Consider the following 56397-nt stretch of genomic DNA (forward strand, 5'->3'; position numbering starts at 1 on the left):
ACCCCCAGTCAAGTGCGCTACCAAGCTGCGCCACGTCCCGGTGCCCGTCTGACCTGGGGTTTCCCCCTGGCTGAACGCGCATGAGAACAATACCGCACTTACCCGGGTGCTCACGAACCCGATTTCCACGAGCGGATCTCACCCCCGCTCGGCGCCGTCCTTCCACATATGCGGCGGACCAGGGATACGAGGAGGGTGGTCCCGCCGCTCCCGGTGACAGGCGCGCCTCGTCCGGTGCGGCCCATTGACCCGGCATTGCCGCGTACCTACTCTGAACCACGCACATCAGAAAGCGCTTTCTATCCCTGCCCGGCCCCCCACCGCACCGGGAGCGCCCTCATGAGCAGCCGCCCGTTACGCAGGAGTCCCGCGCCCCACGCCGCTCCCCCGGCGTCGATCATCCTCATGGCTCTCGTAGCCTTTCTCGCGCTGATCACCGGCTCGGTCACGGCCGCCTCGTTCCCGAGCGGTCCGGCGGAGCCTTTCCGCGTGCTGGTGTACTCCGGAGGGACACAGGCCTCCCCGGACACGGTCCGCGCCGGGGTCGACGCGGTGAGGACGCTCGGGGCCCTCAACGGGTTCGGGGTCGAGGCGACGGACGATCCGACCGTCTTCGACGACGACCGCCTGGCCCGGTTCCACGCGATCGTCTTCAACGGCGCCGCACCTTCGCCCCAGGACCAGGACCAGGACCAGGACCAGGAGGGTGGCCGGGAGGGTGGCGGCCTCGACGCGCAGGCTCGCGCCGCCCTGCGGACGTACATCCGGGCGGGCGGTGGCTGGGTCGGGCTGCACGGCGCGGCCGCAGGTGCACACGACTGGGACTGGTACGAGGGCCTGGTCGGCGCCACCGTCGACCGGGCCACACCTTTGCAGGCCGGAAGGGTCGAGGTCCTCGACCACGCGCACCCCTCGACGGTGACCCTTCCCGACCTCTGGGAGCGTACGGAGGAGTGGTACAACTGGCGCACCGATCCGGCCGGCACCGTGCACACCCTGGCCGGGATCAGGGTGCGCGACGGTATCGCGGGCCTGGACGAGGGCGCGGACCATCCCTGGTCGTGGTGCCAGGACTACGACGGCGGACGTTCGTGGTTCACCGCGGGCGGTGGCACTGCCCAGGACTTCCGGGACGGCGCCTTCCTGTCCCATCTGCTGGGTGGCATCGAGTGGGCGGCGGGGGCGAAACCGGGCGACTGCACCGCGACCCGCGCCGGCGCCTTCCAGCGGACCCCGCTCGCGGCCAGTGGTCTGACCGATCCGGTCGACGTGGCGGTCGCCTCCGACCGCCGGGTGTTCGTCGCCCAGCGCACCGGCCAGCTCAAGGTGGTCGACCAGCGGACCATGAAGGTCTCCACGGCCCTCGACCTCGCGTACGCCCCAGGCGGGGCCGGCCGTACGGACGGGTTGACCGGTCTCGCCCTGGATCCGGACTTCGCCGAGAACCACTGGCTCTACCTGCTGCGTTCCGAAAGCCGGCGTGCCGAGACACCGCGTTCCGAGACACCGCATGCCGAGACACCGCGTCCCGGGAGCCTGCCTTCCGACACGCCGCGTCCCGGGACCGCCGGGCACCTACTCGCGCTCTCCCGCTTCACGGCCGACGGCGACACGGTCGATCCCGCCTCGGAGAAGCGCCTGCTCACCCTTCCGGTCCGGCGGCCGGCGGCCGGCAGTGGCCCCCCGCCCTCAGGGTCGCTGGCGTTCGACCGCGCCGGGCGCCTGTACGTGGGAACGGGAGGCATCGGCGTACCGCCGGCCTCGGGTGCGCCGGACGACGCTCAGGGCTCGGCCCTGCGGATCACACCCCAGGACGACGGCACCTACACCGTGCCGGCGGGCAATCTCCTCGATCCGGGCACGGCCGGTGCCCGTCCGGAGATCTACGCGACGGGCCTTCGGGCCCCCTACCGCTTCACCGTGGACCCGGCGAACGGCACGCTGCTGGCCGCGGGCACCGGCGCCGACGGGGCGGTGGAGTACGTCCGGATCACCGAGGCGGGGCGCGTCGGCCGCCCGTACTGCTCGGGGGGCACCTCCCGTGGAGCGGCGGGCTGCGCCCCGCGGGGCAACGGCGGCGGCATCACCGGCCAGGTCGCCGGGCCCCCGGTGAGCGGCCCGGTGTACGCCTACGACCCGGCGAACCTCTACCGCACCAAGTTCCCCGAGTACTTCGCCGGAAAGTGGCTGACGTACGACCCGGCCGGCGGGCGCTTCACCGCACTCTCCTTCCAGCGGACGGACCAGAGCTTCTCCGATCCGCGGTTCGCCCCAGCCAGGGCCGGTGAACTCCAGTCCGTCAAGGGCGTGTTCGGGGACTTGAAGTGGCAACGCCCGGCAGCCGCCGCCTTCGGCCCGGACGGCGCCCTGTACGTCGTCGACTCGGGTCCGGTCAGCGGTCCGGGCCTCGACGGCGGCACCGGGGGCGCCGGGCTCTTCCGGGTCGACCACGTGGGTGACGGCCGGCTGCCCGGTGCGGCCGTCACCGCCGACCGCGACAACGGCCCCGCCCCGCTGACCGTGTCCTTCACCGGCGCGGGCTCCGGGCTTCCCCCCGGCGTCCCGGTCACCTACGCCTGGGACTTCGACGGTGACGGCGCCACCGATTCGACCGAGGCGAACCCCTCGTACACCTACCGCACCGCAGGGCGGTTCACGGCGCGTCTCACGGTGACCGGTCCCGCAGGTACGACGGCCATGGCCGGCCAGGAGATCACCGTCGGCAACACCCGGCCCCGGATCACGGTCCGCCGGCCTCAGGACGGCGGCTTCTTCCGGCCGGGCGAGGCCCTCGCCCTCACGGTGGATGTGGCGGACACCGAGGACGGGAAGGACACCCGGATCGACTGCTCCCGGATCGTCGTACGCTCCCAGGCCGGCGTCGCCGGTGCGCTGCGCCCCCTGACCGGCTCACCCGGGTGCCGGGGCTCGATCGTCATGGCGGCCGGGGACGAAGCGTCGCGGTCCGGCTCCCAGCGGGTCACAGTGCAGTACACGGACAAGGGAGCGCCGGGCGCCCCGGAGCTCATGGGCTCCACCTCCCTCATCCTGCGCCCGGCCTTCCAGGAGGCGGAGCTGTTCACGTCGACCGGGGGTGCCCACGGCGGAGTCGTGACCGGCAGCCGTCCGGCGGCCTCGGGCGGCAGGGCGCTGACGGAGATCGAGGACGGGGACTGGATCGCTCTCGACCCGGTGAACCTGCGGGACATCCGGTCGGTGACGGTCGGTGCCACGCCCTGCGGGACCGGTGGAACGATCGAGTTCAGGGCCGGCTCCCCCGACGGTCGGCTCCTGGGCTCGCTGGCCGTCCCCGGCGCCCAGGACGCGGCGGCGGGACGTACGACGGCAGGACGCGCGGCAGCCGTGTCACCGACGGCCGCACTGAAGAGCCGTACCGGCGGCATGACGCTGTACGTGGTGTTCACCAGCCCCGCGTGGAGCAGCGAGAAACCGGATCTGTTCACGGTGGACTGGCTGCGCTTCGACGGGCCGGGCATCGGAAGGGCCGCCGCGCGCTGACCTGGCCGCCCCATGGCACTCAGTGGGACGCGAGGAAGGCCCGGTACCAGGCGAGGGTGGCGTCCAGGGTGTCGGAGAGCGGGGTGGGCGACAGCCCGTAGGCCTTCTCGATGGCGGAGGAGTCGACGGTCTGACCTTCGGTGTGCTGGTAGAACATCTCGGCGTACGCCGCCATGAACACCTCGTCGAAGGGTCCGAACGGGCGCGGCTCGGGGACGACCGTGAGGTCCAGGGGGCGGCCGACGCGTTCCTCGATCATCGCGAGGATCCGGCGTGTGGTGAGTGCGGGCGCCGTGGGGAGGTGCCAGACGCGGCCGTCGCCGTCCGGGTGCTCGCCGAGGGTGGCCAGCCCGGCCGCGACATCGCCGATGTACGTGTAGCTGTGCGGCAGATCGATGTCACCGAGGGCCGGGACCTGGCCTCCGGTGAGCGCGGCAGGGAAGACGGCGCCGCCCAGCGTGGAGTTGAGCACCCCGGGCCCGACGAAGTCGGCGGAGCGGCCCAGGACCACCCGGACCCGACCGTCCGCGTGCGCGGCGAGGTAGCGGGCGTCCAGCTCCGCGCGCATCACACCCTTGCTGCTGGTCGCGTTCCACGGGGTGTCCTCGGTCATCACGGCGCCGTGCGTCTCTCCGTACGGGTAGAGCGTGTCGAGGACGACCAGACGTGCGCCCGTCGCCCGGACCGCCGTGAGGACGGCCTCCTGGATGCGGGGCATCACCTCGACCTGCAGGTGATAGCCGACGTTGACGCAGTGGTAGACGACGGCCGCTCCCTCGACGGCCTCGCGTGCGCCTTCGGGGGTGGACACGTCCGCCGCGAACCGGTCGACGCCCTCGATCCGGGGCCCCTGGCCCTTCCTGTCGACGAGGCGGACCCGGTGGCCGCGGGCGGCGAGCTCCCCGGCCAGCGTGGTACCGGCCGGTCCGGCGCCGAGGACGGTGTGGAGAGCGGGTGCGGTGGTCATGGCGTACCCCTTCGACTCATCGATAATTACGCACAATCACTTCTGTTAGAGACAGTAACTCTCGCGATGAGTCATAGCAACAGCGTCCCGCCGGCCTCCCCGGCCTCACTCCGGCACACGGCGGCGGCGCTTCGGGTCGGCCAGCACCGCGGCGCCGTAACCCGCGTCATCCGGGTTGAGGTCGGCGCCCGGCGCCACGAGGCGGTCGATGCGGTCCAGCACGGCGGGCTCCAGCACGACGTCCGCGGCGCTCAGCTGCCCCCGCAGATGGTCGGCGGTGCGCGGCCCGATGATCGCCGCGGAGACCGCGGGGTGCGTGGTGACGAACGCCAGCGCCAACTGGATCAGCGTCAGGCCCGCCTCGTCGGCGAGGGCGGCGAGTTCGGTGGCGGCGTCGAGCTTGGCCTGGTTGCCCGGTACGCCCAGGTCGTAGTGGGCGGCGGTGGCGCGGAAGGGCATCGTCCGCGTACGGCGACTGGAGAGGCCGGCCGCGTCACGGCGCCAGCGGCCGGACAGCCAGCCTCCGGCGAGCGGACTCCAGGCGAGCACCCCCATCCGGTACGCCTCACAGGTGGGCAGCACATCGGCCTCCACCCCCCGGGCCAGGAGGGAGTAGGGCGGCTGTTCGCAGACGAAGCGCTCCCGCTGCCGCCGCTCGGCGGTCCACTGCGCCCGCACGATCGACGAAGGGGTGAACGTGGAGGATCCCGCGTAGCGGATCTTGCCGGAGCGGACGAGGTCGGAGAGCGCACCCAGCGTCTCGTCGAAGTCGGTGGCGGCATCGGGGCGGTGCACCTGGTACAGGTCGATGTGATCCGTACCCAGCCGGCGCAGGCTCTCCTCGCAGGCCCGGACGATCCAGCGCCGGGAGGCACCCCGCTGGTTGAGGCCGGGGCCCATCGGGCTCGACACCTTGGTCGCCAGGACGACGTCGTCCCGCCGTCCGGCGATCGCCTTGCCGACGATGATCTCGGACTCGCCGCCCGAGTACACGTCGGCGGTGTCGATGATGTTGACGCCCGCGTCCAGCGCGGTGCGGATGATGCCGACCGAGTCCTCGTGGTCCGGGTTTCCCCACCCCCCGAACATCATCGAGCCCAGGCACAGCGAGCTGACGTGGACTCCCGTACTGCCGAGCGTGCGGTACTGCATGAGCGGGACCTCCTGGGTCGGGACGGCGCGGCGGAACGGCCGACGGCGAGCTGCTACCGTCCGGGTAAACGGAGTCGGCTCCGGTTGTCCGCCACGCTAAGCGGAGCCGACTCCGGATCGCAAGCCCGCACGGAAGACGAGTCGAGAGGAAGAGCCGCATGCCTGATCCGTCCGGCCGCCCGGTCCGGGCCGACGCCCGCGCCAATGAGGACAAACTGCTCGCCGCGGCCGCCCTGGCCTTCACACGGGACGGCGCCGGCGCGACCCTCAAGCAGATCGCGAAGGACGCAGGCGTCGGGATCGCCACCCTGTACCGGCGCTTCCCGACCCGCGAACAGCTCGTCGACGCCACCTACCGCTACGAGACGGCCCGCCTCTCCGCCAGGACGTCGGCCCTCCTCGGCGAACTGCCCGCCGACCGGGCCCTGCGCGCGTGGATGTCCCAGGTGCTGGACTACATCGCCACCAAGCACGGCATGGCCGACACGCTCAAGACGCTCCTGCAGGACGACGAGCGGCTCGGCTCGCAGACGCGCGAGCAACTGACCGGCGCGATCGAGGAGTTCCGCGTCGCCGGGATCGGCCAGGGGGTGATCCGGCCGGACGTGCCGTCGGCGGACATCCTCATGAGCCTCGCGGGCGTCACGCTGGTGGCCGGGGCCGCTCCTCAGCGCGCACAGGCCGAGCGGCTGCTCGACCTGCTGATGGACGGCCTCACCCGCCCCCACGGGTGGCGCGGGCCTTGTTAGGCTCCGTAACGGAAGTGAGCGCGTCTAGCGGCAGTCGCCGAGCGGACCCCGCCCGTCGGACAGAACGAACAGAACGAGCCCAGCGAGAGGTGGAGTCCGCGATGGCCGCAGGCCAGGAAGGTCCCCGTGCCAGGTATCGGGAGCAGACCCGGTCCGAGATCAAGGACACGGCCCTGCGGCAGCTGGCCGAATCGGGAGCCGGAGCCCTCGCGCTGACCCGTGTCGCCAAGGAGATGGGCCTCTCGGGCCCGGCGCTCTACCGGTACTTCGCCGGCCGCGACGATCTGCTGAGCGCCCTGATCAGGGATGCCTACGACGACGCGGCCGCGGCGGTCGCCGATGCGGCGGCCGGGGCGGAGGAGGCGGGGCAGAACCCACGCGCCCGGCTGCACGCGCTGGGTGGCGCCTACCGCACCTGGGCGGCGGCGGAGCCGCACCGCTATCTGCTGATCCAGGGCGCCCCCGTGCCGGGCTATGTCGCCCCCGACGACACCCGGGACCGCGCCCGGGCGGTGCTCGGCCCGTTCCTGCCGCTGTTCACTGACGGATCACCGGGAGCGAGCGTGTCCGCGCTGGTGACCGAGATGGAGGCCTGGCTCGCGGCGGACGCGGGGGTCGCCGAATGGGTCGCCCGGTACGTCTCGGACACGCGTCGCTCGGCGTACGGACTGGCGGGCGCCGTGCTCGTATGGGCGCAGCTGCACGGCTCCGTCGGGCTCGAGACCGCAGGACAGTTCACCAGGATGGGACACCGGGGCGACACCCTGCTCGCCGCTCAACTGGACCTGCTCGCCGACGCGTTCACGCTGGACTGAACACCCGCCCCGAGGTCAGCGGTGCCCGCCCTCCCGGCACTCGATCTGTACGACGAACTCCCGGGCCAGCAGCTTGATCGTGTCGAGTCCGGCCCGGCCCCAGGCACGCGGCACGGTGTCCACGGCGCAGACGGTGCCGAGCGCGACGCCCGTACGGTCGATGAGCGGGGCTCCCAGGTAGGAGCGGATGCCCATGTCGTCGACCACCGGGTTACCGGCGAACCGCGGGTAGTCGCAGACGTCCTCCAGCACCAGGGCCTTGCGCCGTACGAGGACGTGCGGGCAGTAGCCGTGGTCCCGGGCCAGATGACGGCCGCCCCGGCCCGCCGCGGCCGCGCCGAGGGCGGATCCGCCCCGGATGCCCGCCGGGGTGTGCAGCCCCGCGAAGAACTGCCGGTTCTCGTCGATGAAGTTGACTATCGAGAACGGCGTCGCGGTCACTTCGGCCACCCGGTCGGCGAAGGCGTCGAAGCTGTCGAACGACGCGTCGGGCCGCTCCCCCAGGCCGAGCCTCCGCAGCCGTGCGGTCCGGCGGGAGCCGTCCCGGTCGACGGGGGTGAGCAGCGGCCGTCCCGTCCCGTACGGGATCATGGATGGGCTCCGAAACCCGAGAGCGGCGCCGGTGCCGTGGCGTTGATGAGGTGCTGGACGAGAGTGACCAGTGCCCCGGTGCCCGAGCTGGCGATCCTCGCGTCGCAGAGGACGACCGGGACCTCGGGCCCCAGGTCGAGGGCCGCCCGTACCTCTTCCGGTTCGTAGCGGTAGGCACCGTCGAACTCGTTGACCGCCACGACGAATCCGATGCCACGGCGCTCGAAGAAGTCGACGGCCGCGAAGCATTCGGCCAGCCGGCGGGTGTCGGCCAGCACGACCGCCCCGAGGGCGCCCTTGGACAGCTCGTCCCACATGAACCAGAAGCGCTCCTGGCCGGGGGTGCCGAAGAGGTAGAGCACATGCTGCTCGGACAGTGTGATCCGGCCGAAGTCCATGGCCACAGTGGTGGCCGACTTGGACTCGATGCCTTCGAGGCTGTCGGTCGCCGCGCTGACCTGCGTCAGGAGCTCCTCGGTACTCAGCGGTGCGATCTCGCTGACGGCGCCCACGAACGTCGTCTTTCCGACGCCGAAACCGCCCGCGACCAGGACCTTGAGGGCCACGGGAAAGTATTCGGAGCTTCCGGAGCTGTCAGAGCTGTCGTCGTAGACCATCGAGCACTGCCTCCAGCAGAGATCGGTCGGTTGGCATGTCATGGAACGCGGGGGCGTGCGCGGTGACCGCCCCGCAGTCGACCAGGTCGGACAGGAGGACCTTGGTGATGACGGCGGGCAGTCGGAGATGGGCGGCGATCTCCGCCACGGACGTGGGTCCGCCGCAGAGCTCCAGGGCCACGGTGTGTTCCGGGCCGAGGTGGACCTGGGGCTCGCTCCCCGTGGCCATCACCAGGGAGAGCAGGTCGAGCACGGTGGTCGGCCTCGTCCGGCCGTTGCTCACGGTGTACGGGCGGATGAGCCGGCCTGCCGCGTCGTCGAGCAACGGCCCGTCCTGCGGGGCCGGCATCCTCACAGCCCCGGGGTGAACGGCGCTCCGGCCGGCTGCCGGAGCGGCGTCATCAGGTAGGGGCGCACGCTCTTGACGAGCATGGCCATCTCGTAGCCCAGGACGGCGGCATCCGCCTCGCGGCCCGCGAGGACGGCGAGACAGGTGCCGGATCCGGCGGTGGAGACGAACAGGAGGGTCGAGTCGAGCTCGACCACGACCTGCCGTACGTCGCCGTTGTCACCGAACCGGGCACCGGCACTCCGGCCGAGCGAGTACAGGCCGGCGGCGAGGGCCGCCATGTGGTCGGCGCTGTCGGCGTCCATGCCGTGCACGGATTTCACCAGGCCGTCCGCCGAGAGGAGGACGGCGCTGCGCGTGTAGGGCACGCGTTGGACCAGGCCGCTGAGCAGCCAGTCGAGGTCCGAGACCTGACCGGACGGCATTTCGGTCGTCATGGTGATCTACTCCTTGAACATGTTCTCGGTTCGTGGATCCGGTTCGGGCGTCTGCGGTCCCGGGTGCCCCGGGTCCACCCGCTCGGTACCGGCTGTCGCGGTGGTGGTGGAGCCGCGGAAGGGCAGCGGGGCGAGACCGTGGGACCGCTGCGGCCCTACGGTCACGGCGGGGCCGGGGGCGGCCGGCTCGGCTGCCTCCGGTGCGGCGTACGCGTCCGGTGTCTCCGGCTCTTCGGCGGTCTGCGCCTCGGCGAGGTCGACCCCGCGCCGGAAGGCGGCCATCAGTCCCGGGTCGTGCAGGGCGTTCTCGTCCTCGGCGCGCGGGACCGGTGCCTCCCTGAGCTGCGGGACCAGGTGCTCCTGGTTGCTGCGCCTCGGGAGCTGGGGGCGCTCGGGGCCGGCCTCGGCGGCCGGGGGCGCCTCGGCGGGGGCTCCGGTGTCCACGGCGGACCGGACGAACGCGACGGACCCGGCGGCCGGGGCGGGTTCGACCGAGGGGGCGGCTCCGGCCGGCGGCGCGGGCTCGGCGGCGGGGAGGGGCCGGGCGCCGGGCGGGGACGCGGCGAGGTTCGGGCGGTCGACCCGTTCGGCACGGAGCGGGAGCGGCGGGGCCTCGCCCTGGGGCAGGTCCTGCCGGCTCTGCTGGGGCGGCCGGTCCAGCCGCAGCGGGGCCCCGGGCGGTGTGCCGTGGGCTCCGGCCGGCGGGGCCGAGTCCGCTGTGGGGGTCGTCGTGGCATCGATGTCGATGCCCAGCAGGATCTCGGGCAGCACCAGGACGGCCTGGGTGCCCCCGTAGATGTTGCTCTGCAGCCGTACGGCGATGCCATGTCTGCGGGCCAGGGAGGCGACCACGAACAGGCCGATCCGCCCGTCCTGCAGCAGATGGGCGACGTTGACCTGGTCGGGGTCGGCGAGCAGGGTGTTCATGCGCTTCTGCTCGGGGCCGGGCATGCCGAGCCCCCGGTCCTCCACCTCCAGGGCGAGCCCGGCGGTGACGCGCTGCGCGCGCAGCAGGACCTGGGTGTGCGGGGCGGAGAACACCGTGGCGTTCTCGACGAGTTCGGCGAGGAGGTGGATCACGTCGGCGACCGCGTGTCCGCGCAGGGTGCCGTCGATCGGCGGGACCAGCTTGACCCGGGGGTACTGCTCGACCTCGGCGATCGCCGAGCGCAGCACCTCGGTCATGGTGACGGGGTTGCTCCACTGCCTCCGCGAGACGGCGCCGCCGAGCACGGCGAGGTTCTCGGCGTGTCTGCGGATGCGGGTGGCGAGGTGGTCCACGTGGAAGAGGCCCTTGAGCAGATCGGGGTCCTCGACCTCGTGCTCCAGCTCGTCGAGGATCTGGATCTCGCGGTGCACGAGGGATTGCAGCCGCCGCGCGAGGTTGACGAAGACCTCGACCTTCTGTTCGTTGCCGTTGCCACGGAACAGCTGCGAGGCCTGGACGACGGCCGCCACCGCGTCGTCCTGCGAACGGGCCATCTCCTGGGCGAGGAGTTCGAAGGCGTCGGCGTCGGCGTCGGTGGCGGGTGCGGGTGCGGGCGGCCGGGCAGGCAGGGGCTCGCCGTCGCGGAGCTGCTCCACGACGCGCTGGAGCTCGGCCCGGTGCTGTGCGCCGGTGCGCCGGAGCGCGAGCGTGCGGTCGTGCACCCCGGTGGCGACCCGGCCGGCGCCGAGGAAGGCCGCCGCCACGGCGGCCACGGCCAGGGCGCCGGATCCGCCGAGCGCCGCGAGGAGACTGCCGGACGGGCGCACCCCGGAGGACCGGATGGTGAAGATGACGGCCGCGGCTCCGCTGAGCAGGGCCGCCACGGTCGGCAGGAGGGCGGTACGCAGCAGCTGTGGTCGCAGTCGGCTGTCGGGGGCGGGCTGCGCGGCGCGCGGCCGGCTCGCGGCCGAGTGCGAACGGCCACCCGGACGGCCGTGCCGCCCGCCTTCGCGGCGTTCCGGTCGCGCGGTGGGTGCGCGAAGTTGAGACATCATCGTCCTCGGTACGTGGGGCACCAGGAATCGGCATTCGTGTGGTGACACCTACGGTGGTCGGTCAGGCCCGGGTCAACGGTTGGAGCAGGCCCGACCGATATGAGCCCACCGTTGATCACCGGACACACACGGTAGTCGTCAATCGCCCGTGCTCGGCGTGCAGTTGTCGAAGTTGCCCGCCAGGCGTCCCGCTCTGGTATGAGGCCTCGCACGGGCAGCCGAATCCGTTCGTAGCCAACTCCGTACGCATGTCCGGGTACGACTCACGTGCTCGAATCAGCCGGGCGGGACAGCGGCTCACGCGACGGCCGCGCGTACGGAGCGAAGGAGCGAAGGAGCGATCAAGGAGGAACGGCGAGCGGGGAGCACCGGACGTTCCGGTACTCCCCGCTCCTTCTCCTCCCGGCCGCCCCGTCACGGGGCGGCCGAGGTCACCTCGGGTGTGCGGGCTGGAGCCCCGCGTACACGCCGTCCGTGCTCAGCAGCTCCTCGTGCGTCCCCACCTCGGCGATCCTGCCGCCCTCCATGGCCACGATGCGGTCGGCGCCCTGGATCGTGGAGAGCCGGTGGGCGACGACGAAGACGGTCCGGCCGTGCACGAGCCGGGTGAGGGCCTCCTGCACCAGCGCCTCGGAACGGTTGTCGAGCGCGGAGGTCGCCTCGTCCAGGACCAGCACCCTCGGATCGCGGATCAGCGCCCTGGCGATGGCGAGGCGCTGCTTCTGACCGCCCGACAGTTGCGCGCCGCGCTCCCCGATGACCGTGTCCAGTCCGCGCGGCAGACCGTTCACGAATTCCAGGGCGTTGGCGTCCCGGAGAGCGCGCATCAGCGTCTCCTCGTCCGTGTCCCCCATCCCGTACGTGACGTTGTCGCGGATGCTGCCCTCGAAGAGGATCGACTCCTGGGGCACCACCGACAGGAAGCGCCGGTAGGTCCGCAGATCGAGTCCGGCCATGTCGGTGCCGTCGAGCAGGATGCGGCCCGAGGTGGGCCGGATGAACCCGATGAGCAGGTTGAGCACCGTGGACTTGCCGGCTCCCGAGGCTCCGACGAGCGCGATGGTCTCGCCCGGGCGTGCGGAGAGGGTGAACCCGTCGACGGCCGGCTCCCCGTCCTCGTACGCGAATCCGACGTCCTCGAAGTCGATGCGGCCGACGACCTTCTCGACCCGCGCCTTGCCGGAGTTGTTCTCCAGGTCGGGCGCCTGGAGCACCTCGCCCGCCGAACGCACCGACTCCAGGCCCTTGGTGAGGACGGGCGCCAGGCCCAGCAGGGTCGTCACGGAGCCGGTCAGCACGGTGAAGAAGGCGCTGAGCATCACGACGTCCCCGGCGGTGATGGGCATCCAGCCGTGGTACGCGACGAGCGCCGAGCCCGAGAGGCACAGGACGCCGAGCGTGTTGAGGATGACCCAGGCCAGCGACCCGAAACGGCCGTTGATCATGTCGAGCCGCAGTCCTGCCGCGAAGACCTGGCGCAGCGATCCGTCGACCCGGCCGAGCGCGGTCCGCTCCAGGCCGTGGGCCCGGGTGATGGGGATCAGGGTGGTCATCTCCCCGACGCGGGAGGAGAGATGCTCGACCTCGCGGCGGAAGGACTCGTTGTGGCTGCGGAGCCGGCTGCGCAGCTTCATCACGAGGAAGCCGGCCGCGGGCACCACGACGAGGAAGAGGGGCAGGAACTCGGGCACCCGTACGCCGATGACGACCAGTCCGCCGACCAGGGTGACGACGGCTCCGAGCCCCATGTCGGAGCTCTGCTGGACCATCTGTTCCACGGCTTCGACGTCACGGACCACCTTGGCCTGGAGGACGCTCGAACTGACCCGCGCGTGGTAGCCGATGGAGAGCTGCTGCATACGGCGGCAGAGCGCCGACCGCAGGGTCTTGCCCATACGCCGGATGCTGCCGCCGAGGAACCTCACGTACACCTGGTGGAGCGGGTAGTTGATCACGAGGATGAACAGCAGGACGCCGGTGGACTTCCAGATCCCCGATTCGGGACCGTGCTGGACGACCACGTCGAGGACGGTGGCGGTGATCAGCGGCAGCAGCCAGATGGGGCTGTGCTTCACGACGAAGATGACGACCGCCAGGGCCAGCCGGCCACGGTCGGGGCGGAAGAGATGGCCGAGGGTGCGGACCGGGTTCTCGCCGCGGTAGCGGTGATCCAGGTGGTCGAAGGGCGCCAGGGGTTCGGCGGAGAGCGGTGAAAGCGCTTTCTTCATGGGTTCATCCCACCTGCTCCCGGCACCGCCGACAACCCCCGTTCCACGGGCAGAGACAATCCTTCGGGATCACGCTGCGTAATCCCTCGTCGACCGGGTACCGGGCGTGAATGTTCAGGTATAGGCGTGTACGAGTTCTGACCGTGCTGCTCAGCGGCTGGGTGGTGCTGACCGCCGTCGAGCGATGGGCGGAGCAGGCACCGTGGCCGGGTGCGGTGCGGGGCGGACTCCTTTGGGCGTGCGTGGTGGCCGGCGTCTGGTGGTTCGCCGAGTGGACCCAGTCGCCGCTGCGCACCGCACGCGAGGCGGCGGAAGCCCGCGCGGCGGACGCGTCGCCCGGTCCGCAGGACGTGGCCCCGTACGAACATGAGGCAGGCGCCGACGACGAGCCCGCCGAAGGCCGCCGCGGCACCTCCACGGCGTCACGGCGCTGACGTCCCACCGGCCGCCCGACGGCGGCGGCAGACGGGAACGGCCCGTACGCACCTCGGCGGTGCGTACGGGCCGTTCCCGTGCACGGGGCTCGATCACCCCGGTGTACGAAGCCGCGGTCACAGCCCGCGAGGGCCGTCGCCTGCCGCCGTGGTCTCGGCCAGCTTCTGGAACTCGCCCAGGTCGTAGTTGGCCAGGGCCGAGTCGAGGTTGGTCAGGGCGCCCAGGCGCTCCACGAATCCGCTGGGGTCGTACTCGATCTGCAGGGCGACCCGGCTGGAGGTGTCGTCGAGCCGGTGGAAGGTGACCACGCCCGCGTGGTGCACGCCCTCGATCGTCTTCCAGGCGATCCGGTCCTGCGGGACGACCTCGGTGAGCTCCGCGACGAAGCTCTTGTCGGCACCCGGCAGGGACAGCTGCCAGGAGAACCGGCGCTCGTCCATCGGATCCACGCGCCGCACATGGCTCAGGAACTTCGGCCACTGCGTCACATCGCTCCACAGAGCCCAGGTGACACTGACCGGCGCCTTGATGTCGACGGTCTCGACGAGGGAGGAGGACATGGAGAACAACCCCTTCTTTTCGCTCGGTTACGCCTTGCGCTGCCGACTACCCGATAGTCGGCAGCGCACGCACGCCCCTCCGCGGGCATCGGTCACGCACGGCGCGACGCCAGGCATCGCGTGCCGCCTCGGGAAGCCGCCCGCCGCCCGGCCGCCCGGCGGCTCGGGGCGGGCGGGCGGAGCGTGTGCGGTCGGAGGACGGCCGTGTTTCAGTGGATCGGTGAACTGCTCGTACCGGTGAACCGTGACGGGGACGAGTCCGTCGTCGTCCTCCGAGGGAAGGACCAGCCATCATGAGGATCGCGGTGATCGGCGGCACAGGGCTGATCGGGTCGAAGGTCGTCGCGGAGTTGGACGCCGACGGACACGAGGCGGTGCCCCACTCGAAGTCGACCGGCGTGGACATCATCACCGGCGAGGGCCTGGAGGCCGCGGTGGCCGGTGTCGACGTCATCGTGGACCTGACCAACTCTCCGACCTTCGACGAGGCCTCACCCGCCTTCTTCCAGCAGTCGATGGACAACCTGGTGAACGCCGGACGGAAGGCGGGGGTGGGGCACTTCGTCGTCCTGTCCATCGTCGGCGTGGACCAGGTGCCCGAGCTGGACTACTACCGCGCCAAGGTTCTCCAGGAGCAGATCCTCGCCGCGGGGCCGATCCCGTACTCCATCGTCCGTGCCACACAGTTCATGGAGTTCATCGACTCCGTCCTGAGCTGGACCACCGACGGTGACACCGTGCGGCTCCCCGCCACCCCGATCCAGCCCATCTCCGCCCAGGACGTCGCCGACGCGGTGGCCGAAGTCGCGGTGGGGCCTCCCCTCCAGGGGATCCACAACATCGCGGGCCCCGAGGTCTTCCCGCTGGACGAACTCGGCAGGATCACGCTCGCGGCCGGCTCCGACCGCCGTACGGTCGTCACGGACGACACCGCCGGCATGTTCGCCGTGGTGCGCGGAGACGCCCTCACCGGCAAGGACGACGCCTCGCTCGCCCCCACCCGGTACGCGGACTGGCTGGCGGCACACCAGGACACCGCCTGACGCGCGGCGCGCCGCTTCCGTGCCTCGCCACGGCGCCGGACCGCCGTGCCCCCGGGCCGCCCGGCCGAGACGCACGTCACACCGCCCGCCCTGTCACATATCACCGGTCTTCCCGGTCAGCAGTGTGTAACCGCAACACGGCTAGGAGACCATCGTGGAATCACGTCTCAACTACTTCGGCCACCCCCTCGCGGGCAAGGTCCTGAAGCACCTCAACTCGGCGAACAAAGCGGTGGCGGACTCGACCCTTCCGCCCGTGGTCCAGGAACTGGTGAAGATTCGCGCCAGCCAGATCAACGGCTGCGGGTTCTGCACCGACATGCACACCAAGGACGCCGCGAAGGCCGGGGAGACCGCACAGCGTCTCAACCTGGTGGCGGCCTGGCGTGAGGCCAAGGTGTTCACCGAGGCGGAGCGAGCCGCCCTGGAGCTCGCGGAGCAGGGCACCCGCATCGCCGACGCGGCGGGTGGCGTCACCGACGCGGCCTGGGAGGAGGCGGCCGAGCACTTCGACGAGGAGCAGCTGATCGCGCTGGTCTCCCTCATCGCCGTCATCAACGCCTACAACCGCGTCAACGTCATCAATCAGCAGCCGGCCGGGGACTACCAGCCCGGTCAGTTCGGCTGACCCGCTGCCCGGACTCCACCAGGTGCGGTCCGCCTCGCCATCCATGGCGGCGGACCGCACCTGGGCCGGGGACGGCCCGCCGGCGGAGTACGGCCACACCCCGGCGCCCGCGCGATCAGCGGGCGCCGCCCCCATGCTTCCGGCCCGGTGGGCGCCCGGTCCGAGGGCCGGGCGACCTGCCGGGGCGGCTTGTAGCATGGTGATCCGGAGCGGGAGGACCCCTATGGGCGCGGTGGACGACGCGGACCCCCTCGGCCTCGAGCGGGCGACGAGGGACTTCACGGAGGCGCGTCCTCAGCTCTTCGGCATCGCGTACCGCATCCTCGGCAGTGCGGCGGAGGCCGAGGACATCGTCCAGGAGACATGGCTGCGGTGGCAGAAGGCGGACCGCACCGGCATCCGTGAACCGGCGGCGTTCCTGACGACGGTCGCCACGCGCCTCGCGATCAACCTCGCCCGTTCCGCCCGGGTCCGCCGTGAGTCCTACCTCGGGCCCTGGCTCCCCGAGCCGGTCGACACGAGCGCGGATCCGCAGCTGGGCGCGGAGCGGGCGGAGGCGCTCGATCTGGCCGTCCTGTTCCTGCTGGAGAAGCTGAACCCGGTCGAGCGCGCCGCGTACGTCCTGCGGGAAGCCTTCGACTATCCGTACGGGCGGATCGCGGACATCCTGGAGACGAGTGAGGCCAACACCCGCCAACTGGTGAGCCGGGCACGGAAACACCTGGCCGCGGAGCGCAGGGAGCCGGTCAGCTCCGACGCCCACCGGCGGCTGCTGGAGGTGTTCCTCGCGGCGGCGCGGACGGGCAGCCTGTCGGTGCTCGAGGACGTGCTCACCGCGGACGTCGTCAGCCACTCCGACGGCGGAGGGGTGCGCGGCGCGTCCAGGATTCCGGTCATCGGGCGTACGCATGTGTCCAAGTACCTCGCGGCCTTCGCCCCGCGCTTCTGGCCCGAGGCGGAGATCCGCCGGGTCGAGGCGAACGGCAGGCCGGCCGTCCTCGTCTCGGCCGGCGGCGAAGCCGTGGCGCTGCTGTCGGTCGACGCGTCGGCCCGGGGCATCGAGCACATCATGTGGGTGATGAATCCCGCCAAGCTCGCTCCGTACGTGGATTCACTGGACAAGTGAGCGGCACGGCCGCCCTGTTCACCCCTTCCGCATGCTCTCCAGCAGCGCTTCGATCACCCGGTCCGTCGACGCCGCCATGTCCACGGCCCCCGGGTCCAGCAGCCACTGGACCTGCAGGCCGTCCATGACGGCGACGATCGCGCCGGCGGCCCCCCTGACGTCCAGTTCCTCGCTGGTCTCCCCCTGTGCGCAGGCCTCCGTCAGGGCTTCGGCCACGAGGTCGCGCAGACCGGCGTAGCGGTTGCGGAAGTACGACTGGGCGGGGTGGTCGTCGGTGACGCTCTCCGCCGACAGCACCGCGTAGAGCCTGATGATGCCCTCGCGCTCGGCGTTGCGGCGTGCCGTGTCCACCAGGTGCCGGAGGAACGCCAGGCCGCGGGGGCGCTCCGGGCCGAGGTCGGCGATGTCGGTGGCGTCGCGCAGGTCGAGGACCTCGGTCAGCAGGTTGGCCTTGGAGTGGAAGTAGTGCAGGACCCCGGCCTGGGTCAGGCCCGCGCGGTCGGCTATCTCGGCCAGGGACGCCTTGCCGTAGCCACGGGCCGCGAAGGTCTCCATGGCGATCCCGAGGATCTCGTCGTGGCGCTCCTGGGCGGCGGGGCTGCGTTCACGGCGGCCGGTGCGGCCGGCCCGGGGTGCGGTCGGTGCCGCCTTGTCGGTGCTCACCCGGCGGAGTCTAGGGCGGACCCGGTCCCCGTAGAAGAAGTTGTGCACACCTACTTACTAAGTACTCAGTAAGCGTGCTTACATGCCGCCCATGACGTCCCTGACTCGGCATGTACAGGACGAAGAATTGGCCCCGGGCGGGGCCCGTCCGGGACGTCACGCGCCCCACCGCGGAGATCGCGACCTCCGACGTCAACCACCCGTGAGATGAAAGGAGTTCGCGGCACAGCCCGTACGCGCCCCACCGCAGTCGAAGGAGCCGCACCATGAGAGCACACGCACGCACCCGTACCCGTACGAGAGCCATGAGGACGGCGGTCACCGCGGCCGCCCTCGCCCTCACCGGCACGGGCCTGACCTACGCCGCCCACGGCGCTCCCCCCACCCCGGCGGCCGCCGACACCGCCCATGTGTGGATCACCACGCCGGACGGCAGCAGCAGGCTCGCGGACGCCGGAACCACGCCGTTCACCGGCAGCCCGCAGTCGACGGACATCACGATCGACCCGTCCGCCACCGGCCAGCGGTTCACCGGTGCGGGTGCCTCGGTGACGGAGGCCTCGGCCCATCTGATCCAGCAGCTTCCGGCCGGGACGAGGGACTCCCTGCTCGCCTCGCTCTTCTCCCGGGACGGCGACGGCATCGGCCTGAACTACCTGCGCCAGCCGCTCGGCAGCAGCGACTTCAACGCCGACGGGCCCTTCACGACGTACGAGGACACCCAAGGGGCGTTCTCCATCGACCGCGACAAGCAGGAGACCATCCCCGTCGTCAAGCAGGCCCAGGCGGTCAACCCCTCGATCCGCTTCATGGGAACGCCCTGGTCCGCCCCGGCCTGGATGAAGACCGGCAACGACCTCAAGGGCGGCAAGCTCGACCCCGCGCACTACCAGGACTACGCCGACTACCTGGTCAAGGCGGTCAAGGCGTACGACGCGGAGGGGATCGAGCTCACCGACCTCACCACGCAGAACGAGCCGGAGCTGGAGACGAGTTACCCCTCCATGTCGATGTCCTCCTCCGAGCAGGCGGACATCCTGAAGGTCCTGGACCGGACCCTCACGGCGAACGGTCTGGACACCAACCTCCTGGCCTACGACCACAACTGGGACCACCCGGACTACCCCCTGGACGTCTTCGGCCGGACGTCCGGCATGTCCCGGCTGATCGGCGCCGCCTTCCACTGCTACGGGGGCACCCCGGAGGCCCAGCAGCAGATCCGCGACGCGGGTAAGCGCGTCTTCTTCACGGAGTGCTCGGGCACCGACTCGGAGAACCCCGCCGACACCTTCAAGGACACCCTGAAGTGGCACGCCGAGAACCTGGTCGTGCGGAACATGCGCTCCGGCGGCGAGACCGTCGTGGACTGGAACCTGGCGCTCGACCCGAACGGCGGCCCGCACCAAGGCAATTGCTCGACCCGCTGCAACGGCGTGGTCGAGATCGCGGGCGGTGACGTCACACTCAACGCCGAGTACTACACCCTCGGCCACCTGTCGAAGTTCGTGGACGTGGGCGCGAGCCGCATCGGCTCCACGGGCGACGGCACGATCCAGAACGTCGCCTTCCAGAACCCGGACGGCGAACGCGTCCTGTACGCCGTGAACACGGGCTCCTCCGCCCAGCCGTTCTCGGTCACGGACGACGGCCGCTCACTGACGTACACCCTGCCCGCGGGCGCGGTGGCCACGTTCACCTGGCAGCCCTGACCCACCCGATCGGGGCCCGCCCGTCCCGACGCCGCCCGGTAGGCCGCTCCGCCGGGCGGGCGGGCCCCACCGTCCGCCCCACCCCACCCCGAAGGAGCACCCATGTCCCGAGCCCCGTGGGCACTGATCCTCGCCGCCGCTCTGACCTGCACCGCGACCGCCGCAGCAGCCGGGGCGCAGGAATCCCGCGCACCTCACACCTCTCCCCGCACCGCCTGGCACACCTCGTGGGCCAACCCTCCGCACGGCCTGGCCCCCACTCCCCTGCGCGATCAGTCGGTCCGGATGATCAGCCATCTCAGCCAGGGCGGGGACGCTCTGCGGATCCGGGTGCAGAACACCTTCGGCACGAGCCCGCTGACCCTGGACGCGGCCACGGTCGCGCCGAGCAGCGGCAAGGACGCGGCGCTGGCGGGCGAACCCAGAACGGTCACCTTCGACGGGCGGAGAAAGGTGACCGTCCCGGCGGGAGGTGAGGTCTGGAGCGACACGGTGGCCATGACGACCCGGGCGCAGGGGGATGTGGCGGTGTCGCTCGCGGTGTCGGGCGAGGCGGGCGCGGGCCGCCACGAGGCGGCCTTCCGCACCAACTACCTCTCCGCGCCGGGGTCCGGCGACCGCACCGCCGACGAGAGCGGAACGGCGTACACCGAGAAGGTCGAGTCGACCTATCTGGTCAGCGCGGTGGACGTACGCAACAAGAAGCTCGCGGGCACACTCGTCGCCTACGGCAGCTCCGTGGTGGACGGCACCGGAAGCACGGACTGCGGGCCCGGCTGCACCGAGCTGGGCAACAACCGGCGCTGGACCGACGACCTGGCCCGGCGGGCCGACCAGGAGCTGCCCAGTGACCGGCGGTTCGCCGTCGCCAACGCCGGCATCATCGGCACCACCAGTTACGCGGACTGCCCCGGCACCCCCGAGCAGTTCCGCGGCCTGGACTCGCTGGCCCGCCTCGAACGGGACGTGCTGTCCCTGCACGGGGTGCGTGGCGTGCTCTTCTACTACGGGACCAACGACCTCGCCGCGGGATGCGACGCCACGCAGATCCTCGGCAGCTACCGCGAGACGTTCGCACGCCTGCACGCGGCCGGGATCAAGGTGTACGTCACTCCGATAACCCCGCGCCCCGGCTACAGCGACACCGCGAACCGGGAACGGCACACGGTGGCCGGCTTCGTGAGGAAGGGGAGCGACTGCTCCGGCACCTGCGACGGCGTACTCGACTTCGACCAGGTGCTGAAGGATCCGGTGAAGCCCAACAGCATCGACCCGGCCTACGACACCGGTGACGGGGTGCACGTCAACGTGGCCGGCCAGCAGGCGCTCGCGGACTTCGTCTCGCTGCCCATGGTCACGGGGCAGACCCACTGAGCCGAGGGCGTGTTCGGGTAATGCCTCGACACCGGCTCCGCGCTGGGTGAAACTACCGGCGATGACTCGACGAACCGACACGCCTCCCACGTGGGACGAGCGTACGCAGCTGGCCACCTTCCTGGACTACGCCCGTGACACGGCACGAGCCAAGTGTGAGGGTGTGTCCGCGGAGGACGCCCGCAAGGCCCCCCTGCCCGACTCCCCCCTGATGACCCTGTGCGGGCTGATCAACCATCTGCGCTGGGTCGAGAACTACTGGCTCCAGGTGATGTTCCTGGGAGAGAAGCAGGTGGGGCCGCTCACGGAGGCGACCGACAACGACCCCGACCCCGAGATGCGGCTGGCCACCGAGATCCCGTTGCCGCAGCTCCTCGCGGAGTACGAGGAGCAGTGCGCCCGCTACCGCCGCCTGGTGGCCGAGACCGACCTGGACACCAAGGCGGTGCACCCCCTCGGCGACGGCCGCCACGTGGACCTCCGCTGGGTGATCCTCCACCTCATCGAGGAGACGTCGCGCCACAACGGCCACCTGGACATCGTCCGTGAGCTCGTCGACGGGCGCACCGGCGTCTGAACGGAACCGGCACAAGCATCCCGCCCCGGGAGCGCACGGGTCCCTCACCGGACCGGCGCTGCCGGGGCGCTCGTGCGGGACGGCCGCACTCCGCCGCTCAGCGGACCTCCCTGACCGCACCCCGGCCGTCGAACGCCGCTCCGCTCCCGGATCCGAGTCCCAGCCACAGCTCGGTGAACCGGTCGAGCAGTCCGGCCGCCGCCGTCACATCGTCCGTCAACGGCCGGTCGGCCAGCTCCGCTTCGAGCACCGCGTCCGCCAGTTCGAAGGCGCGGCCGACGGGCAGCCCGGGGTCGAGCCGCATGTCGCGCTGGCGCAGCGCACGGACCGCGGCGACGAGTTCACAGCCCACGACGAGCCGGTAGGCCTCGCAGGCCCGCAGGGTCTGGCGCGCCGCCAGCGAGGCGAAGCTGGCCTGCTCCTCGACGCCCCGCGAGAGCACGGCGTGGCCGAGCGACGCGGGCGCGGAGAAGGCCCGCAGGTCGCCGAGCGCCGCCCCGGCCGCGTATTCGAGGATCATCACGCCCGAGGACGCCGGTTCGCCGTCCGCGAGGAAGGGCCGCAGACGGGTGAAGCCCGGTTCGTTCAGCGACGAGAGGCGCGAGGTCGACAGGCGCGCCACCTGCGAGACGGCGAGCCTGAAGTGGTCGAGGGAGAGGGCGAGTTGGGCGAGGTAGAAACCGCCGTGATGGTAGGCGGCCATGTCGTCCGCCGAGATCAGCGGATTCTCGGCCGCCGCGTTCATCTCGACCGTGAGGACGTCCTCCAGCGCGTCCGCCGCGTCGTGCGCGGGCCCGTGGATCTGCGGAAGGCAGCGGAAGCCGTACGGGTCCTGGATCCGGCCGAGCGGCGGCGTGGGGCGGTCGGGCGCGCCGAGCAGCAGCCGCATGCGTTCCGCGACGGCATACGAACCGGCGTGCCGTCGCGCCTGGTGCACGGGCAGCGCGTACGCCTCGTACGAACCGTCGATCGCCATGAGGGAGAGCGCGGCCACGACCTGGGTGGCGGCGATCAGCCCACGGAGCTCGTGCACCGCAAGCGCCGACTGGCCGAGGGTGAGGGCGTTGCTGCTGATCAGGGCGAGCGCGTCGTTGTTGTCGAGGGGCTGGGGATCCGGCGCGGCCCCGGCCCCCTGCCAGGGGTGTTCGCCCGCCAGCGCGAGGCCCATCTGCGCGAGCGCGGCGATGTCGCCGGTGCCCACCGATCCGAACTCGTGGACCTTCGGGTAGGCGCCCGTCTCCAGGGCCTCGCAGAGCGCCGTGACGACGGTCGGGCGCAGGCCGGCCCCGCCCGCGAGCAGCTGGTTGGCGCGGACCGCGAGCATGGCCCGCACCTGCCGCGCGGGCAGCTCCTCGCCGATCGCTCCGGCGTGGCTGCGGAGCAGCCGAAGGCCGTGGTCGGCGGCCGCCTCCGTCGGCACGGACTCATTCCGGTTAGCACCCACGCCGGTGGATCGGCCGTAGACGCGGCCCCATGAGGCGATCTCCCGCGCGGCGACCCAGGAGGCCTCCACGCGCTTCATCCCGTCTGCCGCCGGAACGGGCCTGGCGGCGGATTCGGCCATGCGTACGACATCTGCGACCATCAGTCCGCGACCGTCGAGGGCGACGACCGCGCCGTTGTCGTCGACCACCGTGTTCACCATACGAGACGACATCACTCGTAAATCCTCCTCAATCAGGCGCCTCGTCTTGCCCTGCGACCGCTCGTAACCAGGGATTTACGCCTGAGCGGCGACCACCTATTGACAACCTATTCAGTCACCGAGAACTCTGCATGATGATATGCAGCCGGGCAAGGGACTCCTCATGATCCAATTCGATACGGTCCACAAGCGCTTCCCGAACGGCACAACCGCGGTGCACGACCTGACCCTTGAGATGCCGGAAGGAGGCGTGACCGTCCTCGTCGGATCTTCCGGTTGCGGCAAGACGACGACGCTCCGCATGATCAACCGGATGGTCGACCCCACCTCCGGGACGATCAGGGTCAACGGCCGGGACGTCCTGGAACAGGACGCGGCCGAGCTGCGCCGCTCCATCGGCTATGTGATCCAGCAGTCCGGACTCTTCCCGCACCGCACCGTCCTGGACAACATCGCGACCGTTCCGCTTCTGCTCGGCTGGGGCCGCAGGAAGGCGCGGGCGCGGGCGTCGGAACTCCTGGAGACGGTCGGCCTCTCCGCCGACGCCGGGAAGCGCTACCCCCATCAGCTCTCCGGCGGCCAGCAGCAGCGCGTCGGCGTGGCCCGGGCGCTCGCCGCGGACCCGCCCGTGCTCCTGATGGACGAGCCCTTCGGCGCCGTCGACCCGGTCGTCCGCACCCAGCTCCAGGACGAACTACTCCGCCTCCAGCGGGAGTTGAACAAGACCATCGTCTTCGTCACGCATGACATCGACGAGGCCGTACGGCTGGGCGACCGCATAGCCGTCTTCCGCACCGGCGGCCATCTCGTCCAGTGCGACGGCCCCGCCGAACTCCTGGCCCGCCCCGCCGACGCGTTCGTGGCCGACTTCCTCGGCGCGGAGCGCGGACTGAAGCTGCTGTCCCTGACGACGCTCGCGGAGGTCCCCCAGGGGCCCGCACCCGAGGGCACCCGCTGGGAGCTGACCCTCGACGCCGCCCGCAAGCCGCTGGCCTGGCGCGACACGGAGACCGACGCGGAGACCCCGGTCCGGGCGCTGCGGGACACGGACTCGCTGCTCTCCGCGCTCAACGAGTCCATAGCCGCGCCGAGCGGACTGGTCGCGCGGGTCGACGCGGACGGCCACCTCACGGGCGTGACGTCACGCGAGGACATCCACGACCGCGCGGGACACGTACACGCGGGACACCTGCACGCCGGACAGGCAGACGCAGGACCCACAGACGCAGGAACCGCAGACACAGGAACCGCGGACGCAGGGCACCCGCACGGCGAGGAAAGCACGGTGACCGCATGACCGTCGAATGGTCGTGGATATCCGACCACACCGGTGATCTCACCGCCCTGTCCCTCTCCCACCTCCAGGCCGCCCTCACCGCCGTACTCCTCGGCCTGGTGATCTCACTTCCCCTGGCGGTGGTCGCGCACCGTGTACGACCGCTGCGCGGACTCCTCCTCGGCCTGTCGAACGTCCTGTTCACCATCCCGTCCATCGCGGTGTTCGTACTCCTCCTTCCGGTCAGCGGACTCACCCGCACCACCACCGTCATCGGGCTGACGATCTACACGCTCGTCGTGCTCCTGCGGAACACCGTCGAGGGCCTGGACTCGGTCCCCGCCAGGACCAAGGAAGCCGCGAAGGCCATGGGCACCCGGCCGCTGCGCACCCTGCTCACCGTCGAACTGCCCCTCGCCCTCCCCGTGATCATGGCGGGCGTACGGATCGCGACGGTGATGGCCATCTCGCTCGTCTCCGTGGCCACGTACATCGGCGACGGCGGGCTGGGTCAGCTCTTCACCGACGGGTTCCAGCGCAACTTCCCCACCCCCGTCATCGTCGGCGTCGTCCTGACCCTGCTCCTCGCGCTCGTCGCGGACGCCCTGCTCGTCACCCTCCAGTACGTCCTGACGCCCTGGACCCGCCGGCAGAAGCAGGGGGCCTGAACCATGTACGAACTCTTCAAGGGCCTCGGCGCCTGGCTGGTCAGCGGTGAGCAGTGGGCCGGACCCGACGGCATCGGACACCGTCTCGCCGAGCACCTCCAGTACTCGCTGCTCGCCACCCTCGTCGCCGCGGCCATCGCACTGCCGGTCGGCCTGCTCATCGGGCACACCGGGCGCGGCGCGTTCCTCGCGATCAACCTCTCCAGTTTCGGGCGGGCGCTGCCCACGGTCGGGCTCGTCGTGCTGGTCTTCCTCGTGAGCGGCCTGTCGATGTGGCCCGTCTACATCGCCCTCGTGGCGCTGGCCGTGCCCTCCGTCGTCACCAACACGTACGCCGGGATGACCGCCGTCGACCCGGAGGTGCGGGACGCGGCCCGGGGCCAGGGGATGCGCTGGCACCAGGTCCTCTTCCAGGTCGAACTGCCCCTGGCACTCCCCCTGATCATGACCGGGCTGCGGCTCGCGCTCATCCAGGTCGTCGCGACGGCCACCATCGCCGCGTACGTCTCCTTCGGAGGGCTCGGCCGGTACGTCTTCGACGGCCTCGCCCAGCGCGACCTCGTGCAGGTACTCGGCGGCGCCGTGCTCGTGGCGGTCGTCGCCGTCGTCCTCGACCTCGCACTCTCCGCACTCCAGCGCGTCCTCTTCCGGAACCGCCCCACCGAGCAAGTCCAGGAGCAAGCACGATGAACCGCAGAAATCTCCTCGGCGGACTCCTCGCCGCCGCGACCGTCCCGGCCCTCGCCTCCTGCAGCAGCGGCATCACCTCCCTGGACGGGCAGGGGGCCGGCGCCGGGGGCGGAGGTTCCAGCGAGGGCGGTGTCACCATCGGCACCGCCAACTTCACCGAGAACCAGGTGCTGGGATACCTCTACGCCGCCGCGCTCGAAGCGGCCGGGGTGAAGACCACGGTCCGTCCCAACCTCGGCACCCGCGAGATCCTGATCCCCGCCCTCAAGGGCGGCGACATCGACCTCCTGCCCGAATACCAGGGCGCCCTGCTGCACTACCTCGACGCCGACGCCACGGCCACCGAGGAGGGCGCGATGCAGAACGCCCTCGCCATGGCCCTGCCGCGCGGGCTCCAGATCCTCCCCTACGGCGAGGCCGAGGACTCCGACGCCTTCGTCGTCACCCGGAAGACCGCCGACGCGTACGGCCTGAAGTCCCTCGCCGACCTGGCGGGGCACAACGGCAAGCTGGTCATCGGCGCGGCGCCCGAGGTCAAGAAGCGGGCGGTGGGCGCGGTGGGACTCAAGGACGTGTACGGCGTGGAGTTCAAGGAGTTCAAGTCGCTCGACTCCTCCGGGCCGCTGGTGAAGGGCGCACTGAAGAAGGGCGACGTCGACGTCGCGAACCTCTTCACCACCGACACCGACATCGTCGCCGAGGGCTGGGTCGTGCTCACCGACCCCAAGAACCTGATCCCCGGCCAGCACGTCGTCCCCCTCATCGCCGACCGCAAGGCCGACTCGACGGTCCGCAAGGCGCTGGCGGGGCTCGGCAACGCGCTGACGACGAAGGACCTCACCGAGCTCAACCGCCTGGTGGACAAGGACCGCAAGGACCCCGAGGACGTCGCGTACGACTGGGCGGCGGAGCACGGGATCAAGAAGAAGTAGCCACCGCAGGACCGCACGGCACGACACACCACCGAGAGGCCGGGTAACCGAGTCATGGCAGCTGAAGACCTGGTGGAGCGGCGCTCCATCGATGTCGTCCCGGACGACGAACGGCACGGGACCGCGTTCAGTCAGTTCACCCTCTGGCTCGGCGCCAACCTCCAGATCACCGCGGTCGTCACGGGCGCCCTCGCCGTCGTCTTCGGCGGTGACGTGGTGTGGTCGGTGGTGGGCCTCCTGCTGGGCAATCTGCTCGGCGGCGCCGTCATGGCCCTGCACTCCGCGCAGGGCCCGAAGCTCGGCCTGCCCCAGATGATCCAGTCCCGCGCCCAGTTCGGGGTGCGCGGCGCGGTCGTCCCCCTCCTCCTGGTCATCCTCATGTACGTGGGCTTCTTCGCGAGCGGCAGCGTGCTCGCCGGCCAGGCGACCGCGCGGCTCACGCACACGGACGACACCACCGGCATCATCGCCTTCGCCCTGATCACCGCCGTGGCGGCGGCCGTCGGCTACCGCGTGATCCACGTCCTGGGGCGGGTGGCCAGCGTGGTCTGCGCGCTCGCCTTCGTCTACCTGGGCATCCGCCTCCTGGACCGCGTGGACCTGTCGGCGCTGCTCGGCGACGCCCACTTCGACCTGCCGATGTTCCTGCTCGCGGTGTCGCTCTCGGCGTCCTGGCAGCTCGCCTTCGGGCCGTACGTCGCGGACTACTCGCGCTATCTGCCGCGTACGACGTCGGGACGCGCCACGTTCTGGTGGACCCTCTCGGGATCGGCCGTCGGCTCGCAGTGGTCGATGACGTTCGGGGTGCTCGTGGCGGCGAGTTCGGGGGAGGCGTTCCTCGCGGACCAGGTCGGGTACGTGGTCGGTCTGGGCGGCGCGGGGCTGATCGCCTCGTTCCTCTATTTCTCGATCGCGCTCGGCAAGCTGACCATCAACGTGCTGAACACGTACGGCGGCTTCATGTCGATGGTGACCGGCATCAGTGGATTCCGGGGCCAGAGGACGCTGTCGCAGCGCGGCAGGGCGGCGTACATCGCGCTGATCATGGTGGCGGGGACGGCGGTGGCGCTCCTGGGCAAGGACAGCTTCCTGACGTCCTTCAAGGACTTCCTGCTGTTCCTGCTGACGTTCTTCACGCCGTGGTCGGCGATCAACCTGGTCGACTACTACCTGATCTCACGGGAGCGGTACGACATCCCCGCGCTCTCTGACCCCCGGGGCCGCTACGGCGCCTGGCGCTGGGACGCGCTCCTCGTCTACGGGGTGGGCGTCCTCGCCCAGCTCCCGTTCCTCGTGACGCACTTCTACACGGGCCCGCTGGCGGCACCGCTCGGCGGCGCGGACATCTCCTGGATCGTGGGCCTCGCGGTCCCCGCGGCGCTGTACTGGCTGCTGGCCCGCCGCGACACCTCCCACATCCCGGAGGAGACCCGGTACACCCTGGCGTCCGGCCCGGCGCACTGACAGCCGGGATCCCGCGGCGGGGGCGGCCGACCCAGGTACGAGGCGCGGCCGCTCCCCCGCGGCGAGGGCCGCTCAGGTCAGTGACGTGTCGCCGTGGGATTCGAGGAGCTTGCGCAGCAGCCGGGCGAGCTCGTCGGACTCCTCCCGGCTGAGGGCCGACAGCATCCGCACCTCGTTCTCCAGGTGCTGCGGGAAGAGCGCGTCGGCCTCCTGCTTCCCCTTCTCCGTGAGCTGGATCTGCACCGAGCGCCGGTCACCGCCCTGCGGACGTACGCGCTCCACCAGCCCCCTGGCCTCCATACGGTCGATGCGCCGGGTGACCGCGCCCGAGGTGATCATCGAGGCCTTCAGGAAGGCTCCCGCCGTCATCCGGTAGGGCGGCCCCGACCTGCGCAGGGTCGTCAGCACGTCGAACTCCCCCGCCTCCAGGCCGTGCCGGGTGTCGAACTGCCGCAGCTCCCGCTCCAGGGTCCGGCTCAGCCGCTGCACCCGGCCCACGATGCCCGCCGGCCAGGTGTCGAGGCACCGTCCTCGCCCTGTCGGGCAGCCTGCGGGCGGAGTCGTACAACGCGGCCCTGCTGAGGGCGGCGGGGGAGCACAGTTCCGGCGAGGTGGACATCGCTCATGCCGCAGCTCAGCCGGGACTGGGGCGTGCCCCAGGAGTCGGCGGCCCGGGCCACGACGGTCTTCGCCGTCGCCTACGCGTGGGGCTCCCTGGCCGGCGGCCCGCTCTCCGACCGTTACGGCCGCCGCACCATCCTGGCGGGGACCGTGGCCGCCATGGCCGTGGCGACCGCCCTCGTACCGCTCGCCACCGGCCTCCCCTGGGCCTCGGCGGCGCGGGCCCTCCAGGGGCTCACGGCCGGGTCATTCGTCCCGATGTCGTACGCCTCTCTGTCGGAACGGGTCCCGGAGCGGCTGCCCCTGGCGCTGACCACCGTCAACGCCGCCGGAGGCGCCAGCGCGGTGATCAGCCAGATCGAGGGACAGGTGCTCGGCTCCGCGCTCGGCTGGCGGGCGGTCTTCCTCGTCTCCGCACCGCTGCTGGCCGTGGGGGCCCTGGCGCTCCGGCGGATCCTGCTGCCCGGCACGGTCGGCACCCCCGGACGCGACGCCGCCGGCGAGGGCGGTCTGCGGGTCCTGCGTTCGGCGCGTCTGCTGCGCCTGCTCGTCATCGTCGTACCCCTGCTCGGCAGTCTCACCGCCATCTACACAGTCGTACAGCTGTACGGGCCCGCCGACCTGGTCGGGGATCCCGGCGCGATGCTGCGGGCTGCGGGCCAGCGCCCTGCCCGCCATGGTGCTCGCCGTCCTCGCCGCCCCCGCGCTCGGCCGTTTCCCCCCGCTGCGGCGGGCCGCCGCCTCACTCACTCGGCGCCCAACTCCCGCTGGTGGTCGGCAGCGTGGCCGGGGTGGCGCTGATCCTCGCGGCCCTGCTCGCGGCCTGCACCGGACTGCTCGCCCTCGCCCACCGCGCGGCCGTACGGCACGGACGTACAGCACCGGCGGACGCGTCCGCGCCGGCCCGGACCGCCGGCCGTCTCGCGCCCCCGGCGGCGGATCCGCAAGCGGCGCACGCCGACTGAGAGGCCGTACGCACGGATTCCTCCCGATATGCGCACTCGTGCGGGGCGTCTTAGCCTACTGACATTGATCAGGTAGTCGAGGGCCGGTTCGGCCGGCGGAGGGCGAGCTCCCATGGCTGAGAAGCGTGTGAGGTCCGGACTGATCGGCGAGTTGTCGGCGGAGTTCCTGGGCACGATGATCCTCATCCTGTTCGGGTGCGGTGTCGTGGCCCAGGTGGCCGCGGGCGGGGCATTGACCGATCCACCCGGTGGACTCGGGGACCACGACAGCATCGCGTGGGCGTGGGGGCTGGGTGTCACCCTGGGCGTCTACGTGGCGGCGCGGCTGAGCGGCGCCCACCTCAATCCCGCGGTGACCCTCGCACTCGCCACGTTCAGGGGCTTCCCCTGGCGCAAGGTGGCTCCCTACGCACTGGCGCAGACGGCCGGCGCGTTCGTGGCCGCCCTCCTCGTCCGCTGGAACTACAGCGAGGCGCTGGCGAAGGCCGACCCCGGACACACCGTCAAGACACAGACGGTGTTCTCCACCCTCCCCGCCAACGGCAATCCGGCTCTGCCGGTCCACGAGTGGGGCGCGTTCCGCGACCAGGTCATCGGCACCGCCATCCTGCTGCTGCTGATCATGGCCGTCACCGACGTGCTCAACACGGCTCCGGGCGCGAACCTGGGCCCGTTCATCACCGGTCTGATCGTGGTCGCCATCGGCATGGCCTGGGGAACCAACGCGGGCTACGCGATCAACCCGGCCCGTGACTTCGGCCCCCGGCTGGCGAGCTTCATCACCGGCTACAACGGGGCGTGGCGAGATCAGTACGGAAATCTCTACTTCTGGGTACCCATCCTGGGTCCGCTGGTCGGCGGCCTGCTCGGCGCGGGGATGTACAAGGCATTCGTCGGCCGGTTCCTGCCGACGGCGGAACCCGAGCCGCCGGGACGCGCCCCGGCATCCAAGGCCTGACGGCACCGTCCGGAGAGGTGACACATCATGGCGGACTTCATCGGCGCGGTGGACCAAGGGACCACCAGCACCCGATTCATGATCTTCGATCACGGCGGCAACGAGGTTGCCCGGCATCAGCTGGAACACGCCCAGGTCCTCCCCCGCTCCGGCTGGGTGGAGCACGACCCGGTCGAGATCTGGGAGCGCACCAACTCGGTGATGCAGAACGCCCTGCGCTTCGGGGGGCTGTCGGCGGACGATCTGGCGGCCATCGGCATCACCAACCAGCGTGAGACGACGGTGGTCTGGGACCCGCGCAACGGACGGCCGTACTACAACGCCATCGTGTGGCAGGACACCCGGACCGACGCCATCGCGGCGAACCTCGAACGTTCGGGGCGCGGCGACGTCATCCGGCGTAAGGCCGGGCTTCCGCCGGCCACCTACTTCTCCGCCGGCAAGATCCAGTGGATCCTGGAGAACGTCGACGGCGTACGGGAAGCGGCGGAGGCGGGCCACGCCCTCTTCGGCAACACCGACGCCTGGGTCCTGTGGAACCTGACCGGCGGCCCCGACGGCGGCATCCACGCCACCGACGTGACCAACGCCAGCCGCACCATGCTGATGGATCTGGAGACCCTCGACTGGGACGACGAGCTCCTGGGCTTCTTCGGCATCCCCCGGGCCATGCTCCCCACCATCAACCCGTCGTCGGACGCGGAAGCCTTCGGTGTCACCCGCAGCTCCCGGCCGCTGCGCGGCGCCGTCCCCATCACCGGGGTCCTCGGCGACCAGCACGCGGCCACCGTGGGGCAGGTCTGCTTCGCGCCCGGCGAGGCCAAGAACACCTACGGCACGGGCAACTTCCTGGTGCTGAACACCGGTACGGAGCTGGTCCGTTCGCAGCACGGGCTGCTCACGACGGTGGCGTACAAGTTCGGTGACAGTCCGGTGGTGTACGCGCTGGAGGGCTCCATCGCCGTGACGGGGTCCGCGGTGCAGTGGCTGCGCGACCAGATGAAGATCATCAAGTCCGCCCCCGAGAGCGAGGAACTCGCCCGTACGGTCGAGGACAACGGCGGCATCTACTTCGTCCCCGCGTTCTCGGGGCTCTTCGCCCCGTACTGGCGCTCCGACGCCCGAGGGGCGATCGTCGGCCTGGCCAGGTACAACGACAACGCCCATCTGGCGCGGGCGACGCTGGAGTCCATCTGCTACCAGAGCCGCGATGTCGTCGAGGCCATGGAACGCGACTCCGGTGTCCATCTCGACGTGCTCAAGGTCGACGGCGGCGTCACCGCCAACGACCTCTGCATGCAGATCCAGGCCGATGTCCTCGGTGTTCCGGTCAGCCGTCCGGTGGTCGCCGAGACGACCGCTCTCGGCGCCGCGTACGCGGCCGGCCTCGCCGTCGGATTCTGGCGGGACACCGACGAGCTGCGCACCCACTGGAACGAGTCCAAGCGGTGGCAGCCCCAGTGGACCGAGGAGCAGCGCGCGGAGGGTTACGCGGGCTGGAAGCGGGCCGTGGAACGCACGCTGGACTGGGTCCAGGTCCCCTGACCCCCACCCCCGCCGGGGCCCGTCCGGTTCATGGGGCGCGCCCGGCGAGGCCTGGCTATGCTCGATGAGGGGCCGCGGAACCGATCCCTGGAGGTTCGCATGACCATGGCGTACGAGCCACGCGATGTGGCCCCGCGTCTCGCCACCGGCGCATTCATCCTGAACTCCGGCCTGAGCAAGCTGAAGGCGGACGAGGCCACCGCGCAGGGCCTGCACGGCATGGCCTGCACGGCGTACCCGTTCCTGGAGAAGCTGGACGCGGGGCGCTTCACCCGGCTGCTGGCCTGCACGGAGATCGCGGTCGGCGGAGCGCTGCTCACCCCGTTCGTACCCACCCGGCTGGCGGGCCTGGCGCTGACCGGCTTCTCCGGAGGTCTCGTCGGCCTGTATCTGCGGGTCCCGGGAATGCGGCAGGAGGGCAGCCTGCGCCCCACCCAGGACGGCATCGCCCTGGCGAAGGACACCTGGATGCTCGGTATCGGACTCGGCTTCCTGGGCGCGGGACCACGCCGCACGTGCGCAACGGCGTCCCACCGCTCCCTCCGCTCAGCCCGCTCCCACAGCCGGTGCGGGTGCTGACTACTCGTCAGGTATCTGCCTGCGATCGCCGCTGTCGCTCGAGTTCGGCGTAGCGCTCCCGCATGGCCTCGCCGGCGGCCGGGCCGGCGGCGAACACGTACGCGTCGCTGTCGTCGAGGCTCTTCCCGGTCCGGGCGTCGACCACGACCGGCTCGGCCTCCCGGCCGGTCTCGGCGTCGACGAGGACCATGGACCGGTCCTGCGGCGCAAGGTGCCGGTTGCCCCATGCGGCCAGGGCGACGATCACGGGCCGCAGGGAGTGCCCGCGCTCGGTGAGTACGTACTCGTGGCGGACCGGGTGTGTCCGGTACGGCCGCCGCTCCAACAGGCCGTCGGCGACCAAGGCCTTCAGCCGCGCGGTGAGCATGCTGGTGGAGATGCCCAGGCTCTGCTGGAACTGGTCGAAGCGCGTATAGCCGTCGAAGGCGTCATGGAGGATCAGCAGCGTCCACCACTCGCCGACGTGCTGCACCGTGGTCGACAGCGGGCACTCGCGATCCTCCAGCCGGACCCTGCTCGACATGACACCTCCGGAGTTACTGCTAAAGTCGAAGTTACTGGCTTCTATTTTAGCAGTTGCCCGTGGTGCGCCCCGCATCCGCATGTCCGCGCGGGCGCCCGATATCCCTGTATCCCTGTACCCCTGTATTCAGCACGCACGTGAGGCAGCCATGACCGAACACCCAGGCCAGGTCGACGTCGCCGACCTGCCAGAGGTCGTCCGAAATTTCCTGCGGGCCCATGAGAAGCGGGACTTCACCACAGCAACCGCCTCGTTCGCACCGGAGGCCACCGTCACGGACGACGGCCGCACCTACCGGGGGACGGACGCCATCAGGGGCTGGCTGGAGCAGGCCGGCACCCAGTACACCTACACCGCCACGCCCGTCGGAGCCGAGCGCGACGATCCGGGCAGGTACACCGTCGTCCAGCATCTCGAAGGCGACTTCCCCGGCGCCGTGGTCGATCTGCACTACCGCTTCGTCCTTGACGGGCACGAGCTGATCAGCGAACTCACCATCGCTCCCTGAGGGCCGCGGAGCTGTTCTCCCCGGGGCTGCGGGCGGGCTGCAGGAGGAACGTAAGCCTGTCGGTTCCGGGAGTGGACCGTTCAGCCCTTGCCGCCGCCGCGCGTGCGTCGGAGGGTGGTGGTGCGGTGCCCCTCCCCCGGACGGGCACCGGGCCGTCCAGGAAGGTGGCGAGCGATGAGGCACCGCAGCGTCGCGGATCTGATGACACCCGCGGCGGTCAGCGTCATGCGGGGCACGACGTTCAAGGAGATTGCACGGCTCCTGGACGAGTTCGACATCACCGCGGTATGCGTGGTGGACGAGTCGAACCGGCCGCTGGGCGTGGTCTCGGAGGCGGACCTGGTACGCCGTCGTGCCGCCGGGGCCGGACTCGACACCGCCGGCGCACTCATGTCGAGTCCCGCCGTCGTCGCCCGGCCCGGGTGGAGCGTGGTGCGGGCCGCCCGTGTGATGGACCGGGCCGGCATCAAACGCCTGCCCGTGGTCGACGACGACCGGCAGCTCGTGGGCGTGATCAGCCGGAGCGACCTCGTGCAGCTCTTCCTCCGCAGGGACCGGGCCATCCAGGAGGAGATCGTCGAGGACGTGGTCACCCACACCCTGGGGCTGAGCCCGGCCGCCCTGTCGGTCGAGGTGATGGACGGCCGCGTCACCCTCAGTGGAACGGTCAGCCGCCGCAGCCTCGTTCCGGTGCTCCTCAGGCTCTGCAACAGCGTCGACGGTGTCGTGGGGGTCATCGACCGGCTCACCTACGAGGACGACGACCTGCCGAGGGACTGACGATCACGGTCACCCCTGGCGCGCACTGTTCCTATCGCCATCGCCATCGCCATCGCCCGGAGCGGGGCGGTGTGGTGCTCGGTCCGCCGGTCCGTTGTGACCGTTTGCCAGACCTGATGGCCGGCGCCAGGCTGGAACCATGGAGCAGGAGCAGGCTTCCAAAACGCTGGCCGGCTGGGCAGTGGGGACTCCCGGTCCGATCGTGGAGGGTCCGCTGGTGCGCGTGCAGCGCGCGGTGCCCTCGCCAGGGCCGGGTGACCTTCTGCTGAGTGTGGAGGCGTGCGGTGTGTGCCGCACCGATCTGCACCTTGCCGAGGGAGACCTGCGCCCGCACAGTCCCTCGACCGTTCCCGGCCACGAGATCGTCGGCCGGGTCGCAGCCGTCGGCGAGTCCGTCACGGGCTTCCAGGTGGGTGACCGGGCGGGTGGGGCGTGGCTGCGCAGCACCTGCGGCCACTGCCGCAACTGCCGGACCGGTCGCGAGAACCTCTGCCCGGCCTCCCGGTACACCGGCTGGGACGCGGACGGCGGGTTCGCCGACACCGCCCTCGTACCGGCCGACTACGCATACCGGCTCCCGGAGGATCAGGACGCCGCACTGCTGGCGCCGCTTCTGTGTGCCGGGATCATCGGCTACCGCGCTCTGCGCCGCAGTGCTCTCCCGCCCGGCGGCCGGCTGGGGATCTACGGCTTCGGGGCCTCGGCCCATCTGGCCGCGCAGATCGCCCTGGCGGAAGGGGCGACCGTGCACGTGCTGACCCGTTCGGCACGCGCACGTGAACTCGCCACCGACCTGGGAGCCTCCTCGGTGGCCGGTGCCTACGACCGCCCGCCCGAGCCGCTGGATTCGGCGATCCTGTTCGCACCGGTGGGAGATCTGGTGCCCGTGGCGCTTGAGGCGTTGGACAGTTCGGGGACGCTCGCCATCGCGGGCATCCATCTCACCGACATCCCCGTACTCAACTACCGGCGGCACCTCTTCGAGGAACGGAACCTGCGCAGCGTCACCTCCAACACCAGGCAGGACGGCCGCGAATTCCTGGACACGGCCGCACGGATCGGCATGCGGGTCACCGTCAGCCCCTATCCACTGAGCCGCGCCGACCAGGCTCTGAGGGATCTGGCCGCCGACCGGGTGAGCGGCGCCGCCGTCCTCGTGCCGGGGTGACGGCGTTCCTGGTCGTGAGCCTGGTGCGTCGTGAGCCTGGTGCTGGGATGGCGGCCGGATCTCGGGGCGCCGGCTCACACCAGGGGCACCACCGCGACGGGAGCGGGGCTGTGGTGGATGACGGCGTGGGCGACGTGACCGAGACTCACGCCGGGGAGCCTGCGTGTCCGTCGTCCCACAACCACGAGTTCCGCGTCCCGTGACGCCTCCGCGATCTCGTACGCGGAGGATCCCATCGCCAAGCGGGCTCCGACGTCCACACCGGGGTACCGTCGCCGCCATGGCGCCAGCAGATCGTCGAGGCCGCCGAGCGCGTGGCTCTCCAGGGTTTCGCGGCCCCCGTGATCCGCGAAGGCCACGTAGCCGCCGTAGGAGGTGGGCGGTTTCCAGACGTGCAGGAAGTGAAGGGGGAGGCGCCGCCTGGCCGCCTCCGTGAACGAGAACGCCAGCAGGGGTTCACACGGGTGGTGGATGTCCACGCCCGCCACGATCCCGCCGTGGGCAACCGCCTCCTCGTCCTTGGCGCGCACGAGTACGACCGGCCGCTGTGCCGCGCCGGCGACCGCGAGGGAGACCGATCCGATGACGAAGCCGAGGACTCCGCCCAGACCTCGTGACCCGAGCACCATGAGGTCTGCCTCGTTCGCTGCGGCGGTCAGTTCCTCGGCCGCCCGGCCACGCACCCGGTCGACGAGCACATTCAGACCGGGGTGCTCCCTCCGCGCACGGTCCGCCTCGCTCTCCAGCAGGGCTTCGGCACGTGCGTCGAGTTGCCCGGAGTCCGGGAGGGGCGCCTCCGGCGTGCTCGGCCACTCCTCGACGTGCACCAGCCGGAGCGGTACCTCACGCAGTACCGCCTCTCCCGCGGCCCAGCGTGTCGCGGCGAGGCTCTCGTCCGAACCGTCCAGACCCACGGTGACCTGTGCTGTCATCGCAGCCGCCTCCTCCGCAGTGCTTCCCGGGACTCCAGGCTCCTACGTGACACGCCTGGAGCGGAGGGCCGTGCAGGTCCCGATCGGGGCCGAACGGCCCCTGCTGACGAATCCGGCTCCCCTGACCGTGCGGACACCTCCCAGGGGCGTTCGGTCCGCACTGCCGTACGGCCCCTCCCTATGCCTTCAGCACCTCATCGAACCGGGCGTACGCCTCCTGATCGAACAGCACGAACCGGACCTCGGCGAGGGGAGCGAGCGCCGCCTCGCGGACCGTACGCAGGGCGATCCGGGCGCCGTCGTCGAGCGGCCAGCCGTAGATGCCCGTCGAGATCGCCGGAAAGGCGACCGTCCGTGCTTCCAGCTCCGACGCCACCCGCAGGGACTCCCGGTAGCAGGAGGCCAGCAGCGCAGAGCGGTCCTCGGCGCGCGACCACACGGGGCCCACCGTATGAACTACGTACTGCGCAGGCAGACGGCCGGCCGTCGTCGCCACCGCCTGGCCGGTCGGCAGTCCCTTGCCGTAGTGGGAGGCCCGCAGGTCGCGGCAGGCGGCGAGGATCTCGGGGCCGCCACGCCGGTGGATCGCGCCGTCCACCCCACCGCCGCCGAGGAGTGAGGAGTTGGCGGCGTTGACCAGGACATCACAGTGCTGTTCGGTGATGTCCCCGTGTACGAGGGTGATCGTCGGTCGTGTCGTCATGCGGCCATACTGCCGCCCGTCAGCGGGGCATGCGGGCCAGGTCGTCTGTCCGTCACACGTGCAGCCGGTCAGGTCGGCGATGACTTTGCTCCGGTGGGAGAGTCTGTTCTCCGCACACCCTTCCGGACAACCACACGGTCCGGTCCAGGTGCAATGTCCAGGTGCAATGCGGACAGACCACGACTCGTGACAGGAGACTCCCCTATGCCCGGCTCGGAACCGGCAGCGGATCGCAGTTCAGGGACCACCGTCTGGTCACTGATCCGTAGTGAGCGAGCGGCACTGGCCGCCGATCTTGCGGACCTGTCCGACGATCAGTGGACGACTCCGTCACTGTGCGCCGGGTTGACGGTGCGTGAGGTGCTGGCACACCTCACTGCGGGGGCGAGCCTCAACACCGTGCGCTGGCTGGCGGGCGTGATCCGCTGCCGATTCGACTTCGACAAACAGGTGGCGATGCGGCTGGCCGAACAGCTCGGCGCGAGCCCGGCCGAGACACTTGACCGGTTTCGGCGCGTTGTCCCCAGCACAACCAAGCCGCCCCTCCCTGCCGTGGCCATGCTCGGCGAGACGATCGTGCACGCGGAGGACATCCGGCGTCCGCTGGGCATGCGTCGCGACTACCCGCTGGAAACCCTCACACGGGTGGCCGAGTACTACCAGGGCTCGGATCTGGTCGTCCTTGCCAGGGGACGCATCCGTGACCTGCGACTCGTCGCACATGACGGCCCGTTCGAGACAGGATCCGGGGCACTCGTGTCCGGCACGACCTTGGCCCTGACGATGGCGATGACCGGGCGCACCGCGTATCTCGACGACTTGGAGGGCGACGGTGTCGAGTGCCTCCGCGAGCGCTGCGGAACGGCGTGACGGTGAAGGCGGCGGGCCCGGCCGAGGGAGGTCGGGCGCGCCTGCCGACATGAAGGCTGTTTCAGCGTGACGCAGCGCGCATTCGGTTCACTCGTCGTGGTGGACTCCCGGAGATACGGCGCCGGGCCGGCTCCCGCCATCCCCGCGGGCACTCTTCGTTCGGGCGCCTTCAGCCGTGCGATGGCCCATCGGTCCGCAGACAGCCCCTCCCCTCTCAGTCCTCTCAGTCCACTCAGTCCTCGCCCTCCCCTTCATCCTCCTCGTCGTCTCCCTCGAAGAAGTCACCGACCTCGTCGACGACCTCGGCCGCCACCATTCCGCCGACGACTCCGACGGCCAGGCCCGCCGCCCCGGCGGCGACGGCGGTGCCCATTCCGGGCCCGGACCGGCCGTGGCCACCGTCGTGGTGGTGTGAGTCGTGACGGTGATCGTCCTTGTGCGCGTAGCCGCCGTACGGCTCGCCATGGCCGTACGGACTGTGCGCCGCGTAGGAGGACCGGCTCTCGACGAGTTGACGGATCCAGCCGTCGACCTCGGCGTTCCAGTCGTGCTGCTCGACCCCGTGGTGGCTGACGGTGAAGCGGGTGAGGACATCCTGACCGGCGGAGAAGAGGCCGCCGCGCTTGTCCGCCTCCAGAACGACCTCCATTCCCCCGGGATGGGCGAGGAAGGTCACCTCGATCTCGTTGACGGTGTGCGCGTACTGCGCGGGCGGGGCGAGCTCGATCTCCTGGAAGAACGGCAACTGCTGGCCGGTCCCGCCGATATGGCCCAGCTCCAGATCCGCGGTCCTGAAGCCGAAGCCGAGTTGCCCCAGGGCTTCCAGAATCGCCTCCTGGACCGCCAGGGGCTGCACCGCGAGCGGGTCGAGGTCGCCCTTGTCCCTGGCTCCGGCCACCTCGAGTTCGGTGCGCACCCCGAGCACGACGCCCAGCGGTTGGCCGCGCAGCTCGGTGACCGGGGTCTCCCACGGCAGCATCACGGAGAACGGGATGCTGCGCTGCTCACCTTCGGCGAGACTGAAGCCCCCGCCGACGGTGAACCGGTCGAAGACGAGAGCTCCCTCGCTCTCACCGTCCTCATGCTCCGCTTCCACCCTCGCGACCAGCTCCAGAGTGATCCGCTCGATGTCGAAGCCGGCGCCGCCGCCCGTGAGATGGACGTGCCCGCCGAGGCTGCCGCCCGGCACGGCCGGACCCGGATCGAGGACCGTGTCCACCGAGGGGCCGCCCACACCGAGCGATCCGAGCAGTCGTTTGAACACCATCGCGGCGCTCACTCCTTACATGTACGAATGATTGCGAAAGGCGGCAGAGTTGCGAATGACGGTGGGGTGCCGAGGCCGGACGTCCCGGTCCACAGCACCCCGCCGGTCGTGCTTACTTGGCCTTACTTGGCCGAGGCGTCCAGTGCGGCCAGCGCCTGCGCCCAGCGGACGTACTTCAGCTCGGCGAGGTCGGCGACCGTCTTGATGCCGAACGCCTGGTCCAGCAGCTCGCCGTCATGGTCCGACACCCCCTTGAGAGCCCCGACAGGCGCCGCGAGAATCTCGGGCAGGCTCTTGTCGGCCCACGCCTTGTCGAGCACCTTCTCCAGGTCGATCGAAGCCATGAGAGTCCTCCTGTGGTCGCAGTGAAGGGACCCCCCGGGGACCCCCTCAGAGGCGTCTTATTTCTACAAGCATGTAGAAGCATAGAGGCGGTTCGGCCCGTAGGACCGCCCTCCTGGGGCGCTCGCGGGGGAAAGGCCGAAAAAAGCCTCACGGGACGTCAACAGGCCCTCTGACAAGGTGATTTTGTGATCCCTTTGCCACGACACCAGGCAGGCCGCGCTCCCCCGCAGCCACACCGGCTCCACCTGATCCCCCATGCCGAGAAGGAGCAGCAGTCCCTCGGAAGGAGTGGTCCTCGCGGCAGTCGCCGCGCCCCTGCCGGCCCGCAGATTTTGAGCCAGGCGACGCGGGACAGGCCGCAGAAGGCCGGTGCGTGGAGGTATCGCCGAAGCACGCCGGGCCACCGATCGAGACAGCCACCCGGATCCGCCGCCAGGTGAGAGCGGCGGTGAGCGGCTACGAGGTGCTGCGGGCCCCGGGGCGGGACGACAGCGCCGCGTCCACATCGCCCTGGGGACCCTGAACCTTGCGGACCTGCATGCGGGGCCACACGCGGCTCACCCCATGACCGCGGGTTCCGGACAAGGTTCCCAGGCGGCCGCGCACAGGGACTCGGATACGGCGGACGCGTAACGGGCGGCGGCCAGCCAGTGGGTGGCGAAACCGTCGGTGTCGGCGGGAAGGAGGCGGCCGAAGGCGTCCCGTTCGCGTCGGGCGGCCGAGGCGCACAGGGCGGCGAGAAGGCCGGCGGCCGTGGGGAGGCCCGCCCGGCGGAGGCGGCGGGCCTCGGCGGAGACATCACCGAGCATGCCGAGGGCGGCGCGGCCTGCCGGGACCGTCTGCTCGACCCGTCGCTCCAGGAGGTGCAGGGGTGAGTGTGCGCCGGAGTCGCCGGACCCGGGCGGGGCGGGGTGCACAGGGGCGTCCGGGACGGGCAGGTCCGCGCGGCGCAGACGGTCGAAGCCGAGGTCGATCGTGCCCTCACCCGTGGGGTGCGAGCAGGCAAGGAGGGCGAGCCTGGGATGGAGCGCGGGCAGCAGGCGGCCGATGATCCGCAGCCGTGTCCCCGGTGCCGTGGCCAGGAGCATCAGGTTGTCGCGGTGGGCCAGCGCGGGGTCGTCGTCGGCGACCGTGAGCCGGACGGCGGTGCCGCCGTCGCACGACGCGAGCAGGCTGACGCCGCCCGGGTCCCGTACGGCGCCGCGAAGTTCGACGTCCAGGAAGAGCAGGTCACTGCCGCCGGCGTCCGGGTCCGCGTACCGGGATATGGCGCGTAGAGCCCGTACGGCCTGCTGAAGCGGTGGTGTCTCCCACAGGGCGGCGAGCGGCGGCTCGGTCCATGCCGCGCCTCGGGCGGTGACGGCCTTGACTCCCTTCCCGGCGCCCAGCCTGCCGTCCGGTGAGACGGTCGCCCCCGAAACCGCCAGCCCGGCACGGCCCAGCTCCCGGTGGGTGAGCGCGCTCTCCCCGAGGCGTACGGCACGGTCGGCCACGCCCAGGGCGCGTCCGACACCGCCGGGGGCCACGTCGCCGACCGTGTACAGGCGGCCGTCGGGTCCGGCGACCCAGGTGCGGGCGCCGCCGTGCCCCGAGTCGGTGACCACGGGTTCGGTGAACAGGCCGTACAGGCGCAGTGAGCCGTCCGGGCTGTACGGGCGGCGCGCCCGGCCTCTGACGGCAGCCAGCTCCGCACCGGACGCGGTTCCCAACCGGTGTGCGGTCCCCAGGAGTTCGGCCAGGGCGGTGACGAGGTCCGGGGTGCGGTAGGACGGGTCGCCGGCGCGGGCTGCGCGCAGCAGCGTGACGACGGAGAGCGCGGCGCCCGCGGCGCGCGGCAGGTGCTGGAGCCGGGCGGTGTGCGCCGCACGGAGAAGCGCCGCCTGGGCGACGGCACCGGCCCCCTCGACTCCGGCTTCCAGCACGGCGGCAGCCGCCGACCACACGGCGTCGGCCGCGACACGCTGGGCCGGACTCGCCACGTCGGGCGCGGGGGTGGTGTCGGGCGGCGTGCAGGCGGTGGCGTCGGCCGCGGGGGTGGTGCTGTCGGGCGCGGAGGCGGTGCCGTACGGCGCGGGGGTGGTGCTCTCGGGGGCGGGGCCGGTGCTCTCGGAAGCGGTGCCGTCGGCGTGCGGTGCGGATCCGGCTTCAGCCGGGGCCTCTTGCCCGGTGGGCTCAGGGGCCGGGTCCGCCGCGGGAGCGGCGCAGGCCGCGGCTGCCCGGTGGACGCAGGCCGGGGCGAGGAGACAGCCGCAGGTGATGGCGTCCGCAGTCGCGACCACGCCGCCCGGGGCGTGCATGCGCAGATCGGTCTCCTCGTCGACCGCGATCGTCACCGTGTCCCCGTCGCGGTGCGTCGGGCTCGCGCCGAGTTTGGTGACCGCCGCGTCCAGCCGCTTGCGCAGCCGGGGCGAGAGCTCCTCCACCAGCGTGGCCGTGACCTCCGGCGCGACAGGTGGCAACTGGGCAGCGGTCATGCGGTCTTCTCCCCTATCCAGCGGGCCAGTTCGAGTGGGCTGAGTGCTGCGACGGGCATACCGGCGGCCACGAGCTGGCCGGCGACGCCCGTCGAGTAGCGGGGCCGGCCCCCGTCGTCGAGACTCGCGCACCCGAGGACGTGGGCCCCGGTCGCGACGAGGGCCCGTACCTCGGCCAGCAGTCCGCCGAGCGGAGCGCCCTCCTCGAAGTCGCTGATGACGACGACGAGGGTGCGGGTGGGCACCGTGATGAGGCTGCGCGCGTGCCGCAGCCCGGCGGCGATGTGGGTGCCGCCGCCCACGCTCACCTCCAGCAGGAGGGAGAGGGGATCGTGCACATGGCCGGTGAGGTCGACGACCTCCGTGGAGAAGGCGAGGAAGTGGGTGCTCAGAGTTGGCACCCCGGCCAGCACGGAGGCGGTCAGCGCGGACCAGATCGTGGATGCCTCCATGGATCCGGAGACGTCGGTGACGAGGATCAGGCGCCAGTCGGCCGACCGGCGGGCGCGGCTGCGGAACACCGGCTTCTCGGGGATCACCTGGACCGTTCCGTCTGCCGTCCGGCGGGCGGTGGCCAGGTTGGCGCGCAGGGTGCGGGCCAGGTCCAGCCGGCCGCCGGGGCGGCGGGTGGGCCGTGCCTGCATGGTGCCGGTGAGGGCGGGCCGCAGCCGGGTGGTGAGCTGCCGGGTCAGTTCGTCGACCAGACGGCGGACCAGGGGCCGGAGCGCGGCCAGACGCGCCTCGGGGAGGCCTCCGGCGTAGCGCAGGACCGTACGGAGAAGCTCCACGGAGGGGGTGGCGGCCGCCGGGTCGATCTCAGCGAGGACGTCCGGCCGCCCGGTCGCGGCCGCGGCCGCGAGCACCTCCTCGCGGACACCGGGGCCGAACAGCGCGGCCAGTTCCTCGGACCACTCGCGGACGCCGGGAAACGACGCCTCACGGCCGCCACCCCGGCCGCTACCGGGACCGGGCATGCCGCCTCGTGATCCCTCGCCGCGTCCTTCCCCGTACAGCTCGTCCAGTGCGGTCGCCAGCCGTGCGGCACCGGCCGGCAGCCGGTCGGGACGCCGGCCGAGGACGAGCCGCCACCGGTCGGCGGGCGCGAGGGTCCGCGCGGGGGCGGGTGCGGGGGTGGCTCCGGCGAAGCGTGCCGGCGCCGGCACGGGGGCAGCGGAGGCGCTCGCTCCGGTGGGAGGTGTGCCGGTGGGAGAGGTCGCAGATGACGGGAGCGCGGCGGCCTGGTCCGGCACCGGGGCAGCGGAGGCGCTCGCTCCGGTGGGAGATGTGCTGGTGAGAGAGGTCGCGGGTGACGGGAGCGCGGCGGCCTGGTCCGGCTGCGGTGGGAACCGGCCGTCGTGCGCGGGGAGCGGTACGGGCAGGCCCAGCACGGTGAGGAGTTCGCGGGCCGAGAGGTCGGCGGCCGTCCGGGCCGCCAGGTCCGCCGGGTCGTCGGCGCCGAGGTCGTCCACCCGTTCGCCGAGCCTGTCCTCGACGGCCTCCAGCAGCCGGTCACGTGCGGCCGGGCTGAGTGTGTCGAAGCCGCCGCGCAGGGCGGGCAGCCGTGTCAGGAACGCGGCGTCGTCCAGTTCGACGACACGGTGCAGCAGCGGATCCAGGGTGCCGGCAGCCACCGTCAGGAGCGGGCCCGCCGCCGTCAGGACGCCGGTGAGGCGGGCGGTGAGCGCGGCCCTGGAGGTGCTGTCGACAGCACCGTCCACCCAGGAGGCGACGCGCACGCCGAATGCCTCGGTCTCCTCGTGGCCCGTGAGCACCCGGACGGCCCCGGCAGCCGCAGCGATCATCGGGGTGCCGTCGGCTGCCAGCCGGGCGAGAGCGTCGGTGAGCCGGATTCCGCCCAGCCGGTCGGCCCGCTGGGCGAGTTCGAGCAGGGCGCGGGCGTCCTCGGGCTCCTCGGAGCCGGTCAGGCCGTCGACCTGACGGACCGCAGCCGAGGTCAGGAGTTCCGTCGCCTGTGCGATGCGGGCGGCTCGGGCGGAGACGGCGGTGAGGGGAGCGGGGGCGGCCGGGTCTTCGGTGGCCCCGGAATCTGCCGGAGCGTGGGGGCCGGCCAGGGCGGGCAGATGGCCGGCGGCAATGCGGTCCAGGAGGTCGAGCCCCGTGAGGAGTTCGGGAAGGGTGCCGCTGGAGGGGAGCACGGCCGCGAGCTCCGTGAGCCGTTCGTCGGCCAGGGCGGGGAGCCCGCACTCGGCGGCCTCCGTGAGACCCCTCACGACCTGCGCGGCCGTGGGGCCGCCTTGCGCGCACTCGGCCGTGTGCCGCTGCCGCAGCACCCCTTCGGCCGCCTGGGCCGGGGTGACGCCGCGGGCCCCGGCCGCGGTGAGCATCGCAGCCGTCGCCGGGGTCCACCGCACCTGCCACCGGGTCGTCAGTCCTTCCGAGCCCGCGGCACCCGTCACCGCTTGCTCCTGCGCGTAAGGGATGCCGCACACCGTCAGCCTGCGCAGCAGCAGTTCACGCCGCCCGTCCAGGGTGGAGCGGGCCGGGTCGAGCCGGAGGTCACGCGGCGTCTTCTCATGGGCATCCCCCGGGCCGGGGAGCGAGAGCGCCGCGGTGTCGGCCTCGACGGCCGGGCCCAGGCCGCTGCGCGGAGCGGCGGGGGCGGGCCGTCCGGTGCGACCTCCGACGAGTACGTGTTCGAGTGCCTGGGCGACGGCCCGGCCGGTGCCGTACGTCTCGCCGCGTCCGAGCACCGTCTGCACGGCCTCCAGGAATTCACCGCGGCCGGGGGCGGGCAGCTCACGCAGGCGCGCCAGGTCCCCGGCGACCCGGACGACCTCCCGGCCGTCCGCCGGGCCGTAGGGGTGCCCCTGCTCGCGCAGGGCCGCACAGAGACGGACCGTGGTGCGGATCAGCGCCTCGTGCAGCGCGGTCGGGGACCCGGCGGCGTCCAGGACGGTGTGCTGCCACTCCGGATCCCGGATACCCGCCGGGTAACCGGACCGAGAGTCGAGGAGTGGGTACGTGTACGGGATCAGCGAGACCGTGCACGTCTCCGCCCCGGAAGCGCCGGTCACCTGGCCGTCCGTAACCGGTGCGCGTGGAACAGTTGACGAGGCGTCCTCCGGCGAAGCGGACGTCTCGGGGCCCCCGGAGGCGGACGGCAGCAGGGCCGGGGTGTGGAAGGCTCCCACCACCACGGCGGGCCGCCGCCCGCTCGCCAGTGCCTCGGTGACATGCCCGCGCATGCATGCCTCGCGCACCAGGTCGCTGCCGTCCACACCGCCCCGTGCCTCGGCCTCGTACCGCAGCGCCCAGCCGGTGAGGAGGGCGGCACGGCGGAGTGCCTCGGGTGTCGAACCGGGCGCCGGGGCCTCCACCAGCCGGTCCCACAGGTCGTCCCCCTCACGGCCGGTGAGCCGGGACCGCAGTGCGGAGGACAGCCCGCGCCCCTCCCCCGGCCCGGGCGCGGAGTCGGCACCCGGGACAGGGGCAGGGGTACCGGGACCGCCCCTCGCCCAGGCCCGGTCGGCCAGCGGCAGGTCGCAGGCCACGGCCGGGACGCCGTTCCTGGCCGCCCAGCGCAGAGCGACCAGCTCGGGAGAGAAGTCCGCGAACGGATAGAAGGCGGGGCCCCGTTCACCACCCGCCCCCGTCCCGTCCGAGGGAACGGCGGCGAGTGCCACCGGGGCCTCGGTCTCCTCGTGGGCGAGCCAGCCCAGCCACGGCTGGAACTCGGCGGGCAGCTCGACGAGGAGTACGTCGGGCGCCGCCGCGTCCAGCATCGCCGGCAGGGCGGCCGCCAGCGAGGGCGCGTGGTGGCGCACCCCGATCAGGAACGGCAGCCCGGGCCCGGCCGCCGCGAGGGCCTCGACCGCGGCCTCCGGAGTGGAGGGCCCGGCGCACGGGCCCTGCGGCGCGTCCGCGGTCGATGCCTCCGTTACGGGCGATGTCTCGGCGGTGGCCCGTGAGTGCGGGGTGGCCCACATGTCGGGGTTGGTCGGCTCGCTCATCCGTCAGCTCTCCAGTACCGCGCGAAGCTCCCACAGGGCACGCCAGGTGGCCGACCCCTGCTCCGCGCGCCTGCGTACCGGACCGTCCCAGTACCCCAGCAGCCGTGCCGCGTCGGCGGGATCGTCCTTGCGTACGACGCCGAGGAGATGGCCGGGCAGGAGCGAGAGCACGTCCCGGTCGCCGGGGAAGTAGGCGGTGGCCAGGGCCAGGGAGCCCGCGACGGAGACCGCCTCCGCCGTGCTCATCACCGTGGAGGGGCGTTCGACCTCCCAGCCCTCCACGGAGCGGCCGTCACGCAGGTCCCGGAAAGCGGTGACGAGGGCTTCGAGGACCGCGTCGTCCACCTGGTAGGCGGCGCCCGCCCGTTCGACGGCGGCTCGCGACTGGCGCCGTACGAGCGCGGTCTCGGCGTCCACATCCCCGATCGGGCCCACCGTCTCGAAGTTGAAGCGGCGCTTCAGCGCGGCTGACATCTCCGAGACACCCTTGTCCCGCAGGTTGGCGGTGGCGATCAGGGTGAATCCGGGGGCCGCGTGCACCTGGGCGCTCCGGCTTCCCGCGAGCTCGGGCACCGCGATCCGCCGTTCGGACAGCAGGGACACGAGCGCGTCCTGGACCTCGGGCAGGCAACGCGTGACCTCCTCGACACGGGCGACGGCGCCCCGGGTCATGGCGGTGAGCACCGGGGAGGGCACCAGGGCTTCCTCGGTGGGGCCTTGGGCGAGCAGCAGGGCGTAGTTCCAGCCGTACTTGAGCTGGTCCTCGGTGGTGCCCGCGGTGCCCTGCACGGTGAGCCCGCTGGTTCCGCAGACGGCGGCCGACAGGAGCTCGGAGAGCATGGACTTGGCGGTGCCGGGTTCGCCCACCAACAGCAGTCCGCGCTCCCCGGCGAGGGTGACCACGCAGCGTTCGACCAGGGCGCGTTCGCCGACGAACTTCTGCTCGATCACAAGGCGGCGCGGTACGCCGGCACCGGGCTGCGCGGACTTCGGCAGGCCGAGCGGCTCGCCCGCGCTGCCCATCACGAAGGTGACGACCGCGCGCGGGGTGAGCAGCCAGCCGGGCGGGCGCGGCCCCGGGTCGTGGGCGGCGAGGAAGGCCAGCTCCGTGCCGTACCGGTCCTCCGGCGGGGTGACCTGGCGGTCCGCCCGGCCGGAACCACCGGCAGGGGGCGTCGCCTGGTCCGGGATCCCGCCGGTGCTCTCAGGGGCGGTCGTGGTGTCGCTCGTCATCGGCGGCGGTCCTTCTGGGGTGCGCGGGTGTCCAGTTCTTCGAAGGCGGGGGCGTCGCCGCCCCGGGCCCGTGTCCAGGCCGTGGCGAACAGCTCGGGCACGGGGATGTCCGGCAGGGTCCGGGTGGCACCTTCCACGGGGTAGAGCCGTTCCTTCCAGGTCTCCAGCGGCAGGCCGGGCGCGCCGCGTTCGAGCCAGCCGCAGGGGAGGAACAGGGTGCGGCCGGCGCGGGAGCGCTTGGCCTCCAGTACGAGGTCGGTGGCGCCGAGCTCCGCCCGGGCCTTCTTGATCCGTGCGGGCTTCCACTCGGTCCAGCGGGCGCAGTTGCGGTCCGTCGGGTCCGGCAGGGCGAGCAGCATCAGATACAGGGCGGCGGCGTCGACGCTCAGGCCGAGGGCCCCGGCGGCCTCGGCCACAAGGTCGGGCACGGTGCGCGTCGGGTCCTGGACCGGGTGGGGCGGTGCGCCGTCGGGCGCGCCCGCCGAGACCAGGGCGTCGATCTCCTTGCCCAGCAGGGTGCGCAGGGCGCGGACTTCACCCATCCGGTACTGCGCGACGGTCCCCTCGACCAGGCCGAACGCCGGGTCCTCGGAGCCTTCCAGGCCGGCCGGGCGGATCAGGAGTTTCTCGTTGCTGCCGTGACCGGCTGCAAGGAGCAGCGCCGTACCGGCCCGGACCAGTCCGTCGGGCCCCGCGCCGCCGGTCTCCGGAAGCTGGTGGGCGGCCCGGACCACGGCGCCGATCGAGCCGCCCGCCTCGGTCCAGTCCAGCCCGAGGTCCAGCACCAGGTCCGGGTCGGCGAGGGTACGGCGCAGGGCCGCCAGCCCCACGGGCAGGTGCGCCCGCAGGGGGTGGCCGTACGGCAGGGTGTAGGCGAGGGTCCGCAGCGCGGTCACCGCGGAGGAGAACGAGCCGTACGCACCGACCCGGCGCAGACCGGGCCGGCCGGTGCCGTCCTCGACCGGGGACCCGTGGCCCAGCCATGTACGGGAGGCCGAGTTGAGGATCAGGTCGACGGCGCCGGGGGTGGTGCCCGACAGGTCGAGATCCAGTTCCTCGGGGACGCGGACGAGGGAGGCCAGGCGCTGCTGCCAGACCTCGGCGGCGGCCTGGATGTCCGGGCCCGTGGACCACAGCTCGGCCGGGTCGGCGGGCAAGAGCGCCTGGAACAGGGCGTGGCAGTCGGCACGGGGCAGGGCGTTCAGCCTGGCCTGGGCCGCCTCGAAGGCGCGGGTCTTCGCCCCGAGCAGTCCGAGCGCCTCGGCGCCCGGCTCGTCCACGGCGGCCGACACCAGGGCGGCGGACTGGAGCGGCCCGATCCCGGTCGCCGCGTGGAAGGCCTCGACGGCCTCGGGGCGCCAGGGCGCCGGGCCCTGCTCACGTACCAGTGCGGTGAGCCGGTGGAGCCGGCTGCGGGTGATGCCCTGGTGGAAGCGCTCGTGGTCCAGGGTGAAGCCGGGAACAGGACCGAAGGCGCCGGTGGGATCGTGGTCCACAGCCAGCCAGCGTGCCGCGTCGTTACGGGAGTTCCGGCCGCGCTCGGCGAGGACCACGACGGTGCGGGGACCCTTGCGCAGCACCTGGCCGAGCCGGTGGACGACCTCGATGCGTCCCTGCCCGGGCGTTCCGCCGCACGGCTCGATGAGCTCCACCAGCCGGACCGTGCCTGCCGGGTCCGCCAGCGGGCCCTCGGCGAGCGTGTCGAGCAGGACGACGAGACCTGCGCGGTGTTCGGGCGAGGTGGTCGCCGAGGCGGCCCGGTAGGCCAGTTCCGGCAGCTTGTCGAGCAGGGAGGTCCAGTTCAGGTGCTGACCGGGGACGGTGTACTCGTCCCGCTGCCAGCCGTCCACGGGGGCGAACGGAACCTTGGAGGGTACGGGCAGGCCGAAGGCAGGCTCGCCACCGAGGACGTGATTGACGGCGAGGATCTGCCGGACCACGGTCCAGCGGCTCTCCGTTCCCCACCAGCCGTTGTGCATCCGCTCGGAACCCCAGACGGTGGCGTGCAGCAGGGTCACGTCGTCGGCGTGCTCGGGCGAACGGTCGGAGAACATGTCCTGGGTGTGCGCGGTGTTCCGGGGGGTGACGGGCTGAGGCGGGTCCAGGTAACGGGCGGCCGCGACGGCCCTGTCCACCGCGTCGTGGACGAGTGCGGTGACGCCGTCGAGGAGCCGCGCGTCGGTCACCTCGGGCAGCACCCGGGCGACGGCTTCCCGGCTCAGTTCGTGCGACGAGGGCCCGGTGTAGTCCTCCACGGCCCGGAAGGCCTCCAGGTGCCGGGCGACCGCGGTGGCGACCTCCTCGAAGAGCTCTGCAGCCCGGGAATCGGTCAGGTTCCGCAGGGCGATGGAGCCCCGCTCGTCCCTGGGGCGCATGGCGTGCCAGTAGGTGACGGGAGGGACGTAGGGGGTGCCTGCGGCGTCGCAGTCCCTCACGGAGCCGGGGGTGACGGACCACAAGCTTCCGCCTGCGCCCGGTGTGTCCGCCGGATGAGCCTCGACGGACCGTCCGGCGAGGGCCATGACGGGGCGTGATCCGCCGGGCAGGGTGAGGGCACCGAGCGGCACCAGGGAGCCACCGTGGGGTGTCAGGGTCACGGTGTGGCCGTCGGGGGTACCCGCGACGATCCGGTGCCCGTCCGCGGGAGCGGGCATGCCCGGCTCGGTGGCGGTGCGGCGGACCCAGCGGCCGAGGACCGTGCCGTCCGTGCCGAACGGGGTGCCTTCGAGACCGGGCTGGAGGGGCAGCACCTGGCAGTGTTCGGTGAGCAGCCGGGTGCCGTCCTGCACCCCGGAGTGGAGGAAGGCGGGCAGGGAGGCTCGTCCGTGCGTCCCGCTGGCCGGGTCGTACTCCAGCCAGACCCGCGCCGTGCCCTGGTGGCCGTCCCGCCAGTGACCGGTGCCGTCGGAGAGAACGGCGCGCTGCGGCGGAAGGGAGGTGTCGCCCGCGTGCAGGGCCTTGCCACCGGTGGCGCGGCCACCGCCGGGCAGGGGCACGCAGACGTCGTCGGAGGGGCTGGAAGCACCCCAGCGAGGGATCTGCTCGCCTCCGACGGTGAACACATCGGCGGGGCGGTGCGACCAGTAGCCGCGCTGCTTCCCGTCCTCCCACCAGATGACCAGCAACTCCCCGTCGACGTAACGGAAGGCGAGTGTCCGCCAGTGGTCGACGGTGGCCGGCAGCCTCAGGGTGTGCCGCAGCAGGACGCCTTCCGGGCCGACGACGACGGCCCGTTCGAGGGTGTTGAGGATGAGCGCGGGCCAGGCGCCGGTGATGCCGACGCCCTCCGACCGGTTACGCCGCTGACGCGCCGCGGCCGCCTCCTCGGACAGTTCGGCGTACGTCTCGTCCAGTGCGGGCCAGCCCAGTTCGTCGAGGACGCCGGTGCGCAGGGTCGAGGCGAGCAGCGGGACGACGTCGTGGTCCTCGAGGATCCGCACGGCCTCGGGGGCGACCTCCGCGACCACGGAGCGGTATGCCGAGAGCTTGTTGAGGGCCCTCCTCAGTCCGGGGAGCCCTTGGGATGCCGTGTACTCCTCGGCGCAGGCGGTCAGCCATTCCCTCAGAATCCCGGACAGCACCGGATGCGCGGCCAGTTTCGCCATGCCGGTCTCGCCCAGCCGCTGACCGTGTCCGCTGCCGAGGTCACCGACGGTCCGGCTCAGCAGGGCGCGGAAGACCGGCTGTTCGGCGACAGCCGTGAGGTCCCGCTCTCCGGGCGCGGTGTCGGTGAGCCAGGAGCCGAGCGCGACGGCGGGGCCCTGCGAGGTGCCCTTGCCCTGGTCGTCCGGCTCGGCGACGGGGATGCCGGAGGCCAGGCAGAGGTCGAGGAGATCCAGGTCGGCGGTGCGCAGCCAGCGGCCCTGGAACAGCTCGACGGGGCGCCCGTCGGCGCGCAGCCGGTTCGCCATCCGGGCGGCCAGGTCGAGGGTCTGCGGGCTGCGGCCCGGCGTGGCGCTGTTACGCCTGCGGTGGGCCTCCCAGCGGGACAGCCAGTCGGCCGGGGAGACGGAGAGGTCACTGGGGGCGACGGAGTCGGCGTCCGGAAGGGCGGTCAGCAGGTCCTCGGCACCGGATTCGGTCAGCAGTGCGAGCCAGCCGTGCTCGCCCTCGGTGTCCCGGGCGCTCTCGCTGAAGGTCTCCGGGAAGAAGGCGAGGAGCCGGGCACGTACGGCCGCCTCCCCTCGGGCGAGGGTGACGAGTGCGGGGCGGTAGGCGGTCCAGAACGAGGCGGGAGCGCGGACGATTCCCGGGGAACCGATCAGGTCGGCCATCAGCTCGCGTTCGGCGGTCTCGCGGTCCAGTCCGGCGGCCTTGACCAGCGCGCGCACATCCTGCGGCAGTGCCGCGTAGGGGGGCATGCCCGCACCGCAGCGCTCGACCAGCAGGCGACGGAACTGCACCCAGGCGTCCGCCGGTTCGAGCCGGGCCACCAGGTCGCGTACGTACTGCCGCAGGGCCTTGACGGTCAGCGCCCCGGCGAAGGCGAACTCCAGGAAGACCGCTCGCTGCCGGTCCTCGTCCACGACCAGCCCGTGCACCCGCTCGGCCTCACGGGCCTTGCCGAAGAAGGAGGCGGCGTAGCTGGTGTTCTCCGCCTGGAGGAAGAGTCGGGCCACCTGCTCGTAGTAGGTGGGGAGGAAATGGGGCACGGCCCGGCCGAGCCGGGTGCCGAGGGCGTCGAAGCCTTCCTTGGCCGCTCCCGCGCGGCCCTTGGCCTGGCGGCCCAGCCGCTCGATGTCCTTGACCAGGGCCAGGGCGTGGTGCCCGTTGGCCGGGTCGTTGACCAGGGCCCAGGCCGGGAAGCCCAGCGTTTCGCGGCGCACCTGGCCCACGACGGGGGTCTCCGCGCTCCGGGCCAGCCCGAGGAACTCCAGGGCCAGATCCTCGGCTTCGCCGAGCGTGCCGGGCACGAGCCGGACCACGGGTCGGTCGCCGAGGGCGGTGTGCGTATAGGTGCGGGCGGTCAGCGCGTCGGCGTCGTCCCGGTCGCTGATGCCGGCGGGGAGGATCGCGCCCGCGTCCAGCAGGGCGGCCGCGCGGGCCTCGGTGGCGGGGCCGGCGGCACCCTTGCCCGAGTTCTGGGCGGGGAGGGACACCGTTCCCGCCGGCGTCGTGCCTGCTTCGGTCGTGCCTGGTGCAGTCGTGTTCACGTTCGTGTTCGCCGTCGTCGCATTCGTCGTCGTGGTGTTCATGCCGCCCGCTCCTCGTCCTCCACGTCGCGGCCGGCATACAGCGCCGCCGCCATGCGCATGCCCTCGGACCAGGTGACGGGTCCGACCTCGGCCGCCTTCAACGCACGCCCCGCGGGGTCGGTCCAGCCCAGGGGGCCCGTCTCCGTGCCGTACTCGTCGTATCCGTCGTGCTCGCCGATCCAGATGCGCGCCTCGGCGGTGGCGCCGTCCTCGACGACGGGGCAGACCGCGTACCCGCCGCGCGAGCGATACCCCAGCTGGGTGACACGGCCGTGCAGGAAACGCAGTTCCTTGAAGACCCCGCCGGCGTAGTCGTCGACGGACGTGGAGTCCGGGGCGAGGCCCTGCGGCCGATGCCACACCTCGCGGAACAGCTGCTCCACGTTCTGGCGCATCCCGAGTTCGACCGCGAACTCCCTCAGCTCGTCGAGGTCGTCGAGAAGGACGGGGTGAGGCACTCGGACGACGTCAGGGGTGATGCGGACCGTGTCTCCGTCCAGGTCGACGAGGCCGAGACCGCGCGCGGGGTCGACATCGCGCAGGAACCCGGCGACCCCGCCGTCCGCGCCGGTCACCACCACGTCCCGCAGGGCCGCCTGCCACGCCGGGTCGGGCCAGACCTGGGCGAGAACAGCCGTGGGGACGGGCAGCGAACGCACCATCCACTGCTCGACGTCGGTCAGGCACCGGCGTTCGTGCCGCTCCAGCCACTCGGTCAGCTGCCGGAGCCCGACGACCGCCGGATCGTCCTTCAGCTTGGCCGGAACGGACTTCAGCCGCCGGCCCTTTCCGTTGCGGGCCACCACCTTGCCCGCCTCCAGGGCGACTTCGTAGTCGCCCGCCTGCACCCACCCCATGCGCTGTTCTCCCCGTTGTTCCGGACGTGCCGGTCTGGCGGCACGCTGATGAGACCCATCGACGGCGACGCACCGTGACGATTGAGAGGAACTCTAGGTGTAGCCACTGACAATGAGTTCGGCGTCCGTGCGCCTGGTCGTACCGGCACGCAGCAGGCAGGTCGCCGAACTTCGGGCGCGGGCACGGGTGGAGCCACCGGCCTCCACGAACAGGGTGGGGGCGGGCCCGTCGATCCCGGCCTCGGTGAAGGACGACGTTCTGGCGGGCGGTCGGCCGCCTCTCGGTCGAGGCCGTCGTGAGCCCGGTCGCCAATCACCGACGGATCTGTTGGATTCGCGCTGCCAACGGGCCCCGAAAGTCGGGGTTCCATCGGACGTCGCGGCTCCCCTCACCAAGATCCCAGAAACCATAGACACTGTCTACTCAATCATGGTAGACACTGTCTATGGAACGCGAGAACTCTCTCAGGGAACGGTTGATCGACGTCGGGGTGGACCTCGTGATGACCGACGGAACGACCTCGCTCGGACTGCGTGAGATCGCCCGCCGGGCGGGGGTGTCACACGGGGCTCCGCGTCGGTACTTCCCTACTCATCACTCCCTGCTCTCCGCGATCGCCCGCCGCGGTTTCACCGACCTCGAGGTCCGGTTCGCGGCCGCGACCGACAGCGCGATGTCGGCACGCGCCCAGTTGCAGGGGATCGGGCGGGCGCATGTCAGGTACGCGCTGGAGCACCGCGGCATGTTCGAGCTGATGTTCCGGCATGACCTGCTCGACAGCGAGAAACATCCGCCGGACCAGTCACAGCTCCGCGATTCGACTCTGCCCATGTTCGAGCTCATGGTCGAACTCGTCGTCCGGCTGCGGACGGAACAGGCTGCCGAGCGCCGCCCCGGTGCACCGAGCGATCCCCCGCCGCCGGCCGTGACGGCAGCCGCCCTCTGGTCCAACCTCCACGGCCTCGCCCAACTGTGGGCCTGGGGCAGCCTCCAGCTCGCCCTCAACGCCGTACCACCCGGCGGAGCGTCTGACGACAGCCATCTCGACCAGCTCGTCGCGGCGGTCCTGGACGCACATCTCGGCCCGGTGACGTCGTGACCGCGACATTACGGCGGCGGCTCGCACTCCTGGCCAGTGTGACCGGCGCAATGATCGTCGCATTGGACGGCACGGTGCTCATGGTGGCGCAGCCCAGCCTGCAGCGTGACCTCGATGCGAGCATGAAGCAGGTCCAATGGACCAGTACCGCCTACCTGCTCGCCGTGGCCGCGCTTCTCGTCACCGCCGGGCGCTTGGGCGACCGGTACGGGCACTCGCGGATGCTGTTCACCGGTGTGCTCGGCTTCGCGGCGGCCTCAGCCGGTGTCGCGCTCGCTCCCGGCGCCGGGTGGGTGATTGCCCTACGCGCCGCCCAAGGCCTGTTCGGTGCACTCCTCCAGCCGGCGACACTCGCGCTTCTGAGGCTGGCGTACCCGGCGGATCGGCTCGGCACGCCGGTCGCCTTCCGTACCAGCGCGATCGGGGTGGCCGCGGCGGCCGGCCCGGTGCTCGGGGGCGTTCTCGTCGCGCACCTGGGCTGGCGTGCGGTGTTCTGGATCAACGTCCCCGTTGCGCTCGCGATCGCCGCCCTCACCCTCGCCGTGTGGGCACCGGCGCCCTCACGTACCGGGGCCCAGCGACTCAACCTCACCGGCGCGGCCTTGCTCGCAACTGCGCTCGCGGTCCTGGTGCACACCCTGTCCGGCATACCGGCCCACGGGTGGACCACCGCGCCGACATGGACCGGCCTTGTCGCAGCGGCGGGCGTCACCGTGGCGTTCGTCGGGCACGAACGCCGCACCGAGCACCCGCTCGTGGCCCCGGCAGTGGCACGATCCGTACCGGTGGCGGCATCGGTGACGATCCTGCTGGTCACCACTGGCGGCATGTTCGGCGCACTGTTCGTGGCCACCTTCTCCCTCCAAGACATACGTGGGCTCGACCCCCTTGCCAGTGGCCTGAGCGCGCTCCCGCTGACGGCGCTCATGGTCCTCGGCGCGCCTGTCGCCGGCGCCGCGCTGCGCAGGTACAGCCCACGCCGTACCGCGATCGTCGGTGCGGTCCTCGTCATCCTCGGCATTGGAGGTCTTGCGGTAAGCGGTCTTGGCACCGGCGATCTTGGCACCGGCGGCCTGTACCAGCCCGCCTCGGTCGGAACGTGGGCGGTGACCGGCACGGCCTTCGCCTTCGCCGCCCTCGGCGTGGGCTTCGCCACCGTCATGGTCACCGCCACGGCAACCGTCGTGGGTGAGGCGCCGCCCGGATACGCCGGGGTGATCGGTGGACTCAAGCAGACGGCTATGAACGTAGGCCCGGCCCTGGGAATCGCCATAGCCGCCGGCATGATGACGCCGAGACCGTCGGCCGTCGCCGCCCAGGCGGCGGGCATGACCCCGGAAATGTCGGCGTCGGCGACGACCCCCACCCTGATGGTCCTCGCGGGACTCGCCGCCCTGGCCCTGCTGCCGGCATCGCTGCTACCGACGCAGTCGCCCCGCAGCACAGGACCTCGCACGACCACCCCGGACACTCACGGCATCCACGCCGGTGCCGAACCGGAGCGAAGCGTCAGGTGACCGGCTGACACCGCGGCCGCTCGCTCACCGGTAGCGGTGTCGTTCATGTCGAGCATATCGAGGGGGCGATCTCTTCCACGGCACTACGA

The 56397-nt window shown here is 71.9% G+C and carries 47 protein-coding genes and 1 pseudogene; 26 read left to right on the forward strand and 22 right to left on the reverse strand.

What is annotated here, in order from left to right:
* The first annotated feature begins 405 nt into the window (after positions 1 to 405).
* Positions 406 to 3519, forward strand: a complete 3114-nt coding sequence (locus tag JKV81_RS34355; RefSeq protein WP_236058513.1) for a ThuA domain-containing protein — start codon at positions 406 to 408, stop codon at positions 3517 to 3519.
* A gap of 19 nt (positions 3520 to 3538) precedes the next feature.
* Here the strand turns inward: JKV81_RS34355 and JKV81_RS34360 are convergent, their stop codons facing one another.
* Both JKV81_RS34360 and JKV81_RS34365 read right to left on the reverse strand, forming a co-directional pair.
* Entirely contained in the window at positions 3539 to 4486 is a 948-nt protein-coding gene (locus tag JKV81_RS34360) for an NAD-dependent epimerase/dehydratase family protein (RefSeq protein WP_202079501.1), read from the reverse strand.
* A 105-nt stretch (positions 4487 to 4591) separates the two neighbouring features.
* Complete coding sequence (locus JKV81_RS34365; protein WP_202079502.1) at positions 4592 to 5638, reverse strand: aldo/keto reductase; 1047 nt, start codon at positions 5636 to 5638, stop codon at positions 4592 to 4594.
* 158 nt (positions 5639 to 5796) lie between these two features.
* Here JKV81_RS34365 and JKV81_RS34370 point away from each other — a divergent pair, with 158 nt between their 5' ends.
* Positions 5797 to 6387, forward strand: a complete 591-nt coding sequence (locus tag JKV81_RS34370; protein WP_202079504.1) for a TetR/AcrR family transcriptional regulator — start codon at positions 5797 to 5799, stop codon at positions 6385 to 6387.
* Between the two features lie 101 nt (positions 6388 to 6488).
* The gene (locus tag JKV81_RS34375) at positions 6489 to 7202 is read left to right on the forward strand and encodes a TetR/AcrR family transcriptional regulator (protein WP_202079506.1); all 714 of its coding nucleotides are present in this window, start codon (positions 6489 to 6491) and stop codon (positions 7200 to 7202) included.
* Between the two features lie 15 nt (positions 7203 to 7217).
* Here the strand turns inward: JKV81_RS34375 and JKV81_RS34380 are convergent, their stop codons facing one another.
* The 6 genes from JKV81_RS34380 to JKV81_RS34405 all read right to left on the reverse strand — a co-directional run bounded on the left by JKV81_RS34380 (position 7218) and on the right by JKV81_RS34405 (position 13407).
* Entirely contained in the window at positions 7218 to 7793 is a 576-nt protein-coding gene (locus tag JKV81_RS34380; RefSeq protein WP_129266666.1) for a GAF domain-containing protein, read from the reverse strand.
* A complete protein-coding gene (locus JKV81_RS34385; RefSeq protein WP_099175473.1) occupies positions 7790 to 8410 on the reverse strand; it encodes a GTP-binding protein in 621 nt (206 codons plus the stop codon). The genes JKV81_RS34380 and JKV81_RS34385 overlap by 4 nt, the downstream gene beginning before the upstream one ends.
* A complete protein-coding gene (locus JKV81_RS34390; RefSeq protein WP_099175472.1) occupies positions 8388 to 8759 on the reverse strand; it encodes a DUF742 domain-containing protein in 372 nt (123 codons plus the stop codon). Before JKV81_RS34390 ends, JKV81_RS34385 begins: the two co-directional genes overlap by 23 nt.
* 2 nt (positions 8760 to 8761) lie before the next feature.
* On the reverse strand, positions 8762 to 9196 hold the full coding sequence (locus JKV81_RS34395; RefSeq protein ID WP_099175471.1) for a roadblock/LC7 domain-containing protein: 435 nt from the start codon (positions 9194 to 9196) through the stop codon (positions 8762 to 8764).
* Between the two features lie 6 nt (positions 9197 to 9202).
* Positions 9203 to 11176: a sensor histidine kinase gene (locus JKV81_RS34400; protein WP_202079508.1), complete on the reverse strand. Its 1974-nt coding sequence runs from the start codon at positions 11174 to 11176 to the stop codon at positions 9203 to 9205.
* Between the two features lie 434 nt (positions 11177 to 11610).
* The gene (locus JKV81_RS34405; protein WP_202079510.1) at positions 11611 to 13407 is read right to left on the reverse strand and encodes an ABC transporter ATP-binding protein; all 1797 of its coding nucleotides are present in this window, start codon (positions 13405 to 13407) and stop codon (positions 11611 to 11613) included.
* Between the two features lie 143 nt (positions 13408 to 13550).
* On the opposite strand from JKV81_RS34405, the gene JKV81_RS36445 reads away from it, so the two are divergent.
* Positions 13551 to 13841 (forward strand): hypothetical protein, encoded by a 291-nt coding sequence (locus JKV81_RS36445; protein ID WP_307820662.1) that lies wholly within the window; start codon positions 13551 to 13553, stop codon positions 13839 to 13841.
* Positions 13842 to 13958: 117 nt separating this feature from the next.
* Here the strand turns inward: JKV81_RS36445 and JKV81_RS34415 are convergent, their stop codons facing one another.
* Positions 13959 to 14402: an SRPBCC family protein gene (locus JKV81_RS34415; protein WP_124278982.1), complete on the reverse strand. Its 444-nt coding sequence runs from the start codon at positions 14400 to 14402 to the stop codon at positions 13959 to 13961.
* A gap of 293 nt (positions 14403 to 14695) precedes the next feature.
* Here JKV81_RS34415 and JKV81_RS34420 point away from each other — a divergent pair, with 293 nt between their 5' ends.
* The 3 genes from JKV81_RS34420 to JKV81_RS34430 all read left to right on the forward strand — a co-directional run bounded on the left by JKV81_RS34420 (position 14696) and on the right by JKV81_RS34430 (position 17199).
* A complete protein-coding gene (locus JKV81_RS34420; protein WP_202079512.1) occupies positions 14696 to 15445 on the forward strand; it encodes an SDR family oxidoreductase in 750 nt (249 codons plus the stop codon).
* Positions 15446 to 15599: 154 nt separating this feature from the next.
* On the forward strand, positions 15600 to 16073 hold the full coding sequence (locus JKV81_RS34425; protein WP_202079514.1) for a carboxymuconolactone decarboxylase family protein: 474 nt from the start codon (positions 15600 to 15602) through the stop codon (positions 16071 to 16073).
* Between the two features lie 223 nt (positions 16074 to 16296).
* Positions 16297 to 17199 (forward strand): RNA polymerase sigma-70 factor, encoded by a 903-nt coding sequence (locus JKV81_RS34430; RefSeq protein WP_202079516.1) that lies wholly within the window; start codon positions 16297 to 16299, stop codon positions 17197 to 17199.
* Between the two features lie 18 nt (positions 17200 to 17217).
* Here the strand turns inward: JKV81_RS34430 and JKV81_RS34435 are convergent, their stop codons facing one another.
* Positions 17218 to 17754: a TetR family transcriptional regulator gene (locus tag JKV81_RS34435; protein WP_129267214.1), complete on the reverse strand. Its 537-nt coding sequence runs from the start codon at positions 17752 to 17754 to the stop codon at positions 17218 to 17220.
* A 413-nt stretch (positions 17755 to 18167) separates the two neighbouring features.
* Here JKV81_RS34435 and JKV81_RS34440 point away from each other — a divergent pair.
* The 3 genes and pseudogenes from JKV81_RS34440 to JKV81_RS34450 form a co-directional block, all read left to right on the forward strand.
* Positions 18168 to 19562 (forward strand): annotated as a pseudogene (locus JKV81_RS34440) (glycoside hydrolase family 30 protein); the annotation flags it as partial.
* Between the two features lie 111 nt (positions 19563 to 19673).
* Complete coding sequence (locus JKV81_RS34445; protein WP_202079517.1) at positions 19674 to 20945, forward strand: GDSL-type esterase/lipase family protein; 1272 nt, start codon at positions 19674 to 19676, stop codon at positions 20943 to 20945.
* A gap of 61 nt (positions 20946 to 21006) precedes the next feature.
* Positions 21007 to 21522 carry a DinB family protein gene (locus JKV81_RS34450; RefSeq protein ID WP_202079519.1) on the forward strand — a complete coding sequence of 172 codons (516 nt, stop codon included), beginning with the start codon at positions 21007 to 21009 and terminating at the stop codon, positions 21520 to 21522.
* 97 nt (positions 21523 to 21619) lie between these two features.
* Here the strand turns inward: JKV81_RS34450 and JKV81_RS34455 are convergent, their stop codons facing one another.
* The gene (locus JKV81_RS34455) at positions 21620 to 23179 is read right to left on the reverse strand and encodes an aromatic amino acid ammonia-lyase (RefSeq protein ID WP_202079521.1); all 1560 of its coding nucleotides are present in this window, start codon (positions 23177 to 23179) and stop codon (positions 21620 to 21622) included.
* A gap of 151 nt (positions 23180 to 23330) precedes the next feature.
* On the opposite strand from JKV81_RS34455, the gene JKV81_RS34460 reads away from it, so the two are divergent.
* Genes JKV81_RS34460 through JKV81_RS34480 form a run of 5 tightly spaced genes read left to right on the forward strand, consistent with a single transcriptional unit; the run spans position 23331 to position 28197 of the window.
* Positions 23331 to 24464, forward strand: a complete 1134-nt coding sequence (locus tag JKV81_RS34460; protein WP_202079523.1) for an ABC transporter ATP-binding protein — start codon at positions 23331 to 23333, stop codon at positions 24462 to 24464.
* The gene (locus tag JKV81_RS34465; RefSeq protein WP_099175460.1) at positions 24461 to 25111 is read left to right on the forward strand and encodes an ABC transporter permease; all 651 of its coding nucleotides are present in this window, start codon (positions 24461 to 24463) and stop codon (positions 25109 to 25111) included. The genes JKV81_RS34460 and JKV81_RS34465 overlap by 4 nt, the downstream gene beginning before the upstream one ends.
* A 3-nt stretch (positions 25112 to 25114) precedes the next feature.
* Positions 25115 to 25801: an ABC transporter permease gene (locus JKV81_RS34470; RefSeq protein WP_129266676.1), complete on the forward strand. Its 687-nt coding sequence runs from the start codon at positions 25115 to 25117 to the stop codon at positions 25799 to 25801.
* Complete coding sequence (locus JKV81_RS34475; RefSeq protein WP_124278972.1) at positions 25798 to 26733, forward strand: ABC transporter substrate-binding protein; 936 nt, start codon at positions 25798 to 25800, stop codon at positions 26731 to 26733. Before JKV81_RS34470 ends, JKV81_RS34475 begins: the two co-directional genes overlap by 4 nt.
* A 54-nt stretch (positions 26734 to 26787) precedes the next feature.
* Positions 26788 to 28197 (forward strand): purine-cytosine permease family protein, encoded by a 1410-nt coding sequence (locus JKV81_RS34480; protein ID WP_202079525.1) that lies wholly within the window; start codon positions 26788 to 26790, stop codon positions 28195 to 28197.
* A 72-nt stretch (positions 28198 to 28269) separates the two neighbouring features.
* Here the strand turns inward: JKV81_RS34480 and JKV81_RS34485 are convergent, their stop codons facing one another.
* Positions 28270 to 28686, reverse strand: coding sequence for a MarR family winged helix-turn-helix transcriptional regulator (locus tag JKV81_RS34485; RefSeq protein ID WP_307820663.1), 417 nt, complete (start codon positions 28684 to 28686; stop codon positions 28270 to 28272).
* Between the two features lie 135 nt (positions 28687 to 28821).
* Between JKV81_RS34485 and JKV81_RS34490 the strand changes: the two genes are divergently transcribed.
* From JKV81_RS34490 to JKV81_RS34510, 5 genes are all read left to right on the forward strand, one after another.
* A complete protein-coding gene (locus JKV81_RS34490) occupies positions 28822 to 29619 on the forward strand; it encodes an MFS transporter (RefSeq protein ID WP_202079527.1) in 798 nt (265 codons plus the stop codon).
* A complete protein-coding gene (locus JKV81_RS34495; protein ID WP_202079529.1) occupies positions 29610 to 29783 on the forward strand; it encodes a hypothetical protein in 174 nt (57 codons plus the stop codon). The genes JKV81_RS34490 and JKV81_RS34495 overlap by 10 nt, the downstream gene beginning before the upstream one ends.
* 112 nt (positions 29784 to 29895) lie before the next feature.
* Positions 29896 to 30741, forward strand: a complete 846-nt coding sequence (locus tag JKV81_RS34500) for an MIP/aquaporin family protein (RefSeq protein WP_129266681.1) — start codon at positions 29896 to 29898, stop codon at positions 30739 to 30741.
* A gap of 27 nt (positions 30742 to 30768) precedes the next feature.
* The gene (gene glpK / locus JKV81_RS34505; protein WP_129266682.1) at positions 30769 to 32286 is read left to right on the forward strand and encodes a glycerol kinase GlpK; all 1518 of its coding nucleotides are present in this window, start codon (positions 30769 to 30771) and stop codon (positions 32284 to 32286) included.
* 99 nt (positions 32287 to 32385) lie between these two features.
* Entirely contained in the window at positions 32386 to 32865 is a 480-nt protein-coding gene (locus tag JKV81_RS34510) for a hypothetical protein (protein WP_129266683.1), read from the forward strand.
* 7 nt (positions 32866 to 32872) lie between these two features.
* On the opposite strand, the gene JKV81_RS34515 is transcribed toward JKV81_RS34510, so the two are convergent.
* On the reverse strand, positions 32873 to 33388 hold the full coding sequence (locus tag JKV81_RS34515) for a winged helix-turn-helix transcriptional regulator (RefSeq protein ID WP_202079531.1): 516 nt from the start codon (positions 33386 to 33388) through the stop codon (positions 32873 to 32875).
* 148 nt (positions 33389 to 33536) lie between these two features.
* Here JKV81_RS34515 and JKV81_RS34520 point away from each other — a divergent pair, with 148 nt between their 5' ends.
* From JKV81_RS34520 to JKV81_RS34530, 3 genes are all read left to right on the forward strand, one after another.
* The gene (locus JKV81_RS34520) at positions 33537 to 33896 is read left to right on the forward strand and encodes a nuclear transport factor 2 family protein (protein WP_202079533.1); all 360 of its coding nucleotides are present in this window, start codon (positions 33537 to 33539) and stop codon (positions 33894 to 33896) included.
* Between the two features lie 174 nt (positions 33897 to 34070).
* Complete coding sequence (locus JKV81_RS34525; RefSeq protein ID WP_202079541.1) at positions 34071 to 34676, forward strand: CBS domain-containing protein; 606 nt, start codon at positions 34071 to 34073, stop codon at positions 34674 to 34676.
* Between the two features lie 139 nt (positions 34677 to 34815).
* Positions 34816 to 35844, forward strand: coding sequence for a zinc-binding alcohol dehydrogenase family protein (locus JKV81_RS34530; protein ID WP_202079543.1), 1029 nt, complete (start codon positions 34816 to 34818; stop codon positions 35842 to 35844).
* Between the two features lie 74 nt (positions 35845 to 35918).
* Here JKV81_RS34530 and JKV81_RS34535 read toward each other — a convergent pair whose 3' ends face one another.
* Both JKV81_RS34535 and JKV81_RS34540 read right to left on the reverse strand, forming a co-directional pair.
* On the reverse strand, positions 35919 to 36776 hold the full coding sequence (locus tag JKV81_RS34535) for a universal stress protein (protein WP_202079545.1): 858 nt from the start codon (positions 36774 to 36776) through the stop codon (positions 35919 to 35921).
* A gap of 178 nt (positions 36777 to 36954) precedes the next feature.
* Positions 36955 to 37479, reverse strand: coding sequence for an O-acetyl-ADP-ribose deacetylase (locus JKV81_RS34540; RefSeq protein ID WP_202079547.1), 525 nt, complete (start codon positions 37477 to 37479; stop codon positions 36955 to 36957).
* 204 nt (positions 37480 to 37683) lie between these two features.
* On the opposite strand from JKV81_RS34540, the gene JKV81_RS34545 reads away from it, so the two are divergent.
* Positions 37684 to 38349 carry a maleylpyruvate isomerase family mycothiol-dependent enzyme gene (locus tag JKV81_RS34545; RefSeq protein WP_202079549.1) on the forward strand — a complete coding sequence of 222 codons (666 nt, stop codon included), beginning with the start codon at positions 37684 to 37686 and terminating at the stop codon, positions 38347 to 38349.
* 232 nt (positions 38350 to 38581) lie between these two features.
* Here JKV81_RS34545 and JKV81_RS34550 read toward each other — a convergent pair whose 3' ends face one another.
* The 7 genes from JKV81_RS34550 to JKV81_RS34580 form a co-directional block, all read right to left on the reverse strand.
* The gene (locus JKV81_RS34550) at positions 38582 to 39616 is read right to left on the reverse strand and encodes a sporulation protein (RefSeq protein ID WP_202079551.1); all 1035 of its coding nucleotides are present in this window, start codon (positions 39614 to 39616) and stop codon (positions 38582 to 38584) included.
* Positions 39617 to 39738: 122 nt separating this feature from the next.
* A complete protein-coding gene (locus tag JKV81_RS34555; RefSeq protein ID WP_124278959.1) occupies positions 39739 to 39960 on the reverse strand; it encodes a hypothetical protein in 222 nt (73 codons plus the stop codon).
* Between the two features lie 558 nt (positions 39961 to 40518).
* Complete coding sequence (locus JKV81_RS34560) at positions 40519 to 42435, reverse strand: thioesterase domain-containing protein (protein ID WP_202079553.1); 1917 nt, start codon at positions 42433 to 42435, stop codon at positions 40519 to 40521.
* On the reverse strand, positions 42432 to 46406 hold the full coding sequence (locus tag JKV81_RS34565) for a vWA domain-containing protein (RefSeq protein WP_202079554.1): 3975 nt from the start codon (positions 46404 to 46406) through the stop codon (positions 42432 to 42434). The genes JKV81_RS34560 and JKV81_RS34565 overlap by 4 nt, the downstream gene beginning before the upstream one ends.
* A 3-nt stretch (positions 46407 to 46409) precedes the next feature.
* A complete protein-coding gene (locus JKV81_RS34570) occupies positions 46410 to 47639 on the reverse strand; it encodes an ATP-binding protein (RefSeq protein WP_202079557.1) in 1230 nt (409 codons plus the stop codon).
* Complete coding sequence (locus JKV81_RS34575) at positions 47636 to 52834, reverse strand: hypothetical protein (RefSeq protein WP_202079559.1); 5199 nt, start codon at positions 52832 to 52834, stop codon at positions 47636 to 47638. The genes JKV81_RS34570 and JKV81_RS34575 overlap by 4 nt, the downstream gene beginning before the upstream one ends.
* Entirely contained in the window at positions 52831 to 53691 is an 861-nt protein-coding gene (locus JKV81_RS34580; protein WP_202079561.1) for a DUF4132 domain-containing protein, read from the reverse strand. Before JKV81_RS34580 ends, JKV81_RS34575 begins: the two co-directional genes overlap by 4 nt.
* Positions 53692 to 54137: 446 nt before the next feature.
* On the opposite strand from JKV81_RS34580, the gene JKV81_RS34585 reads away from it, so the two are divergent.
* Together JKV81_RS34585 and JKV81_RS34590 are read left to right on the forward strand one after the other, a co-directional pair.
* Positions 54138 to 54791, forward strand: coding sequence for a TetR/AcrR family transcriptional regulator (locus tag JKV81_RS34585; RefSeq protein ID WP_202079563.1), 654 nt, complete (start codon positions 54138 to 54140; stop codon positions 54789 to 54791).
* Between the two features lie 50 nt (positions 54792 to 54841).
* Entirely contained in the window at positions 54842 to 56308 is a 1467-nt protein-coding gene (locus JKV81_RS34590; protein ID WP_202079565.1) for an MFS transporter, read from the forward strand.
* Positions 56309 to 56397 lie beyond the last annotated feature (89 nt).

This window comes from Streptomyces silvae, assembly GCF_016745505.1.
In the GTDB taxonomy this organism is placed as follows: domain Bacteria; phylum Actinomycetota; class Actinomycetes; order Streptomycetales; family Streptomycetaceae; genus Streptomyces; species Streptomyces silvae.

Excerpts from the sequence above, each read along its gene's own strand:
- JKV81_RS34355 (WP_236058513.1), top strand. The coding sequence starts at position 406 with ATGGCTCTCGTAGCCTTTCTCGCGCTGATCACCGGCTCGGTCACGGCC.
- JKV81_RS34360 (WP_202079501.1), bottom strand. The coding sequence starts at position 4,486 with ATGACCACCGCACCCGCTCTCCACACCGTCCTCGGCGCCGGACCGGCC.
- JKV81_RS34365 (WP_202079502.1), bottom strand. The coding sequence starts at position 5,638 with ATGCAGTACCGCACGCTCGGCAGTACGGGAGTCCACGTCAGCTCGCTG.
- JKV81_RS34370 (WP_202079504.1), top strand. The coding sequence starts at position 5,797 with ATGCCTGATCCGTCCGGCCGCCCGGTCCGGGCCGACGCCCGCGCCAAT.
- JKV81_RS34375 (WP_202079506.1), top strand. The coding sequence starts at position 6,489 with ATGGCCGCAGGCCAGGAAGGTCCCCGTGCCAGGTATCGGGAGCAGACC.
- JKV81_RS34380 (WP_129266666.1), bottom strand. The coding sequence starts at position 7,793 with ATGATCCCGTACGGGACGGGACGGCCGCTGCTCACCCCCGTCGACCGG.
- JKV81_RS34385 (WP_099175473.1), bottom strand. The coding sequence starts at position 8,410 with ATGGTCTACGACGACAGCTCTGACAGCTCCGGAAGCTCCGAATACTTT.
- JKV81_RS34390 (WP_099175472.1), bottom strand. The coding sequence starts at position 8,759 with ATGCCGGCCCCGCAGGACGGGCCGTTGCTCGACGACGCGGCAGGCCGG.
- JKV81_RS34395 (WP_099175471.1), bottom strand. The coding sequence starts at position 9,196 with ATGACGACCGAAATGCCGTCCGGTCAGGTCTCGGACCTCGACTGGCTG.
- JKV81_RS34400 (WP_202079508.1), bottom strand. The coding sequence starts at position 11,176 with ATGTCTCAACTTCGCGCACCCACCGCGCGACCGGAACGCCGCGAAGGC.
- JKV81_RS34405 (WP_202079510.1), bottom strand. The coding sequence starts at position 13,407 with ATGAAGAAAGCGCTTTCACCGCTCTCCGCCGAACCCCTGGCGCCCTTC.
- JKV81_RS34415 (WP_124278982.1), bottom strand. The coding sequence starts at position 14,402 with ATGTCCTCCTCCCTCGTCGAGACCGTCGACATCAAGGCGCCGGTCAGT.
- JKV81_RS34420 (WP_202079512.1), top strand. The coding sequence starts at position 14,696 with ATGAGGATCGCGGTGATCGGCGGCACAGGGCTGATCGGGTCGAAGGTC.
- JKV81_RS34430 (WP_202079516.1), top strand. The coding sequence starts at position 16,297 with ATGGGCGCGGTGGACGACGCGGACCCCCTCGGCCTCGAGCGGGCGACG.
- JKV81_RS34435 (WP_129267214.1), bottom strand. The coding sequence starts at position 17,754 with ATGGAGACCTTCGCGGCCCGTGGCTACGGCAAGGCGTCCCTGGCCGAG.
- JKV81_RS34445 (WP_202079517.1), top strand. The coding sequence starts at position 19,674 with ATGTCCCGAGCCCCGTGGGCACTGATCCTCGCCGCCGCTCTGACCTGC.
- JKV81_RS34450 (WP_202079519.1), top strand. The coding sequence starts at position 21,007 with ATGACTCGACGAACCGACACGCCTCCCACGTGGGACGAGCGTACGCAG.
- JKV81_RS34455 (WP_202079521.1), bottom strand. The coding sequence starts at position 23,179 with ATGTCGTCTCGTATGGTGAACACGGTGGTCGACGACAACGGCGCGGTC.
- JKV81_RS34460 (WP_202079523.1), top strand. The coding sequence starts at position 23,331 with ATGATCCAATTCGATACGGTCCACAAGCGCTTCCCGAACGGCACAACC.
- JKV81_RS34465 (WP_099175460.1), top strand. The coding sequence starts at position 24,461 with ATGACCGTCGAATGGTCGTGGATATCCGACCACACCGGTGATCTCACC.
- JKV81_RS34470 (WP_129266676.1), top strand. The coding sequence starts at position 25,115 with ATGTACGAACTCTTCAAGGGCCTCGGCGCCTGGCTGGTCAGCGGTGAG.
- JKV81_RS34475 (WP_124278972.1), top strand. The coding sequence starts at position 25,798 with ATGAACCGCAGAAATCTCCTCGGCGGACTCCTCGCCGCCGCGACCGTC.
- JKV81_RS34480 (WP_202079525.1), top strand. The coding sequence starts at position 26,788 with ATGGCAGCTGAAGACCTGGTGGAGCGGCGCTCCATCGATGTCGTCCCG.
- JKV81_RS34490 (WP_202079527.1), top strand. The coding sequence starts at position 28,822 with ATGCCGCAGCTCAGCCGGGACTGGGGCGTGCCCCAGGAGTCGGCGGCC.
- JKV81_RS34500 (WP_129266681.1), top strand. The coding sequence starts at position 29,896 with ATGGCTGAGAAGCGTGTGAGGTCCGGACTGATCGGCGAGTTGTCGGCG.
- glpK (WP_129266682.1), top strand. The coding sequence starts at position 30,769 with ATGGCGGACTTCATCGGCGCGGTGGACCAAGGGACCACCAGCACCCGA.
- JKV81_RS34510 (WP_129266683.1), top strand. The coding sequence starts at position 32,386 with ATGACCATGGCGTACGAGCCACGCGATGTGGCCCCGCGTCTCGCCACC.
- JKV81_RS34515 (WP_202079531.1), bottom strand. The coding sequence starts at position 33,388 with ATGTCGAGCAGGGTCCGGCTGGAGGATCGCGAGTGCCCGCTGTCGACC.
- JKV81_RS34520 (WP_202079533.1), top strand. The coding sequence starts at position 33,537 with ATGACCGAACACCCAGGCCAGGTCGACGTCGCCGACCTGCCAGAGGTC.
- JKV81_RS34525 (WP_202079541.1), top strand. The coding sequence starts at position 34,071 with ATGAGGCACCGCAGCGTCGCGGATCTGATGACACCCGCGGCGGTCAGC.
- JKV81_RS34530 (WP_202079543.1), top strand. The coding sequence starts at position 34,816 with ATGGAGCAGGAGCAGGCTTCCAAAACGCTGGCCGGCTGGGCAGTGGGG.
- JKV81_RS34535 (WP_202079545.1), bottom strand. The coding sequence starts at position 36,776 with ATGACAGCACAGGTCACCGTGGGTCTGGACGGTTCGGACGAGAGCCTC.
- JKV81_RS34540 (WP_202079547.1), bottom strand. The coding sequence starts at position 37,479 with ATGACGACACGACCGACGATCACCCTCGTACACGGGGACATCACCGAA.
- JKV81_RS34545 (WP_202079549.1), top strand. The coding sequence starts at position 37,684 with ATGCCCGGCTCGGAACCGGCAGCGGATCGCAGTTCAGGGACCACCGTC.
- JKV81_RS34550 (WP_202079551.1), bottom strand. The coding sequence starts at position 39,616 with ATGGTGTTCAAACGACTGCTCGGATCGCTCGGTGTGGGCGGCCCCTCG.
- JKV81_RS34555 (WP_124278959.1), bottom strand. The coding sequence starts at position 39,960 with ATGGCTTCGATCGACCTGGAGAAGGTGCTCGACAAGGCGTGGGCCGAC.
- JKV81_RS34560 (WP_202079553.1), bottom strand. The coding sequence starts at position 42,435 with ATGACCGCTGCCCAGTTGCCACCTGTCGCGCCGGAGGTCACGGCCACG.
- JKV81_RS34565 (WP_202079554.1), bottom strand. The coding sequence starts at position 46,406 with ATGAGCGAGCCGACCAACCCCGACATGTGGGCCACCCCGCACTCACGG.
- JKV81_RS34570 (WP_202079557.1), bottom strand. The coding sequence starts at position 47,639 with ATGACGAGCGACACCACGACCGCCCCTGAGAGCACCGGCGGGATCCCG.
- JKV81_RS34575 (WP_202079559.1), bottom strand. The coding sequence starts at position 52,834 with ATGAACACCACGACGACGAATGCGACGACGGCGAACACGAACGTGAAC.
- JKV81_RS34580 (WP_202079561.1), bottom strand. The coding sequence starts at position 53,691 with ATGGGGTGGGTGCAGGCGGGCGACTACGAAGTCGCCCTGGAGGCGGGC.
- JKV81_RS34585 (WP_202079563.1), top strand. The coding sequence starts at position 54,138 with ATGGAACGCGAGAACTCTCTCAGGGAACGGTTGATCGACGTCGGGGTG.
- JKV81_RS34590 (WP_202079565.1), top strand. The coding sequence starts at position 54,842 with ATGATCGTCGCATTGGACGGCACGGTGCTCATGGTGGCGCAGCCCAGC.